Annotated in this window: 45 protein-coding genes and 1 riboswitch (1 of these 46 running past the window's edge); of the genes, 32 read left to right on the top strand and 13 right to left on the bottom strand. The window is 39.2% G+C overall.

Going from position 1 to position 57,671, the window contains the following annotated elements; genetic code table 11:
- Together HMPREF1151_RS06890 and HMPREF1151_RS06885 are read right to left on the bottom strand one after the other, a co-directional pair.
- Positions 1 to 123, bottom strand: partial view of a ribonucleotide-diphosphate reductase subunit beta gene (locus HMPREF1151_RS06890; RefSeq protein WP_009661519.1) — the start only. The gene continues 906 nt to the left of window position 1, outside the view; the window shows 123 of its 1,029 coding nt (coding positions 1–123); its start codon is at positions 121 to 123; the stop codon falls past the left edge of the window.
- Positions 124 to 197: 74 nt separating this feature from the next.
- Positions 198 to 2,480: a ribonucleoside-diphosphate reductase subunit alpha gene (locus tag HMPREF1151_RS06885; RefSeq protein ID WP_009661538.1), complete on the bottom strand. Its 2,283-nt coding sequence runs from the start codon at positions 2,478 to 2,480 to the stop codon at positions 198 to 200.
- A gap of 304 nt (positions 2,481 to 2,784) precedes the next feature.
- Between HMPREF1151_RS06885 and HMPREF1151_RS06880 the strand changes: the two genes are divergently transcribed.
- Complete coding sequence (locus HMPREF1151_RS06880) at positions 2,785 to 3,303, top strand: flavodoxin family protein (protein ID WP_009661546.1); 519 nt, start codon at positions 2,785 to 2,787, stop codon at positions 3,301 to 3,303.
- Between the two features lie 81 nt (positions 3,304 to 3,384).
- On the opposite strand, the gene HMPREF1151_RS06875 is transcribed toward HMPREF1151_RS06880, so the two are convergent.
- On the bottom strand, positions 3,385 to 4,944 hold the full coding sequence (locus HMPREF1151_RS06875; protein ID WP_038141465.1) for a hypothetical protein: 1,560 nt from the start codon (positions 4,942 to 4,944) through the stop codon (positions 3,385 to 3,387).
- Between the two features lie 147 nt (positions 4,945 to 5,091).
- Here HMPREF1151_RS06875 and HMPREF1151_RS06870 point away from each other — a divergent pair, with 147 nt between their 5' ends.
- The 7 genes from HMPREF1151_RS06870 to HMPREF1151_RS06840 all read left to right on the top strand — a co-directional run bounded on the left by HMPREF1151_RS06870 (position 5,092) and on the right by HMPREF1151_RS06840 (position 12,684).
- Positions 5,092 to 6,264, top strand: coding sequence for an iron-containing alcohol dehydrogenase (locus tag HMPREF1151_RS06870; RefSeq protein ID WP_009661543.1), 1,173 nt, complete (start codon positions 5,092 to 5,094; stop codon positions 6,262 to 6,264).
- Between the two features lie 33 nt (positions 6,265 to 6,297).
- The gene (locus HMPREF1151_RS06865; RefSeq protein WP_009661532.1) at positions 6,298 to 7,125 is read left to right on the top strand and encodes a hypothetical protein; all 828 of its coding nucleotides are present in this window, start codon (positions 6,298 to 6,300) and stop codon (positions 7,123 to 7,125) included.
- Positions 7,126 to 7,155: 30 nt separating this feature from the next.
- Entirely contained in the window at positions 7,156 to 8,022 is an 867-nt protein-coding gene (locus HMPREF1151_RS06860) for a hypothetical protein (protein WP_009661544.1), read from the top strand.
- Between the two features lie 201 nt (positions 8,023 to 8,223).
- Entirely contained in the window at positions 8,224 to 9,546 is a 1,323-nt protein-coding gene (locus tag HMPREF1151_RS06855; RefSeq protein WP_009661516.1) for a dicarboxylate/amino acid:cation symporter, read from the top strand.
- Positions 9,547 to 9,698: 152 nt separating this feature from the next.
- Positions 9,699 to 10,322: a CoA pyrophosphatase gene (locus tag HMPREF1151_RS06850; RefSeq protein ID WP_009661523.1), complete on the top strand. Its 624-nt coding sequence runs from the start codon at positions 9,699 to 9,701 to the stop codon at positions 10,320 to 10,322.
- A 1-nt stretch (position 10,323) separates the two neighbouring features.
- A complete protein-coding gene (locus tag HMPREF1151_RS06845) occupies positions 10,324 to 11,361 on the top strand; it encodes a nicotinate-nucleotide--dimethylbenzimidazole phosphoribosyltransferase (RefSeq protein WP_005379647.1) in 1,038 nt (345 codons plus the stop codon).
- Between the two features lie 9 nt (positions 11,362 to 11,370).
- A complete protein-coding gene (locus HMPREF1151_RS06840; protein WP_009661517.1) occupies positions 11,371 to 12,684 on the top strand; it encodes a DUF389 domain-containing protein in 1,314 nt (437 codons plus the stop codon).
- 135 nt (positions 12,685 to 12,819) lie between these two features.
- Here HMPREF1151_RS06840 and HMPREF1151_RS06835 read toward each other — a convergent pair whose 3' ends face one another.
- On the bottom strand, positions 12,820 to 14,574 hold the full coding sequence (locus HMPREF1151_RS06835; RefSeq protein ID WP_009661508.1) for a 1-deoxy-D-xylulose-5-phosphate synthase: 1,755 nt from the start codon (positions 14,572 to 14,574) through the stop codon (positions 12,820 to 12,822).
- Between the two features lie 446 nt (positions 14,575 to 15,020).
- Here HMPREF1151_RS06835 and HMPREF1151_RS06830 point away from each other — a divergent pair, with 446 nt between their 5' ends.
- Complete coding sequence (locus HMPREF1151_RS06830; RefSeq protein WP_009661545.1) at positions 15,021 to 19,277, top strand: 2-hydroxyacyl-CoA dehydratase; 4,257 nt, start codon at positions 15,021 to 15,023, stop codon at positions 19,275 to 19,277.
- Positions 19,278 to 19,387: 110 nt separating this feature from the next.
- On the opposite strand, the gene HMPREF1151_RS06825 is transcribed toward HMPREF1151_RS06830, so the two are convergent.
- The 3 genes from HMPREF1151_RS06825 to HMPREF1151_RS06815 all read right to left on the bottom strand — a co-directional run bounded on the left by HMPREF1151_RS06825 (position 19,388) and on the right by HMPREF1151_RS06815 (position 23,867).
- Positions 19,388 to 20,581 carry a multidrug effflux MFS transporter gene (locus HMPREF1151_RS06825; protein WP_009661531.1) on the bottom strand — a complete coding sequence of 398 codons (1,194 nt, stop codon included), beginning with the start codon at positions 20,579 to 20,581 and terminating at the stop codon, positions 19,388 to 19,390.
- Positions 20,582 to 20,793: 212 nt separating this feature from the next.
- Entirely contained in the window at positions 20,794 to 22,431 is a 1,638-nt protein-coding gene (locus HMPREF1151_RS06820; RefSeq protein ID WP_005375607.1) for an L-lactate permease, read from the bottom strand.
- A gap of 296 nt (positions 22,432 to 22,727) precedes the next feature.
- Entirely contained in the window at positions 22,728 to 23,867 is a 1,140-nt protein-coding gene (locus HMPREF1151_RS06815) for an Ldh family oxidoreductase (protein WP_005379755.1), read from the bottom strand.
- A 595-nt stretch (positions 23,868 to 24,462) separates the two neighbouring features.
- Here HMPREF1151_RS06815 and HMPREF1151_RS06810 point away from each other — a divergent pair.
- The 13 genes from HMPREF1151_RS06810 to cysK all read left to right on the top strand — a co-directional run bounded on the left by HMPREF1151_RS06810 (position 24,463) and on the right by cysK (position 36,963).
- Positions 24,463 to 26,499: a molybdopterin-dependent oxidoreductase gene (locus HMPREF1151_RS06810; protein ID WP_009661541.1), complete on the top strand. Its 2,037-nt coding sequence runs from the start codon at positions 24,463 to 24,465 to the stop codon at positions 26,497 to 26,499.
- Positions 26,500 to 26,598: 99 nt separating this feature from the next.
- Positions 26,599 to 27,933: a branched-chain amino acid transport system II carrier protein gene (gene brnQ, locus HMPREF1151_RS06805; RefSeq protein ID WP_005375597.1), complete on the top strand. Its 1,335-nt coding sequence runs from the start codon at positions 26,599 to 26,601 to the stop codon at positions 27,931 to 27,933.
- A 187-nt stretch (positions 27,934 to 28,120) separates the two neighbouring features.
- Positions 28,121 to 28,360: a DUF1653 domain-containing protein gene (locus HMPREF1151_RS06800; protein ID WP_005375614.1), complete on the top strand. Its 240-nt coding sequence runs from the start codon at positions 28,121 to 28,123 to the stop codon at positions 28,358 to 28,360.
- Between the two features lie 64 nt (positions 28,361 to 28,424).
- Positions 28,425 to 29,201, top strand: coding sequence for an HAD-IIB family hydrolase (locus tag HMPREF1151_RS06795; RefSeq protein ID WP_005375586.1), 777 nt, complete (start codon positions 28,425 to 28,427; stop codon positions 29,199 to 29,201).
- Positions 29,202 to 29,358: 157 nt separating this feature from the next.
- Positions 29,359 to 29,997, top strand: a complete 639-nt coding sequence (locus HMPREF1151_RS06790; protein ID WP_005379758.1) for a peptidylprolyl isomerase — start codon at positions 29,359 to 29,361, stop codon at positions 29,995 to 29,997.
- Entirely contained in the window at positions 29,981 to 30,295 is a 315-nt protein-coding gene (locus HMPREF1151_RS06785) for a GIY-YIG nuclease family protein (RefSeq protein ID WP_038141460.1), read from the top strand. The genes HMPREF1151_RS06790 and HMPREF1151_RS06785 overlap by 17 nt, the downstream gene beginning before the upstream one ends.
- Before the next feature lie 76 nt (positions 30,296 to 30,371).
- A complete protein-coding gene (locus tag HMPREF1151_RS06780; protein WP_005375605.1) occupies positions 30,372 to 30,830 on the top strand; it encodes a DUF1934 domain-containing protein in 459 nt (152 codons plus the stop codon).
- Entirely contained in the window at positions 30,796 to 32,529 is a 1,734-nt protein-coding gene (argS, locus tag HMPREF1151_RS06775) for an arginine--tRNA ligase (RefSeq protein WP_009661527.1), read from the top strand. The genes HMPREF1151_RS06780 and argS overlap by 35 nt, the downstream gene beginning before the upstream one ends.
- A 15-nt stretch (positions 32,530 to 32,544) precedes the next feature.
- On the top strand, positions 32,545 to 34,155 hold the full coding sequence (locus HMPREF1151_RS06770) for a CTP synthase (protein ID WP_009661514.1): 1,611 nt from the start codon (positions 32,545 to 32,547) through the stop codon (positions 34,153 to 34,155).
- A gap of 9 nt (positions 34,156 to 34,164) precedes the next feature.
- A complete protein-coding gene (locus HMPREF1151_RS06765) occupies positions 34,165 to 34,377 on the top strand; it encodes a hypothetical protein (RefSeq protein WP_005384033.1) in 213 nt (70 codons plus the stop codon).
- Between the two features lie 184 nt (positions 34,378 to 34,561).
- Positions 34,562 to 35,125, top strand: a complete 564-nt coding sequence (ahpC, locus tag HMPREF1151_RS06760; protein ID WP_005375602.1) for an alkyl hydroperoxide reductase subunit C — start codon at positions 34,562 to 34,564, stop codon at positions 35,123 to 35,125.
- A 383-nt stretch (positions 35,126 to 35,508) separates the two neighbouring features.
- Positions 35,509 to 35,958 carry an Rrf2 family transcriptional regulator gene (locus HMPREF1151_RS06755; protein WP_038141456.1) on the top strand — a complete coding sequence of 150 codons (450 nt, stop codon included), beginning with the start codon at positions 35,509 to 35,511 and terminating at the stop codon, positions 35,956 to 35,958.
- Positions 35,959 to 36,027: 69 nt separating this feature from the next.
- The gene (gene cysK / locus HMPREF1151_RS06750; protein WP_005375572.1) at positions 36,028 to 36,963 is read left to right on the top strand and encodes a cysteine synthase A; all 936 of its coding nucleotides are present in this window, start codon (positions 36,028 to 36,030) and stop codon (positions 36,961 to 36,963) included.
- Between the two features lie 161 nt (positions 36,964 to 37,124).
- Here cysK and HMPREF1151_RS09840 read toward each other — a convergent pair whose 3' ends face one another.
- Complete coding sequence (locus HMPREF1151_RS09840) at positions 37,125 to 40,319, bottom strand: subtype B tannase (protein WP_009661536.1); 3,195 nt, start codon at positions 40,317 to 40,319, stop codon at positions 37,125 to 37,127.
- 485 nt (positions 40,320 to 40,804) lie between these two features.
- On the opposite strand from HMPREF1151_RS09840, the gene HMPREF1151_RS06740 reads away from it, so the two are divergent.
- Together HMPREF1151_RS06740 and HMPREF1151_RS06735 are read left to right on the top strand one after the other, a co-directional pair.
- Positions 40,805 to 41,389 carry a hypothetical protein gene (locus tag HMPREF1151_RS06740; protein ID WP_009661513.1) on the top strand — a complete coding sequence of 195 codons (585 nt, stop codon included), beginning with the start codon at positions 40,805 to 40,807 and terminating at the stop codon, positions 41,387 to 41,389.
- An 8-nt stretch (positions 41,390 to 41,397) separates the two neighbouring features.
- The gene (locus HMPREF1151_RS06735; protein WP_009661535.1) at positions 41,398 to 41,976 is read left to right on the top strand and encodes a hypothetical protein; all 579 of its coding nucleotides are present in this window, start codon (positions 41,398 to 41,400) and stop codon (positions 41,974 to 41,976) included.
- Between the two features lie 126 nt (positions 41,977 to 42,102).
- Here the strand turns inward: HMPREF1151_RS06735 and HMPREF1151_RS06730 are convergent, their stop codons facing one another.
- From HMPREF1151_RS06730 to dapF, 4 genes are read right to left on the bottom strand one after another with little or no spacing between them, the layout of a single operon-like run.
- Positions 42,103 to 44,082 carry a fructose-specific PTS transporter subunit EIIC gene (locus tag HMPREF1151_RS06730; protein WP_009661512.1) on the bottom strand — a complete coding sequence of 660 codons (1,980 nt, stop codon included), beginning with the start codon at positions 44,080 to 44,082 and terminating at the stop codon, positions 42,103 to 42,105.
- A 40-nt stretch (positions 44,083 to 44,122) separates the two neighbouring features.
- On the bottom strand, positions 44,123 to 45,031 hold the full coding sequence (gene pfkB / locus HMPREF1151_RS06725) for a 1-phosphofructokinase (RefSeq protein WP_009661526.1): 909 nt from the start codon (positions 45,029 to 45,031) through the stop codon (positions 44,123 to 44,125).
- A 36-nt stretch (positions 45,032 to 45,067) separates the two neighbouring features.
- Positions 45,068 to 46,405 (bottom strand): Na+/H+ antiporter NhaC family protein, encoded by a 1,338-nt coding sequence (locus HMPREF1151_RS06720; protein WP_038141470.1) that lies wholly within the window; start codon positions 46,403 to 46,405, stop codon positions 45,068 to 45,070.
- A gap of 58 nt (positions 46,406 to 46,463) precedes the next feature.
- Positions 46,464 to 47,297, bottom strand: coding sequence for a diaminopimelate epimerase (dapF, locus tag HMPREF1151_RS06715; RefSeq protein ID WP_009661521.1), 834 nt, complete (start codon positions 47,295 to 47,297; stop codon positions 46,464 to 46,466).
- A gap of 203 nt (positions 47,298 to 47,500) precedes the next feature.
- On the opposite strand from dapF, the gene ptsP reads away from it, so the two are divergent.
- A complete protein-coding gene (gene ptsP, locus HMPREF1151_RS06710) occupies positions 47,501 to 49,228 on the top strand; it encodes a phosphoenolpyruvate--protein phosphotransferase (protein ID WP_009661540.1) in 1,728 nt (575 codons plus the stop codon).
- A 113-nt stretch (positions 49,229 to 49,341) separates the two neighbouring features.
- Positions 49,342 to 49,602 (top strand): HPr family phosphocarrier protein, encoded by a 261-nt coding sequence (locus tag HMPREF1151_RS06705; protein WP_005377050.1) that lies wholly within the window; start codon positions 49,342 to 49,344, stop codon positions 49,600 to 49,602.
- 45 nt (positions 49,603 to 49,647) lie between these two features.
- On the opposite strand, the gene HMPREF1151_RS06700 is transcribed toward HMPREF1151_RS06705, so the two are convergent.
- Positions 49,648 to 49,926, bottom strand: a complete 279-nt coding sequence (locus HMPREF1151_RS06700) for a metal-sensing transcriptional repressor (protein WP_005377006.1) — start codon at positions 49,924 to 49,926, stop codon at positions 49,648 to 49,650.
- A gap of 202 nt (positions 49,927 to 50,128) precedes the next feature.
- Here HMPREF1151_RS06700 and HMPREF1151_RS06695 point away from each other — a divergent pair, with 202 nt between their 5' ends.
- From HMPREF1151_RS06695 to HMPREF1151_RS06670, 6 genes are all read left to right on the top strand, one after another.
- Complete coding sequence (locus HMPREF1151_RS06695) at positions 50,129 to 50,929, top strand: transglycosylase domain-containing protein (protein ID WP_009661534.1); 801 nt, start codon at positions 50,129 to 50,131, stop codon at positions 50,927 to 50,929.
- 260 nt (positions 50,930 to 51,189) lie between these two features.
- Positions 51,190 to 52,401, top strand: coding sequence for an argininosuccinate synthase (locus tag HMPREF1151_RS06690; RefSeq protein WP_009661511.1), 1,212 nt, complete (start codon positions 51,190 to 51,192; stop codon positions 52,399 to 52,401).
- Positions 52,401 to 53,828 carry an argininosuccinate lyase gene (gene argH / locus HMPREF1151_RS06685; RefSeq protein ID WP_009661530.1) on the top strand — a complete coding sequence of 476 codons (1,428 nt, stop codon included), beginning with the start codon at positions 52,401 to 52,403 and terminating at the stop codon, positions 53,826 to 53,828. The genes HMPREF1151_RS06690 and argH overlap by 1 nt, the downstream gene beginning before the upstream one ends.
- A 520-nt stretch (positions 53,829 to 54,348) precedes the next feature.
- Positions 54,349 to 55,680 (top strand): putrescine-ornithine antiporter, encoded by a 1,332-nt coding sequence (potE, locus tag HMPREF1151_RS06680; RefSeq protein ID WP_009661524.1) that lies wholly within the window; start codon positions 54,349 to 54,351, stop codon positions 55,678 to 55,680.
- Between the two features lie 301 nt (positions 55,681 to 55,981).
- Positions 55,982 to 56,169, top strand: a riboswitch (cobalamin riboswitch).
- Between the two features lie 158 nt (positions 56,170 to 56,327).
- On the top strand, positions 56,328 to 57,266 hold the full coding sequence (nikB, locus tag HMPREF1151_RS06675; RefSeq protein ID WP_009661547.1) for a nickel ABC transporter permease: 939 nt from the start codon (positions 56,328 to 56,330) through the stop codon (positions 57,264 to 57,266).
- The coding region (locus HMPREF1151_RS06670) for an ABC transporter permease (protein ID WP_009661507.1) at positions 57,266 to 57,671 on the top strand (406 nt) is incomplete at its 3' end. The genes nikB and HMPREF1151_RS06670, both read left to right, overlap by 1 nt.

Genomic DNA, 57,671 nt, shown 5'->3' with positions numbered 1-57,671 from the left:
GTACATTTGGTTCGCCCAGTCGTACTTGATACGGTTCCATTCGCGAAGGTTTGTGGTGTTGCCGCCAATCATAGATTGCGTGCCACGTTCACCATGTTCGTTGAAAATCAGTTTTTTATCCATAGTAGGACTCCTTTATACAACGATGCGACCTATACTGCTATAGGTCGTCATCAGATTTATATACACATCTCGTATTAGGAGGAGCAGCTCGTGCACTCATCCATTTCAAGGGATTGGTTACGGATGTAGTAGATTGTTTTAATCCCTTGTTTGTATGCCTCAACGTAAAGGTCTAGAATTTCTTTTGCTTTCATTTGAGGTGTGATATACAAGTTGAAAGATTGTGCTTGGTCAATATGACGTTGACGTACGCCACAAGCTTTGATGGACCATTGTTGGTTGATTGTATGCGCCTCTTTGTAGAGCCAGAAAGTTTTATCGTTCAAATCTGGTGCAGTTTTTGGTGTGAAAGAACCTTTCTTCTCTTCGATGAAGAATTTTTTGAAGATAGGGTCGATACCAGCCGTTGTGTTCGCAATGTTGGAAGTAGAACCTGTAGGAGCTACGGCCATCAAATAACCATTGCGGATGCCGTATTTTGCAACGTCTGAAGCCAATTGTTTCCAACGATCGGATGTGTAGCCACGACGTGTGAAGTATTCACCAGTTTCCCATTCGGAACCTTTGAACGCTGGGTATGCACCTTTTTCTTTCGCTAATTCCATGGAAGCTTTGATGGAATAGTACGCGATGTTTTCGAACAATTTGTCCGCTACTTCGATATGTTCATCAGACTCCCATTGGATATCGTGATTTACAAGGTAGTGGTGGTAACCAGAAGTACCAAGACCAATAGCACGGTATTTATCAGAAGTCATGCGAGATTCTGGTACTGGTGCTTGGTTGATGGAAATAACATTGTCTAACATGCGGATTTGAAGAGCGATATTTTCTTCCAATTCTTCGTCAGAAATGCGACCAAGGCTGATGGAGTTTAAGTTACATGTAACCATGTCGCCTGTATTTGTTTTAGTAGTGATAGTGCCGTCTTCGTTGATGATTTCTTCAGCAAGGTTTGTGAAGCCAACGTTTTGTGCGATTTCGTGGCACAAGTTAGATGCGTAAATCATACCTGCATGTTTATTAGGGTTTGCAGCATTTACAGTGTCGCGGAAGAAGATGAATGGTGTACCAGTTTCAACAGCAGAGCGCATGATTTTTTTCATCATGTCTAGTGCTGGTACTTCGATGCCGTGTAAGTTCGGATCTTGTTCACATTCAAGGTAACGTTTTGTGAACTCTTTGTTATCGTCCGTGTCGTAGAAGTCCTCTAGAGCATAGCCTTTTACAGCCAAGATTTCATGAGGGTCGAAGAGGGTGAAGTTTTCACGGCCGATCATGCGTTCCATGAAGATGTTTGGAACAGAGATAGCAGGGAAGATATCGTGTGCTTTACGACGGTCGTCACCATTGTTTGTACGAAGCTCTACAAATTCGTAGAAGTCTTTGTGCCAAATATCGAGTGTTACTGTAGCACCGCCTTTGCGTTTACCCAATTGGTCTACTGCAACAGCTGTATCGTTGTATAAACGGATCCAAGGAATAACGCCACCAGAGGAGTTTTTGAAACCGCGGATATCGGAGTTCAATGCACGAACTTTACCAAGGTAGATACCAAGAGCGCCGCCGTGTTTAGATACGCGGGAGAACTTGCTGTTTACGTCGTAAATGGACCATAAGTTATCATCTACACCAGAGATAAAGCAAGAGGACAACTGATGGAATGGTGTACCTGCATTTGCCAATGTAGGTGTAGCTGTTGTCATTTTTAACTGGCTCATCAAATCGTAGAATTTCTTAGCGTATTCTACTTTGTTTTCTCCCTCTACCAATGCCAAGTGCATTGCTATAGCCATGAAGCGTTCTTGTGGCAATTCAAAGATTTCTTTGTTGAAGCCTTTTACCAAGTAACGGTCAGCCAACAATTTAAGACCTTCATAGTTGAAGAGATAGTCTCGTTTAGGTTTAATATAATCCCCTAATTCTTGCAATTCGTCAGCTGTATATTCAGTAACGAAGAAGTCTGCGTATTTTTTCTCTTCTACAAGCATATGTACAAGATTTGGGAAGTTACCATAACCGAACGCTTTATAGCGGCGAGTGATAGCAGCTTCTTTATAGAGATCGAACAAGAAAAGGCGAGCTGCAACAAACTGCCAATCTTGGTTCATTTTATTAACTTGGTTGCCGAAACCGTCGTCTTTTTTTGAAATAACCTTTTCGATAGCAGTTTGTACTAACGTTTTTTGAATTTCTTTTGTTGTCATGCCATCAACGAATTGTAACTTCGCATCCATTTCCAATTCTAGTGGATCACAAGAATCTAACCCCAAACATGCGAAGGCAATCATTCGTTTCGTTTTCTCTACGGATAGCGGTTCAAAATGGCCATCCCGTTTCTTGATCATAATCTCCATTATGGTTCCCCTTACATTGTAAATCTATGTAAAATCATCTATAGAGCTAGCGTAAATCAGATGTATTCTTTTAAACTAGTTCTAATCAGAAAAATAAGAAAACTACAATATATGGTAGTTTTCTTATTTATTAAATACATTATGTAATGATTATAGCGAAAAAAACCTATATATTCAATATTGACTTTTTTGAATTTATCAATGTGGTTAGATTAAATTTATCGATGTAGTTTGTGATTAATTTTATTATAGATAGATACTATATGATTTATAATAAATATAGTTTTACAGTAGGAGGTTAGCTATGAAATCTATCGTTATATATTCATCCCTTACGGGAAATACTAAACAAGTGGCAGAGGCTATTACTAGCGTATTGCCAGCAGATACACTTTGCGTATCTATGAAAGAGTTACCACCCGATGTATCGTCCTATGATCTTGTATTTGCAGGATTTTGGGTGGATAAAGGGACAGCTAATAAGGAGGCCCGTGATGTATTAGGCACATTACATAACCCTCACATTGCTCTGTTTGCCACGGCTGGTGTTCCACCGCAAATGGCACATGCTAAGGAGAGCTTAATTAATGCAGCAAATTGTTTACCCGATGGCGTAGAGCCTGTAGGAACCTTCATCTGCCAAGGTAAGGTAGATCCTAAGGTTATCGAAATGATGTACAAAATGTTCCCGAAAGGGCATAGCCACGGTCAATCTGCTGATCGCGATGCACGTCACAAACAAGCTGCAGTACACCCAAATGAAGACGATTTTAAAGCGGCCCAAGACTTTGCCCAACATATTCTAGCCAAGTTAGATCGATGAATAAAAGCAGTACCCCTGTGGGGTACTGCTTTTGTCATATTATATATGATGTTGTAATTATTACTATATTGTATTATATGCTTAATTATAAAGTACATTAAATTTAAGTTTACGCGTATCGAATTGGTTTATGAAGTACGACGTAATCAATAGCTTATATCCATTGCCTTCTATAATGACAGGATCGACAGCTGTTTTGTCGACTGTAAGGAACTTATCATAAATATGATGCACCTCTGTCACACCATTTGGTAGAGATACCTCTAAATCAAGGCCTTTGTTGAGAAACTTGAAGGAGATGGAGTCGAAGTTAGCAGATTCCACTTGGTATTCTTTAAGATCTTGTTCGTATACAATTAACTCGATGTTTTCAATGTATTTATCGTATCCTGCAATAGAAATAACCTTTGGTGCAGTTATAGCATCAAAATTAATATATTCAACTCGTCTGCCGTCTATTGGGTTGGTATCTGGCAGTTTTAAATCATCTACAGGGACATATGGTGTGCCATAGTCCGTGAAGTTAGGGTCAAAGGTAGCCGCTATTGGTAGGCTTGCATGCCATTCTCCATCAACTTTAGTATAGGTCACAAATTCACGATACGTTGTATAGCCTATGAATGGTGTCAAGAGAACAGCACCTAAGGCAAGAGCCATAACGGTTGTATGTACAGAAGGTTTTAAACCCTTCACAAGAGAATAAATATTGTGTACTAAGAAGATTAAATTGAATGCACTCACGTAAATCGTATTGAGCCAGAGAATTGGTTCATTGATCACACGTTTACCGATAAGAGCTAAGCACAATGTAGTTAACGTAATGAACAAGAAGCACAAGATTTGCTGTGTTCTGCTACTTTCACTAGATCTAAAGCTAGCCAAGTAGAATAGGTAGAAAATGGCTACATATGGATAATAGGTGTAGAAGAAACGCGTATCCTCTCGAAGCCCTAACAGAATCAAGACTAAATAGATGTTAGCTAGAATGCCTGTAATAATGGATGCCTTAGGCAAGATGATGCCGAATACAACAGTAAAAAATGAGTTTGGTGCTGGAGGACCTGCGGGATCCTCTTTGTAAGAACATACCATAGATAGACAAATGAACATATTAATGGATGCGAGTACCTTAAAAATGGTTTCTTCAAAGTTGAATGGTTGGTCCACGATGATGAAGAAGAACCATAAACTCATGATGATAACAATGTTATATAGCGTAGACGTAACAAGGGTAATGCCAATCCGTTTGATGCGGTTAATGATTTCACCGATGTAGTGTTCACCAGGCGATGTGAAATACAAGGCAATCATGGAGTACAGCCATAGGTACGATATATTTTCCGTAGCCAGTTCAATACCCCGCACATAGCCGTAGCTTTCGTGAATCATATAAAGGCCAACGCTGATTCCGATACTTACTAAGGTATATAAAATGGAAAACTTTCGGGTTCTTGTTATATAGCTTTGTAATATAACGATAAAGAAATACAGTGAGTATAGTTTAATGTCGATTTCGGCAAACCAATCTTGTTCAATATACAACGGTGTACATGAAAATATGGCAATTAATGCCAGTAATATAGGCGACTGCGTTGCTAGGTCTCGCAGCGAAGACCATACATGTTTAATGGCAAATTTCATAGATGTTCTCTCCCTCTATAAATATAAATTCCCCTCTTATTATTAGTATACCTGTTTTCTGGTGAAAGCCCTATGAGGTTTTACATGCTTTTAAATATCCTTTACAATAACACTAAGAACTAGTTTTCAAAGAAAAGAGGTTATCACATGGAATTCTCTTATTTTTTACCTGTAAATATCCAATTTGGTTGGAATAAAGTAGATAATGTTGCTGAGTTTGCTGCACCGTACGGCAAGAAAGCACTTATTGTAACTGGTCGTACTAGTGCTAAAAAATCTGGTTTATATGACCGGGTGGTAGCAAAGCTTGATGCGGCCCATATTGAACATGTTCTCTTTGACCAAGTAGATGCCAATCCATTGACCACGACTGCCTTAGACGGTGCTGTGTTAGCTAAATCTGAAAACTGTGATATGGTTATTGCTATCGGCGGTGGTTCCATCATGGATTGTGCCAAAGGGATTGCCTTTATGGCGGTGAATGAAGGCGATATTAACGACTATATTTTCAACCGTAAAACAAGTGATAATGCGCTGCCTCTTATTGTTATTCCAACGACTTGTGGTACTGGCTCTGAAGGCAACGGTTTTGGTGTTCTTACTAATCCTGAAACAGGTGATAAGAAATCTTTACGCTGTAATGCCATCGTGCCTAAGGTATCTATCGTGGACCCTGCTGTAATGGGGACTATGCCTCCTCATGTGTTGGCATCTGTTGGTTTCGATGCATTGTGCCATAACATCGAGGCGTACACATCTAAAACTGCGCAACCTTTCACCGATGCACTAGCTCATTATGCAGTAACATTACTAGCACAATATCTTGTACCTCTATATAAACATGTGAAAGCGATTGCGAATGGTCAAGAAGCTGTACTTAACAAAAAACAATTAACAAAAGCATGGGAGTCCGTTACATTGGCTAGCACTATTGGCGGTATGGTTATCAATACAGCAGGCGTCACACTTGGTCATGGTATGGAACACCCTGCTAGTGGCCTTAAAGATATTACCCATGGTGTTGGTCTTGCAGTTATTGAACCTGTTGTAGTGGAATACACATGGAGTGCTAACTCTGAAAAATTCAACTCATTGGCACGTATATTCAACCATGGTGATGGTTCTGAGCTGGGTGAAGCATTACGCCTTATGGTGCATGAATTAGACCTTACCACAAACCTTACAGAATTAGGATTTACTAAAAAGGATATTCCGTGGCTTGTCGATAATGTATACGTAGTGGCTACAGGAAATATTGCTAATACAGTGGCTAAAATAAGCCGTGAAGATATAGAAGTGCTATATAAGAAAATGTTGTAGTCGTTGTAGTCATAGAAATATAGGGAGAGAGTTTTGGTTCGCATATTTTATGGCCTATTAACTGCATATATAATTATGCTATTTATTGTGGCAATGCTATTTAATATAGCACCTATAACATATATTGTATTTGGCGTAGCAATAGTATTGCTTTTAGTACTACAATATGACTGGTATAAGAAACATGCTTTATCTGAAAAAACACATATTAAATTGATTTGCTGCGTATTTATTATATTTAATTTATGTTTAGCTGGACTTGTTGCGGATTGGCTCAAGTACGATACTCAAACGACTCTTGAACAAACCGATGGATTTGAGTTTAGTACTATGGACTGGCAACGAGGTTGGCCAAATGATGACGGGTTGCCGGAAGGTCTAAAGCGCCCTAAGAACCTTCCTGAAGGTATTTCAAAGGCCTCTGCATCTGGCGATAGCTTAGCGTGGGCAAATGCATATCCTACAAGATATACTGTATTAGAAGGAAATCCTACAGTTATTGCACAGTATGAGGAGATTGCTAAGGAACACACTGTGTATCAAGCACAAATTGATGCGGATGGTGTATTGCGTGATTTAGACACTGGGGAGAAAAAGCGTTTTATATCTCATCCCAATAGCTATAACATTATAGAGAGCATCGAGGAAGAACCTCTAAACTTACCACAACGGAGTTTTATAGAGTGGTTACGCTTTGCTCCTCGAAAAGAAACGAAAAAAGTGGTGAAGTACACATATAATTCTACTGAAAATCATAGACTATATGTCTTTGTAGAAGATGGGAATACTAAAAGACCTCATTTCGTGGAACTTTTGATCAGTAATGATGGGACACGGGCTGTGTTTTATCAATCTAAGTAATTTGAATAGGTATTGTTGTGGAGAACGTAAATGCGACAGTGTTTAATTTACTTGAAGGAATTGTTTTTTTCTGCTCCTTATAGAAAGAGTATATGGTTCTTTATAACTCTTTGGGTACTAACATTTTTACTCTCGGATGAGATATCATATTCTGGGTTATACCATCTGATTTTATTAGTAGCTACGATTGTATTGTTGTTTGAAAAATGTGGAGTAATCGATAGTGAGAAAGGTATACGAAAAAGATTTTTGCCATATTTTTATGTTATTTTTTTCCTGTGCATGATTCCTACATTAGCTGTTAATTTAGCATTTTCAGCTATAGGAATATCCCATTATGATACACAACGATGGCACTCTACATGGCCTTCATCTAAGGCGGGGTATATTCCGACTCCATTACAAACACCTAAGTCTTTACCGGAGAGTTTGAAAGTGATTTCTTCTGCTGAAGTAATTGGAATAGGTGGAAATCAAAGCTGTTTAGTATTAGATGGTGATAAAGCTACGATTTCAAGGTATGAGGAAACGGTTAAATCTAATGCTTGGTATTCGTTTATAAATGGCAGGGACAAAGATACTACAGTTGAAGTACTTAATTCGTTTACATATCCAAAAGATAAAAATGTATTGGTTAGTGATGTAAGCAATTATTATGAGATTATTACCATTCGACGACAAAATTGGAAATTATTTCCCTGGTTAATTGACGGTAGACAAAGTGTCGGTGATGATCCCAACGAAGATTTTTATTATAGTACTCGAGTATCAGCTGAGAAATATGTAGTATATGTTGTTTATCATAATTTTGATCAAGATCAGCCTAGAGTCATTTACTTTATGTTTAACCCAGAGCGAACTCGAATGATTACTGTAGATATAGATATGTATCATTAGAGTTGGGCAGAGTTTGTATATATAATTTGGAACAATATTTGAACATATTACAATATATTCAAGTATTGTAATTGACAATTCTAAAACATATTTTTATAATGGGTTTTATGAAGAGACTCGGATGTGATTAATTATCCCAGCCCCTAGGGCTGGGGTTTCTTTATTGGTCTCTAGTAGTTTTATTAGTTGAGAGGTGTTTTTATGGCAGATCAAAATAATAAAAATGTTGATGCCTTAGCGCAAGAGATTACCTTGAAAAGTCGTGGTCAAGGTAAATTACGTCAATTTATATTATGGATGGGTGCGCTCATCATCGGCGCTATCTTAGGATGGCAACATATTCCAGTTCTTAATGATTTATTTAATTTCATTGCTGCAGTATTTACGCATTTATTCCAATTTATTGCAATACCTACTGTATCACTAGCGGTTATTACCACATTGTCCATGTTGGGTGCTAAGAAGGATACAGGCCGTATCTTTGGTCATGCTGTCACCTATACATTGTTAACAACAATTTGTGCAGCCACTGTTGGTCTTGGTTTATTCCTTTGGATTGCGCCAGGTAATTTACCACTTGATGTAATCGGTGCCGGTGCAGCGCAAGTACCTGAAAAATTAGGTCACGTAACATATTATGATCATTTCTTATCCGTTATTCCTAACAATATTTTGAAACCGTATTTAGAAGGTAACGTATTGTCCGTTATGTTCATTTCTGCTTCTGTTGGTTTAGCTTTTGCTTTCATGCCTCGTACAGAAGGTCGTGAAGCAGTATTGAAGGTGTTATTTGGTTTACAAGAATTACTATTCACATTGATTAGAGGTTTACTTTACGTTTTACCAATCGGTATCCTTGCTTTTGCAGGTCAATTATCTGCACAAATCGAAGCAGGGGTCATCGTTGGTGCATTAGGTAAATATACAGCTGTTGTAATCGGCGGCAACTTGATTCAATTCTTTATTGTAATTCCATTGTTCTTGTTATTCCGTGGTTTAAATCCTATCGATGTATTCCGCAAAATGTCTCCAGCCGTAGCTGTTGCATTGTTTACGAAATCTTCTGCTGCTACATTGCCTGTTACATTGGCATCTGCAGAAGACAATTTGAAAGCCCATCCTTCTGTAGCGCGTTTCGTGTTACCAATTTGTACAACTATTAATATGAATGGTTGCGCAGCGTTTATCCTTGTTACATCCTTATTTGTAATGCAAAATGCAGGTATTGAATTAACTATGGGTACAATGATTGCTTGGTTATTCATTGCTGTTCTTGCAGCCATCGGTAATGCCGGTGTTCCAATGGGCTGTTACTTTTTAACATTGTCCTTGATGAGCTCCATTGGTGCACCAATCGGTTTGCTTGGTATTATTTTACCAATCTATACAATTATCGACATGATTGAAACGGCCGAAAACGTTTGGTCCGATGCATCTGTATGTGCTATGGTTGATAATGATTTGAAAGGTACATTAGACGATCCTGACTCTCATGATGACATGCCTCAATTCCAAGGTGCGTAGATTGTACTTAATAAAAGTATAATATATATATAGGTTACCTCTTGTATGTGAGGTAACCTATTTTCGTCTTCAAATCATAGATTATAAATTGTGCCATTTATACTATTTTCTGGAAAACGATTCTTGGTATAATTAAGAAAAGGGGGATGACTATGGATAGACAATTAAGTGCATATTTAAATGGACGAGAACCACAAGTGGCTACAGATATTGATGTTATAACTGCAGCGGTAGCAGTGCCATTGCTTGAAATTGATGGTGAGGATCACGTCCTATTTACGGTGCGTAGTCAGACCTTACGTAGACAGCCTGGTGAAATTAGCTTTCCTGGTGGACATTGTGAAAGCACCGATAAAACTGGAGCTGCTGCGGCTATTCGTGAATGCTCGGAAGAATTAGGAATAGATACAGAGCAAATTGAATTGTTAGGTGCATTAGATTGTTTAGTATCTGCCATTGGTGTTAAATTACATGCAGTGGCTGTACGTTTACATACGGATGAATTTCGCCCTAATATTGATGAGGTCGGTGAAATTTTTACGGTACCACTTTCGTATTTATTGAATATGGAACCAACGGTAGGGCACTTAGATATCGGAACTAAACCATTACGAGATTTTCCGTTCCATTTATTAGAAGGGTATCAAATAGATTGGAAAATTCGGCAGAACTATTCTGTTTATTTTTATCCCTATAAGCAATATACGATATGGGGATTAACAGGTCGAGTCCTCAAAAATTTCTTAGATTTATATCGACAAGGTAATACTATATAAAATGAAAGATAACGAAATAACTTCATTTGATAAAGAATTGAATAAATTCCTCCAACCTAAGTGCCTAATACCTGGTGGCCTTGGTTTATGGGAAACCTATTTTCGTAAAATTTGTACGGCTTGGGGCCGTATCGATAGTGAAATTAGACCTCAGCACATCATATTTTCCGCCGATAATGGGTGCAATATGGAAGGTTATGTAGGTTATAACTATGAGGTAACGCAAAAGCAGTCGCGTAATATGCTCTTAGGTCGTTCGTCGGCTACACAGTTTTGTAACTTTAACAATATTCCTTATGAAGTTGTGGATGTAGGAATTGCCTCAGATGATGGCATCGGAGTGGATCGCAAGGTCGCAAAGGGGACAAAGAATATATTAAACCATCCTGCTATGAGTGAGGATGAATTTAATAGTGCCTTTCAAGCTGGCTATGGACGAGTTGAACATTATGTAAAGCAAGGGATAAATCTTTTTTCCTTTGGTGAAATGGGACTCGGTAATACGACGACCTCTGCCTGTGTGTTGTCTGCCTTAACTGGAGCGGATCCCACTGAAACAGTAGGCCCTGGTTCTTGGCCGAATAAACCAGATTTGATGAAACGAAAAATTGATTTTGTGCGCGCTGTATTAGATAAGCATAAGACTAGTATCGTTTCTGACAGTGAAGTTGAAAGAGTTCGTAAAATCGTAGCCCATGTAGGGGGCTTTGATATTGCTGCTATTCTTGGGGCTATGCTCGCTTGTGTTGAGTTTAAAAAGCCCTTCGTCATTGATGGCTTTATTACAGCTGTATCAGCAGCTTGTGCGGTACATATGAATGATCGTGTTAAGGATTATGCATTGCCATCTCATAACTCTCGAGAAAAAGGCACAGAGCTAGCTTTAGCAGAGGTAGATATTACACAAGACATGGTTCCTATTCAAGCCCACATGTCGATGGGGGAAGGGACAGGAGCTATCTTAATGGTTCAAATGCTCAAAACTACACAGCATATGTTTGTAAACGTAGGGACCTTTGCAGATTTGATGAAATTATAAGGAGGACGAATGAAAATAAATAAATACTTTGATATACATTTTGAGCGAGCTGATGATGCAACTATCGCCAAAAGACTGATAGGTGGTGCTAAGATTAAGGGACCTGCTTTGGTTATCCTGATCCTCTCCATGTTTATTGCCTCTATTGGGTTGAATATGAATAGTACGGCAGTTGTTATTGGTGCTATGCTTATATCGCCGTTGATGGGACCTATTTTAGCAACTGGTTTTGGCTTCGCTACGCTTAATTTTACAGTTGTGAAAAGCGGTATTTTAAGATTGTCCTTACAGATTACGATTGCTGTTTTGGCATCTGCTTTATATTTTTATATTTCTCCCGTTCAGACGGCTACATCTGAACTATTAGCGCGTACAGAACCGAATATTTTTGATGTATTCATTGCTATATTTGGTGGGTTAGCTGGGATTATTGGGCAAACGCGTAAGACCTTAGATAATGTTATACCAGGTGTTGCGATTGCGACTGCACTTATGCCACCACTATGTACGGCAGGATATGGACTTGCTAATGGAAATTGGAATTATTTCTTTGGGGCTAGCTATTTATTCTTTATAAATGCATTCTTCATCTTCTTTGCATCTTTTATTGTTTTAAAGGGTGTATATAGTTTGCCATTCCATAAACAAGCAGAAGCGGTTAATCGTCGTAACCAGCTAATATTTCTCGTGATTGGTCTTATTATGGCTATACCAAGTATTTATGCGGGCTATGATATGACCATCAAGTATTCTGAGTCAAATCATATGGAGCAGTTTATTAAGAATGATATTAATCAAGAGGGACGTCGACAAGTGATTGATTATTCATTGGATCAAACGAATAAGCTAGTAGACATAGTAGTTATAGGAGCTCCTGTGACTTCAGAGGAGCAAGCCCAGTTGGATGACAAGTTACATAAGGATGAGTACTTGCAGCCTTATACATTACGATTTGTTAATAGCGTAGATGAGAAAAAATCTACTATGGATAAGACGAACTTGAATAAATCTTCAGAGAATCTTGAAACATATAAAAACTTGAGTAATCTATACCAGCCAACTTATCAATTAGTAAGTGAAACTATAAATACTATGAAAACGACAGAAGCTGAAGCAAAGGCGTTATTCCCGTTTGTAAGCAAAGTGGAAGGCATGCCTTTAATAGATAACCTAGAACAGCCTAAAGCGAGTCGCTATATGGTGATTATCCATACTACATCCACTATATCTGATGCAGATTTGGAACGAATAAAAGCTTGGTTAGAGGCTAAATTATCAGCGCCTGTAACTATTTCTATCGAGCAAACAACGTCAACTCTATAAGGGAGCTATCATCCCAGCGTTCTAATTGATCGTTAATAATATATGTATCTGATACAATACCTTCTCATGACAAATTCTATAGATACGAAAAGGGGCTGTTTTGTTACAGCCCCTTTTTGACATATATGTATTGAATTAATGTTGTATGTTTTGTATATCATCTAAAATGTGTTTAAAATCTAGGTGATTTTGTTGTAATACATCTTCTGGATTGTATCGGTCGTAGAATTGTTTGGAAATGCCATAGTTTAAGACGTTCATGGACGTTTTTCCATAATAGCTAGCAATTTTTTGACCATAGCCACCTTCGAGTTCGCCGTCCTCTAAGGTGATGACGATATTGTGGTCTTTTGTTAATTCATTCAATGTATCAGTGTCTAAACTAGAAATACAAAGTGGTTTGACAAGCGTCGGAGAGATATGAATGGCATCATGTATTGCGTGGCTAAGTTCGACCGCCTTATGGTAGAAATTACCGACACCTATGATGGCAATCGTATTACCTGATTGGGTTATGTTACACGACGTTACAGGACATCCTGTTGTATTGGATTGACTAGTTTCGTAAATCGGTGATCCTACAGGAATACGGATGGCGATAGGATGATTGTGATGTTCTACTCCATAACGAATGGAAGATTCTAATTCCTCTACTGTTGTAGGTGCTAGGTACATGAGATTGGGCATGTTGCTGAGCATAGTAATATCATTGAATCCAAGGTGTGTCATATCCTTATTACCATAAATGGACGCGCGATATACAAGGATCAGTGCATTGCTATTATTAATACATAGGTCATTAATAATTTGATCATAGGCACGTTGTAAAAATGTACTGTAAATCGGTAAAATCGGCGTGCCACCGTTGTGGGCAATGCCAGCAAGTAATGTTGTAGCATGTTCCTCTGCAATGCCTACGTCGATGTATTGAGCACCTAATTTTTCACGTATATCTTTGGTTAAACAGAAACCGCCAGGCGTAGCAGCTGTAACGATACATGCAGCTTTGTTTTGCTCCAGTGCATCAATGAGTTGTTTTGCAACGATAGATTCATAGCTGTTGGTATAGCGTTTTTTTGTTTCCCCTGTGTCAATATCAAATCCGGATGGATTATGAAAGCTTTCAGGATTGGTAATAGCCTTGTTGTAACCATAGCCTTTTGTCGTATGGATGTGGAGCACTATCGGTGTTGTCTCTGTTTTACATTCTTTTAGAGCCTTTATTACGGTTGGCAACGAATTGCCATCGTCGACGTAACGATACGAAAAGCCTAGAGCTTTAAAGATATTATTAGGGCTTTCACCATTAGTTTCGCGTAATTGTTGAAGATGGCTATACAAACCGCCGTGATTTTCTGCAATAGATTGGTCGTTGTCGTTGATGATAATCAAACATTGAGAGGACATTGTGGCTAAGTGATTTAATGCTTCATAAGCCTCGCCACCAGAGAGAGCTCCGTCGCCGATTAACGTAATAATTGGATGCGTTTTATGCTGTAAATCGCGTCCAATCATGAGCCCACAAGCTAAACTGAGGCTTGTGGAAGCATGGCCTAAGTGAAATGCGTCGTAGGTGCTTTCATCAGGATTGCTATAACCGGATACGGTGTGAAATTTGTCCTTATTTTTAAAGCCTTCGTAACGGCCTGTTAAAATTTTATGAGCATAACTTTGATGGGAAATATCAAATATGAATTGAGCATCATCAAGGCCGAACACATGATGCAAAGCAACAATAATGTCAGTGGCTCCTAAGGATGAACCGATGTGACCGCCAATGTGTGATGTTCTATGGATGATTAAGTTTCGTATATGTTGTGCGATGACCTCGAGCTCTGATATAGAGCAGTCGCGCAAATCGCTAGGAATTTGAATATCTGTCAGTTCCATAGGTCTCCTACATGATCCATACTAATGGATAAATCAATTACAGTTAATGAAATATATGACTCATTAATAGCTATTATAACATTATAGAGTAAAATTATTTATAAATAAAAAGGTAATTCGGTATATTTAGATATATAAATAAGTGATAGCTAACCATATTAATTTTAGAATGTATCTTTACACACAATATTTTTCACTTCAAAGTGGTATAATAAAAAATACATGACATATAGAGTTATATATATTTTATTAGGAATAGTCATGTTCTATATACCACATTGGAATATGGCAAAACCTAGAATTAATCTCTGTTTGTTGTATAATATATTTAATATTTAATTTTTTAGATGTGTAGTTAAAAGCTTTATTATTTAACTTTTACTTAAATGTATGAAGAAAAATGGTGCGAGCGTACTAATTCTTCATTTTTTTCAAGAGAGGTATATATGCAAAAATCCTTACGTATGGGGATCGATGTTGGCTCTACAACGGTCAAGGTCGTTTTGTTGGACGAACAAGATAATTATTTGTATAAAAAATATATCCGACATTACGCCAATATTTTGGATACTGTTCATACATTGCTACAAGAGGCTCAAGTGGGCTATGAAGACGCAAAAGTCCATGTAGCAATTACAGGTTCTGGCGGTATGGCGATGGCTGATAAGGTGCGTATACCTTTTGTACAAGAAGTAATTGCCGAAACAAAGGCGATAAAAGCGTTGTACCCACAAACTGATGTTATTATCGAACTTGGTGGTGAAGATGCTAAGGTTACGTATCTAGGTCGTACTGCAGAACATCGCATGAATGGTTCTTGTGCCGGTGGTACAGGTGCTTTCATAGATCAAATGGCAACATTATTGCAAACTGATGCATCCGGCCTTAATCAATTGGCGATGAATGCGGATACTATTTACCCAATTGCCGCTCGTTGTGGTGTATTTGCGAAAACAGACGTACAAGCATTGCTAAATCAAGGCGCGTCTCATGAAAATATTGCAAAGTCCGTATTTCAAGCCATCGTTAACCAAACGATTGCAGGCCTTGCATGTGGTCATAAAATTGAAGGAAATGTAGCCTTCCTCGGTGGTCCATTGACATTCTTATCCGAATTACGTCAATGCTTCTGCGACACCTTAGAACTCGATGAAGCACATCGTATCATCCCTGAAAATGGTGAGTTGTTTATTGCCCTAGGCGCAGCTCTCATGAATGATGAATGTCGTGATATTACAGTAGGTGAATTGACGAAGGAAATCGGTGCGCTTATTGGTGTACCAATGGAAGCAACCGATCGTGTGGATCCGCTATTTAGAAATGAAGCGGAATTAGAAGAATTCCGTGCACGTCATGCTAAGGCGGTAACACCGAAGGGTGATATTAAAGATGCTGAAGGTCCATGTTACCTTGGTATTGATGCGGGTTCTACCACGTTGAAAGTTGTCTTGATTAATAGCAAGAATGAAATCATCTTCTCTCACTATGGCCCAAATCATGGTAAACCATTAGAAAAATCTCAAGAGCTAATAGAGAAAATCTATAGTTTATTGCCAAAAGGGGCTTATATCGCTCATTCTGGTGTAACTGGATATGGCGAAGCTTTCTTGAAACGCGCTCTTGGTATCGATATTGGAGAAGTAGAAACAATTGCCCATTATCGGGCTGCTCAATTCTTCTGCCCTGATGTATCCTTCATCTTGGATATTGGCGGTCAAGATATGAAATGTACAAAGGTACGCGATGGATACATTGAAGACATCGTATTGAATGAAGCCTGCTCCTCTGGTTGTGGTTCCTTTATTGATACCTTTGCTACATCCTTGCGTTTGCCGATTGAGCAATTTGCCAAAGAAGGTTTATTGGCACCTATGCCAATCGACTTGGGATCTCGTTGTACCGTATTTATGAATTCCAAGGTAAAACAGGCGCAAAAAGAAGGGGCTACTGTACCGGATATCGCCGCTGGCCTTGCATATTCTGTTATCAAGAATGCATTGTATAAGGTGCTTAAGGTAAAAGATCCTAAGGAATTAGGTGACCACATCGTCGTACAAGGTGGTACATTCTATAATGAAGCGGTGCTTCGTGCCTTTGAAAAATTAATGGGCGTCGAAGTAATTCGCCCTGATGTATCCGGCTTGATGGGTGCTTATGGTATGGCATTGCTCGCTTCTGAAGCGGCAGAAGAGTTACAAAATCAACATAGCACATTGCTTGATAGTGACGGTTTGAAATCCTTGCAAGTGTCTACATCCATGCGTAATTGCGGATTGTGCTCTAATAATTGTATGCTTACCATCAATGCATTCTCTGATGGCCGTACCTATGTAACGGGTAATCGTTGCGACCGAGGTGCCGGTGATATGATTCAAGAGAAACATAAGCCTGTTCCCAATATGGTAGACGTAAAATTACGCCGTTATTTTGATTACTTCCTCAAGAAAAATATTCCTGAGTTTGAAGGTAAATTGCGTATTGGTATTCCTCGCGTCCTCAATATGTACGAAGATTTTCCATTTTGGTTTACATTCTTCAATCAATTAGGCTGCGAAGTGGTATTGTCAGATTATACGACGAAGGATCAATATAATAAAGCCATTGATACGATTCCTTCCGATACAGCATGTTATCCTGCTAAGGCCGTTCATGGTCATATTCGTGATCTTGCCCAAGCCCAAGTTGATTTAATCTGGTACCCATGTATTCAACATGGTCCAAAGGAATTTAGCCACGACAATAATTACCATTGCCCTATGGTTATTTCTTACCCAGAATTGATTCGAAACAATATGCAAGATGTGATGGGAAAAACGCCATTTTATGCGCCATTCTTGCCACTAGCAGATAAGAAATCATTGGTGCCTGCGTTGGTGAAAGCCTTAAAAGATTTGCCATTCTCTAAATCTGAAATTTCTAATGCCGTTGAGACTGCTTGGGCCGAACAAGAAAAATGTAAGGCTGACTATCGCGAGATGACAAAGAAAACTGTATCTCGTCTCGTAGCAGAACAAGTGCCTACCATCGTATTGGCTGGTCGTCCATATCACTTAGACTCCGGTATTAATCATGGTATCCCAGAGCTCATTACCTCTCTTGGTATGGCGGTTCTTACCGAAGATGGTGTAGCACCATTAGGTAAGGATATTAAACATCTTCGCGTTGTAGACCAATGGTCATACCATAGTCGTCTATATCATGCAGCAGAATTTGTAAGTCGTACGGAAGGCTTCCAAATTGTTGAGTTGAACTCTTTCGGTTGTGGTCTTGATTCCATTGTGGCAGACCAAGTAAAGGATATCTTATCTGCAAAGCATAAGATTCATACATTGCTTAAAATTGATGAAGGTACAAACTTAGGCGCTGTCACTATTCGCTTACGCTCCTTGCAATCCGTAATGGAACGGAGTATGCGTAAACATCATAATCCAGAAGCTCCTATAGAGACCGTTATTGATGATACACCAGCATATGATTATGAACGCGTTGTCTTTACCGAAGAAATGCGTAAAACCTATAAGATTTTGGTGCCTCAAATGTCACCTCTTCATTTCCAACTATTGGAGCCAGTGCTTAAGTCTGAAGGTTATGACTTTGATATGTTGCCTGCTCCAACTCGTGAAGATGTAGAGATAGGTCTAAAATATATCAATAATGATGCATGTTATCCTGCTATCATCGTTGTAGGCCAATTGATGAGCGCCTTATTGTCTGGTAAATACGATGTTAATAAAACAGCTGTTATTATCTCTCAAACCGGTGGCGGTTGTCGTGCTACCAACTATATTGGTTATTTGCGTAAAGCCCTCATCGATGCAGGTATGAAACAAGTTCCAATTTTGTCACTTAATGCGAGTGATATGGAACGTCAACCAGGCTTTAAATTGACTAAATCCTTCTTACATCGCATGATTCAAGCCGTAGTATACGGCGATGCGTTGATGCAATGTGTATTGGCTACGCGTCCTTATGAAATTAATCCAGGATCTGCAGATGCATTGTGCGATTATTGGGTTAAAAAATTACGGGAACGTATTACAAAAGCTAATATATTCCAATATAGTAAATATATTAAGAACATCATTGAAGACTTTGACAATTTACCAGTTGATAAATCTAAGCCGAAACCTCGTGTTGGCGTGGTAGGTGAAATCTACGTTAAATTCCATCCAAGTGCGAACAACCATATTAATGAACTTATAGAGAAGGAAGGTGGCGAGGTTGTAACCTCTGGTCTACTAGACTTTTTCTTATACTGTGCTATGGATGGTACATATCGTGCTAAACACTTAGATGGTACATGGCTTTCCGGATTCTTTGGATCCTTGGCTCGCGAAGCGTTAGAATTATACCGCTTGCCATATGCAAAAGCTGTTGCAGCATCCAAGCATTTTGATCCGTTGCAACGGATGACGAAGGTTGCAAAAGAAGCGGCTCATTATATTGACCTTGGTAATCAATGCGGTGAAGGTTGGTTCCTTACAGGTGATATGATTGATCTTATCGAAAAAGGTGCAAAACAAGTAGTTTGCTTGCAACCATTTGGCTGCTTACCTAACCACGTTAGTGGTAAAGGCATGGTAAAAACATTATCCGAAGCATATCCTGATGTGCGCATTGCAGCCATCGACTATGACCCAGGTTCAAGTGCGGTAAACCAAGCAAATCGATTGAAATTGTTGTTAGCAACAATGTTTGAATGATAATGTAATAATCAATTATATAATTACTGAATATAAAAAAAGCGTCCCTAGTGATATGTCCCCTCTTTACTGAACAACCAGTAAAGAGGGGACATATGAGGGACGCTTTTTTATGAAATTGATGAATCTTCTTTAATCATTGTATAGAAGCATACTAATGCTAATACAGCACATACAACCATAACAATCCCCATAGGGATACCAGTATGACTTCCACCAATACCAACTAATGGGGATACGAATCCGGCTGAAAACATGGCTGCAAATCCTAAAATAGCAGAGGCGCTACCTGCTTTGTGTCCATATTTCGCCATTGCCATAGAGAACCCTGTTGATCCAAATACAGATACGGTACAAACTGTAAAGAACAGAATGACACTAGTTATAATAAAGGACCAATTAAAATACATTGCACAAAGGAATAGGATAGAACCAATCGTTAATTGCAATAGACTAGTATGTAAAATGGTTTTTATTTTTACCACATTACTTACTTTGGCACTGATTACGCTAGCGAGGATAATACCGCAACTATTAATCCCGAACATATAACTAAACTCTTGGGCAGATAAATTGAATATATTTTGATATACAAAGGATGAACCCGAAATATAGGCAAAGAAACCACCAAAGGCGAATAGCTGAACTAGAGTCTGGCCTAAGAAAGAGTTATCTTTTAGTAGAGCACCGTAGTTTTTAAACGCTGTTGCTATACCACCGGAAATACGCTTTTCTAATGGTAGGCTTTCAGTAAAAATGAAAGAGCCCATAAGTAACACTGCAGAGAAAACGGCGAGGACAATAAAAATAAAGCGCCATGTAGAAAATAATAAAATCTGACCACCTATAAGCGGTGCAATAACAGGAGCTAATCCGTTGACGAGCATGAGTAGAGACATGAGTCGCATTAATTCCTTACCAGATGCAAAATCTCGGGAGATGGCCTTAGCAATAACAACTCCGATAGAACCTGTTAAACCTTGTAAAAATCGTGCAACTAGTAAAATCTCAATATTGGGCGCAATAGCACAGAGTATACTAGCGATTACACAGAGGATATTGCCAATGATGAGTGGTTTTTTCCGCCCCAATGAGTCACTAAGAGGACCGCCAATCAATTGACCAATAGCGATACCAAAAGTCATAATACCAATTGTCATCTGAATGAGGGACGCATTTGTATTAAGTTCATGAGGCATGATTGGTAATGCTGGTAGATATAAATCAGTACCAAGTGGCGTGATAGCCGTAAGAAGTCCTAGAAATACGACAATGAATAAAGATATTTTCTTTGTAGACTCCATAAAATCTCCTATATTAAAAAAAGGGAAAAATAAAAGTCTGCGAATCGCACTTCGCAGACTGCATTTGATTTTATCTATTTAACAAGGGTATTGTAACATGATTAATAAGAAAAAGCTATAGGTTTATGTATGAGTAACAAGGGTATTGCTTATTAGTATTTGAAATAAAAAGAACAGCTCACGAATGAGCTGTTCGTTTATATTACCAATTCTTAGAAGAAGATGTGGTGAATTTCATGGATGAAATGTTGACCGAAGAAGGAGATACAACCATGCATGATGATGAAGATGATGAAGTATTTGAACGCGCTGTTCATGATAACACTTGCTTCGATTTCATGTTCTAAGTTGTGAGCTTCTTCTGCATTGATTTCTTTGTGGTTTTCTAAGTATGCTTTCAAAGCAGGACCTACGGCACCAATAGAAATTGCAATGGATTGTGGGGACAACATTTTGCCGATACCAGCTGCACCGGAGTTAACAGCTGCTAACCAGAAGCCAAGATCTTCGAAGTTTGTAGGATTTAAACCTTGAGCTGCAGCGATTTGAAGTGGTCCAAACAATACGTTGGAGTTTGTACCGGAACCTGTTAAGAACGCACCCAATGCACCTACGATAGGAGCGAATAGAGGGTATAAGGAACCTGTACCAGCAACCATTGCTTTCGCAATATCTGCAGTCATACCGGAGTATGTCATCAATTTAGCAGTCATAACAACTGTGATGATTGTAAGGTATGTGAACTTCAAGTTTTTAACCGTGGAACCTAATGTACCGAAGATTTCACCAGCTTTTGCTTTTTGGATGAAACCACCAACGATACCAGCGATGAAAATCATGATACCAGGAGTTGCAATCCATACGAATGTGTAAGGTTTTGCACCAGCACCTTGGTAAATAGGTACAGATGTTTTAATGGATGCAAGAGGACCATTGATTGCTGGGAACAATTTAGAGGTTAATAATAATAATACGAAGATTAAGATGAATGGCATTGCAGCCACAAGGCCTTCGCCACCAGAAACTTTAGGAACTTCGCCAGTTTGTTTAACTGCGTATTGAGGATCATTAGGAGGCATAATTTTTGCACAACCGATGATCACTGCCATGATTACGATGGATGCAGAAATTACGGATAATTCAGGACCCATTACAGCATTGATTACAGTTTCAGGAATAGCTAATGCTAAACCAGAAAGTAATGTTACAAGGAATACGCCTTTTAATGCTTTGATACCGCCACCGATAATCATAACTACGAAGAAAGGAGCGATAAGGTTAAGCAAGAATAATTGTACGGAAATGAATGTACCTAAATGGCTTGGATCAAGGCTTGTTAAGGAAGCCAATGTAGTTGTTGGGATACCAATGGAGCCGAATGTTGTTGGTACGGAGTTTGCAACGAGACATGCGATGATAGATTTTAGTGGGTCAAAACCTACGGCAACCATCATAGCTGCAGGAATTGCAACGGCAGTACCGAAGCCAGCCATACCTTCCATGAAAGCACCGAAGCCCCATGCAAGTAATAATGCAAGTACACGAGTATCAGATGTTACAGAGGAAAGCATGGTTTTAATAGTTTCCATAGCTTTCGTATGTACTACCAAGTTGTAAACGAAGATAGCTGCTGTAATAACTAATAGGATAGGCCAAATTGCCAATGCGGCACCTTCAAGGGCACCAGTGACCATAATAAATGGGTCGGATTGGAATGCTGTAATAGCGATGATGAAAGAACCGATTGCAGCAACACTTGTTGCTTGCCATGCAGGTAATTTCAAGATGGATAACGCTACGATCAACCAAATGATTGGAGATAGCGCTAATAGAACGGTGAGAGCACTCATTTCTAAAATCATCCTTTCAAGAAAAATAAAAATATATGCTTAACAGGACGATGTAGCAATAATCAATTTAATTGATGAGTAATTCGCTATTGGATTAAGTTGTAAAAGTTCAGTAATAATAAAAGATTACAATAAAATAACAGATATACTTATCAGAAAAAGTGATATATCTCTTAAAATTTTTTAACCTCATAGCTTATGAGGTTAAAAAAATATAAGAGAGGGGACATAAACAGTGTTTATGTCCCCCTCTGTACTAACTACATGTCCGTGTTAGGGCCAACACTAATTAGATATTAGTAGTTACCTTTGAACATTGTAGCAGGAGCTTCTGGTACATAATCGCCGAAGTAGGATTTGAAGTCTAAACCTAATTCATTGCAAAGATCTTGAACTTCAAGCATTGTACCGTTAAGTACAGGGATGCCTTCAGCTTTAACTTTAGCAACAGATTCATGTTCTTTTTCGCCATGAGTGTAGATGCGGTCTTGACCTTGAGCTTTAGGAGCTTCACGTAATTCTTGTAAGAATTGAGAGAAGTGTTTTTTGATTTCAGCTGGGTCACCGAAGAATTCAGGGTTGATAGCCATGAAGCCGTGGCAGATATTGGATTTGCCGCCAACCATACATTTATTGGAAGTACCACCTTGGGAAAGGATGGAGGAGAACAATTCAGCAATCATGCCGTTACCATAACCTTTGTGGCCGCCAAGAACTTCTGTAGCACCACCTAAAGGAAGGATACCGCCGCCTTCATGACGGGAAATGTTGCCCAATACTTCAGCTGCGTCAGTGGAAGGAACGCCGTCTTTGTTAACAGCCCAACCATCTGGAGTAGCTTTGCCCATTTTGTTGTACATTTCAAGTTTACCACGAGTTACTACTGTAGTGGAGCAATCGAAGAAGAAGTCAACAGGATCAGCTGGTACAGTCCAAGCGATAGGATTGGAACCAAGCATAGCTTTACGAGCATATACAGGAACCATGATTGCTTCGGAGTTTGTACAAGAGAAACCGATTAAGCCTTGGTCGGATGCCATTTTAGCATAGTAACCAGCGATACCATAGTGGTTGGAGTTACGTACGGATACGATACCAACACCGGATTTTTTAGCTTTTTCGATAGCCATTTCCATAGCTTTGTGACCCAACAATTGGCCCATGCCATCATGACCGTCGATAACTGCGGAGATTGGAGTTTCTTTTACGATTTCTGGTTTTGCGTCGATTTTGATCAAGCCATTAGTGATACCTTTGTGGTAACGAACCATACGTTGCATACCATGGCTTTGAATACCGAACAAGTCGGAAGTCAAAAGTACGTCTTGAATGATGTCAGCTTCTTTTTCGGAGAAACCGAATTTTTGGAAAGCATCCATGCTCAATTTTTTCAATGTTTCATAAGGGAAAAGAACAGTGTTTTTTGCGTCTGCCATTGTTAAAACCTCTTTTCAGAAAATATGTACCTGATATAGTTGACTCCACTCCGTTATATCAATGAATGTGATATGATGTCCGGTGAGTTCTATATCCTCTCAAATGACAATGTCAGTATAGCACACAAAGTTGAGTTATTGAATAGTTTTACATAACTTAATGCATTACATAATTTGCATAACTTACGTGAAATTTATCACACAGGTTAACAAAAAGCACTGAAATAATCGATAATACCTTGAAATTATAAATTATGACTTTTGGTAATAGATACATTCCTGAACGTAAAAAATGGTACTTTTATGCGTTGCTTATCTGTTTGTATTGTAGGGGAGAAACTATAAATAAATACTGAAAAGTATCGATATTTATTGTGTATCTACATGGTACACATTAATAAAAGTTATAATGTCACACACTTATTTTGATAAGTGATTTTGTTATATGCATTGATATACAATGTATTCATTGATACGAAGTTTGAAAAATATCGATATTCGTTAATTTTGTTACAGATATAGTGATGTATGTATGATACTATAAATATACATATAAAATTACTGCTATAAATACGATGATAAGCGAGGTGCTTATATGAAAGAATATAAAAGTGTATGTCCCTATGATTGTCCTGATGCTTGTGGACTTATACTTACAGTAGATGACAATAAAGTGACAAAGGTTCGCGGTAATAAAGAGCACGCTTTCACACGGGGCACATTATGTCCTAAGATGGCTCATTATGAGCGTGTTATTCATTCGCCTAAACGTTTAATGACACCATTACGCCGAATTGGTAAAAAAGGTATTGGTCCAGATCAATTTACACCCATTTCATGGGATGAGGCCTTAGAGCGAATTGTAGAAAATTTTAACCATACTATTAATACCTATGGTAGTGAAAGTATTCTTCGTTATTCCTATGCGGGGACCATGGGGGCTGTAAATAGTCCTGCAGCGGACTATTTCTTCCGTTGTATTGGCGCTACTAGTCAAGACAGAGGGATTTGTTCTCCTGCGAAACAAGCAGCATTTAAGTCTGTTTATGGAGACACAGTAGCTATCAAACCACAAGAAGCACAACATAGTGATTTGATTATATTATGGAGCCTTAATGCGACGGCTACAGATGTACATATATTACACGATGTGAATGTGGCAAAACGAAACGGCGCTTTTGTATGGATTATAGATACCCATAAAACATATACTTATGATCAAGGCACACATCATGTGTATGTAAAACCCGGTTCTGATGGTGCATTAGCACTTGGTATGATTCATATCATACATCGGGATGGTCTTGAGGATACTACATTTATTCAAGCATATGTGCAAGGTTATGATGAGCTAGTACGAGATGTATTGCCTACATTTACTCCAGAATATGTTTCCTCTATATGTGGTGTACCGGTTGAAATCATAGAAGAACTAGCTCATGCCTATGCAAAAGCAAAGGCTCCATTTATCCGTCTCGGTAGTGGTGTATCCCGCTATGGTAATGGAGCAATGAGTTGCCGGTGTATCAATGCACTCCCTGCCGTGGTAGGTGCATGGCAACATTTAGGTGGCGGCTTATTATCTAGTTCTAGTAGTAGCCAATATTTTAATAAATCATTCATGCAACAACCTAATACACCAACGCCGTCTAAACGGATGATGCCGATGATATTATTAGGGGATTTGTTGACAAATCCAAAAGCGCTTCTAGAGCATGGATTAGAGGATACTAGTGGCGGGGTTCCCGTTCATAGTCTATATATCTTTTCATCAAATCCAGCTATAACGGCACCAAATCAAAATCTCGTTAGACAAGGTCTTATGAGAGATGATTTATTTACCGTTGTGCATGAACGCTTCTTTACAGATACATGTGCATATGCAGATATTATCTTACCAGCCACGAGCTCTGCTGAATCCGATGATATTTTTAACTCTTACGGACACTATACAATTGCGGCCAGTTACCAAGCTATTCCTCCGGTTGGTGAATCGAAATCTAATTGGCAAGTTATTTCTGAACTTGCTCAGCATATGGGTTTAGATGATCCTTTCTTTGCCATGACAGAACGAGAACTAATTGAGCATATGGTTCGCAATTCGTCTAAACTTTCACAAGACGAACAAGATGCCATTTTACGTGGCGACTTGGTTGAAGTAGCATTGCCAGACAATTATAAGATGGATTTTAAAACGCCGTCAGGCAAAATCGAAATCTTAAATCCTCGAGAATCCATTCCGTTGATTACCTATACAGAACCTTATGGTGATGATGAACCATTCTGGTTGATTATCGGTAATGATATACGTATATTAGATTCTAGTTTTTGTGAACTAGAATTTGATGATTCTGAATTGATGAAGCTACGAATGCATCCAGATGATGCTGCATTATATAACATTAATAATAGTGATGCTGTGGAAATTTATAATAATCGAGGGGCTGTTCGTATTAAAGTATATCTAGATGATACGGTACAACGAGGTACACTTGTGACCCTTGGTGTATGGTGGCAATCTCAGTCCAGTGACGCTAAGGTAGGAATCAATGCTGTAACTGCATCTAGACCGACTGATGAAGCATGGGGGAGTACATTCTATGACGTACAAGTTAATATTCGTAAGGTGTAATGAAAGTTCGATATAATTCGATTTTGCTGTTGAATCAGATTACCATATCATATATAATGTTATCTAATATGATAGTGTAGTACGAAGGGAGATAACCTTATGGATGGAAAAGAAAATCTATCACTGCGCGCCTATTTAGCTATAGGCATGATGTTATTCGCCCTATTCTTTGGTGCGGGAAATCTTATTTTCCCGGCCGCATTAGGTCAACACGCAGGGTCTAATGTAGGATGGGCATTAGCTGGTTTTGTATTAACTGGCGTAGGATTACCGTTACTTGGCGTTATGGCCATGGGCTATTCCGGATGTAAAGACGTTGAGGAACTAGCAGGTCGTGCGCATCCTATATATGGTCTTATTTATACAGTGGCCTTATATTTAAGTATTGGTCCTATGTTTGCGACACCAAGAACGGGTACCGTTGCGTATGAAATTGCGATCAAGCCATTTTTACAAGGCATGACTTTGGATATGCAACCACTGTTCCTTGCTATATTCTTTGGCGTTTCTTTGTGGCTATCGATTAGTCCTCAAAAGCTTGTTAATCGTATTGGCAATATTTTGACACCTGCATTATTGCTTGTTATTTTATTATTGATTATCAAATCTTTTGTTACACCGATTGGGGCATATGCGGTGCCTCAACCAGCTTACGCGACTAATGGTACAGCCGTATTGCAAGGCTTCCTCGATGGCTATAATACAATGGATGCATTGGCTTCTGTGGTGTTTGCTATTCTCGTCATCGATTTTGTACGTCTTACAGGTGCTACATCTCGCGATATTATTACGAAAACTGTGATGGAGGTTGGTGCTATTGCGGTAGCATTACTCGGCATTGTGTATATATTCATTGCGAATATCGGCGCTACAAGCGTAGAGCGATTTGGCTTGTTTGATACAGGCGCACCGGTGTTAACAGCTAGTGCGGACTTCCTCTTTGGGGGAACTGGTCAAATTATTTTGGCTATCATCGTTCTATTAGCTTGCTTGAGTACAAGTATTGGTCTTATTACTTCTTGTAGTACATATTTCCACAAACTATATAGCAAAATTAGCTATAAAATGTATGTTGTCATATTCTCTGTGGCTGCATTTGCACTTGGGCTGTTCGGATTGAAAACAATCATTAGTGCAGCTATTCCAGTGTTGATGTTATTGTATCCGTTGACGATTGTTATTATCTTGTTAGCCTTAAGTGATACTGTTTTTGGCGGTCGTCGTTGCGTATATGGTTGGACTATTGGATTGACCATGATTTCTGCCTTAATGAGCGGTCTTGAAACTGCTGGTTGGGCACCTGATGCCATCGAAGGTTTGTTTACCCAATATATTCCGTTCCAAGGTATTGGTATGGGCTGGGTAAGTTTTGCAATTCTTGGCTTTATCATAGGTCTTATTCATAAGGGATTGGTTTCAGATACAACTAAATAAATGTAGAATGTTACTCGCATTCTCCTTTTATACTCTATTGGCTCAGTCCTTCTTAGAAGGATTACAGTAAAAGAAAAGGGGGATGCGAGTGTTTTGTTTATAGTGATAAAAATCTTTTTTCAAATAGTATTTCCTAGTATAATGTTTAATAAGAAATGAAAGATCGTTTTAGTAAGCCGAGGTAGTTATGAACGAAATTGTAAAAGGTGGTTTGTATCGTCATTTTAAAGGTATGTATTATTACGTGTTAGATGTGGCTACACATTCTGAAACGGGTGAAAAATTGGTGGTATATCAAAAATTATATGATGACCGCGATTTGTATGTACGTCCCTTAGACATGTTTTGTAGCGATGTAGATCGAGATAAATATCCTGATGTGAAACAACAAAAACGCTTTCAATTAATGAGTGGACGAGATGAATAGTGCTTACCGGGTAGAGTTTATAGTTTGTATATGAACTCGTATATAGCGATAGATAGGAGGACTTGTGGAACAAAAATTTTTCTTTTTTGATATTGATAACACATTGGCTGTATGGCCTGAAGGAAAAATTCCCAATAGTGCTCAGTATTGTATAGATGAATTGCAACGGCGTGGCCATTTAGTATCGATTGCAACAGGTAGAATACAAGTTGATGCTATGCGTTTTGCCGAGCAAGCTAGAATTACAAATGTAGTTGCTGATGGAGGTCATAGTATAACCATTGATGGGAAATTGGTATCTATGATTGGCATGAATCGAGATATGTGTATTCAATATTTAGAGTATCTTGAGTCAAAGCATATTCCATGGGCTGTAACAGACCGCAATAAATTGGGGCGCATTACACCGTATAAAGAAATATTAGAATGGCATCCTGATTGGGACGTGTTTAAAACCGTAGTGGATCCAGAGTTCGACTTTCACAGTGTAGAAGATTTCTATAAAATCTATGTATTTTTCAAAGATGGAGAAGAAGAGGAAAAAGATATCGAGCATATGACGCATAAGCTTATTCGCTATGGCGATGGGTGCGTTTTATATGAACCTATGGAAAAAGCATTGGGGATTCGCAATATGATTGGACATTTCAATATGAAGCCAAATCAAGTTGTCGTTTTTGGTGATGGCTATAATGATTTGTCTATGTTTAGACCGGAGTGGTTAAACATTGCCATGGGAAATGCTCGTCCGGAGCTTAAATTAGAGGCCGATTATGTTACAACTGACTGTGATAAGGATGGTATTTACAATGCATGTAAGCATTTTGGATGGATTGATTAATCGTTGGCATAAGACCATTTAGATTATAAATTTTTATAGAATTTTAAAGAAATTCATAGTGAAAACATGATATACTAATAAAGAGCCGCTCATGGGTTGAGCGGTTTTTCTATGTATATATAATTTGGGGAAATTCTATATTTTGTGAGGGATTATCATGAATGTTAAAAGAATATTAGGTTGTGCTCTATTGGGGGGCATGATGGTAGTAACCGCAGCGTGTGGCAATAATAGTGCAGATAAAACGATTACACCTGTTGCACAAGCTGAAACGGTTAATAAGATGCCTAATTTTACAAATGCTCCAATTGCAGATGAATATGCTGTTTTTGATACAAATTATGGACAAATTAAAATTCGTTTGTATGGCTCTAAAGCGCCTATTACCGTTAAAAACTTTGACTACCTTGTAAAAAAAGGCTTTTATAATGGCGTTACGTTCCATCGCGTTATCGATGGATTTATGATTCAAGGTGGCGACCCAACAGGGACAGGTGCAGGTGGCCCTGGTTATGAGATTCCAGATGAATTTTCTAATGATCTTCATTTTAATAAAATGGGGATTCTTGCCATGGCAAATCGTGGGCCGAATACAGGTGGTTCTCAGTTCTTTATTACCTTGGGACCTACGCCTCATCTCGATAATAAACACACCATTTTTGGTATAGTTGTACAAGGTATGGATGTGGTCGAAAAAATTGGTAAGGTAAAAACAGATAAAAATGATAAGCCTGTTGATCCTGTGATCATTAATTCGATTACCATTGAGCCGATTAAGGATGACGCTAGTAAATAAGATGAATCATGAACAATTTTTCACGTATATTGTGAGATGTGCTGATGAAAGCTTGTATTGCGGGTGGACAACGGATTTAAAAAAACGGTTGGATGCTCATAATGGCGTTATAAAAGGTGGGGCTAAGTATACGAAATGTCGTAGACCAGTGTATTTGGTTTATTATGAAAGCTTTCAAAGTAAACAAGAGGCACAGTCGCGAGAATATGCTATTAAAAGACTCAATAGGATACAAAAATTACAGCTTATTGCGTCAGGTGAGAATAGAGAAATTGAACGTATAAATCTATTGAAATAGAGTGTACAAAACATTCAAAACGACCCTTGTTTGTGCTATAATATATTGATATGTTATGACCATGGAGGAGAAAAACATGAAGCGGGTTCTAGTATCCGTAAAAAGTGTACAACGAGACATAGATGGGCAGGATACCGTGGTGGAATTAATTTCTCCAGGTACTTCACATGAAAAGAACGGAGTCCAATATATTCGCTATGAAGAATCGAGCGTAACAGGTCTTGAAGGGGTTAAGACGACCATCAAGATTTACGAAGATTCCATTGTTCTTTTGCGTACTGGTGCTGTGAATATGCGACATCAATATATTCGCGGTGAGGAACGCCAGTCCACATATGAAACGCCATTAGGCGATCTTCACATGGCCGTAAAAACACATGAATTAACAGTAGACTTTCACAATGGAACGGGTCGTGTTCATCTCGGATATGATATTTCCATAGAAGGTGAATGGCAATTTTATAATCAGTTAGATATAGACGTGCGGGAGGATACAGAGCATGGACATGAAGGAAATCCTGAAATCGGGGATTGAACAGGCATTACAAGAAACGATTAATAGTGGTGGTTTGCCAGCTGGGGAATATCCAGAAATCGTTCTAGAAGTGCCACCTCAAAAGGAATTCGGCGATTTTTCTACGAACATTGCTATGCAATCCGCTCGTGTGGCTCGTCAAAACCCTCGTGCTATTGCAGAGGCTTTGATTAGTCATATGGATTTTGATTGGCTTGAACGTGCTGAAGTAGCTGGTGCAGGTTTTATCAACTTCTTCTTAAAATCCGATATGGTGTATGATACCTTGAAAGCTATCTTGAATGCTGGTGATCAATACGGTGTGCAACCATTGCGTGCACGCGATACGATTCAAGTAGAGTACGTAAGTGCGAACCCAACAGGTCCGTTACATGTCGGTCATGGTCGTGGTGCTGCGTATGGTAGTGCACTTGTAAACTTGTTACGTGCAGCAGGTTACAATGTACAATCCGAGTACTACATCAATGATGCAGGTAACCAAATCGATAATATGGCTATCTCCATTGAGTACCGTTTCCAAGAGTTGCAAGGTGCTACATTAGTGTTCCCACCTAAGCGCAACGAAGATGGTTCTATGCCTGAATTCGATATTCCAGAAGGGGCTCTCGTATTTCCTGAAAATGGCTACCGTGGTCCTGATATTATTGAAACTGCGAAAGCGATTGCAGAACGCGAAGGCTTTGATACATTAAATGCTATGAACGAAGCAGATCGTATTGCTTTATTCAAAGAAGAGGGCTTGAAAGAAAAATTAGCTCGTTTAGAAGAAACATTACGCAATTTCCGCGTTACATTTGATAATTGGTTCTCTGAACGTACTGTTCATGAAACAGAAGAAATTCATCATTCCGTAGAGGCTTTGAAAGCCCTTGGCAAAGTGTATGAAAAGAATGGCGCTTTATGGTTGAAATCCACTGATTACGGCGATGATAAAGATCGCGTTGTCATCCGTGACAATGGTGTGCCTACGTATTTAGCGGCAGATATTGCATACCATCGTAATAAATATGACCGTGGTTTTAAAGAAATGATTGATATCTGGGGCGCTGATCATCATGGTTATGTATGCCGTGTAAAAGCGGCTATGGCAGCCTTTGGTTATGATCCAGATAAATTGACTGTATTGTTGCTTCAAATGGTAGCGTTATTCCGTGATGGCAAGCTCGTTAAATTGTCTAAACGTAGTGGCGATAGCGTTACATTAGATGAATTGATTGAAGAGGTTGGTGTAGATGCATCTCGTTACTTCTTCTTGATGCGTTCTCTAGATAGTCAACTTGATTTTGATATCAACTTGGCAAAATCTCGTAGCAATGATAACCCTGTGTATTATATCCAATATGCTCATGCGCGTATTCATAGCATTTATAACCAAGTGCGTGAAGCGGGTATTGCATTTGGTGATTATAGTGAAACTGATTTCACAACACTTACAAGTGAAATGGAATTAGAATTAATTAAGAAATTAGCTGAATACCCAGAAGAGGTTGTTCAATCTGCTGAACATCGTGCACCTCATCGTATTGCTCGTTACTTATACGATTTGGCAAGTATGTTCCACTCCTTCTATCGTCAAGGTCGTATCATTGGCGTAGATCCAGCATTGCAACAAGCTCGTCTTGGGTTAATCACAGCGATTGCTCTTGTACTTCGTCAAGGCTTAGGTATTTTAGGTATTTCCGCTCCGGAAAAAATGTAGTAGGTGGGAGGCATCATGGCAACTAAGTATATTTTCGTAACAGGCGGCGTAGTTTCTTCCTTGGGAAAAGGGATTACAGCTGCATCTTTGGGCCGATTATTGAAAAACCGTGGTTTTAATGTAACTATTCAAAAATTTGACCCATATATCAATATCGATCCTGGTACAATGAGTCCTTACCAACATGGCGAAGTATTTGTAACCGATGATGGTGCTGAAACAGACTTGGACTTGGGTCACTATGAACGCTTTATCGATATTAATCTTAGCAAGCGCTCCAATATTACTGCTGGTAAAGTATATTGGTCCGTTATCAATAAAGAACGTAAGGGTGACTATTTAGGTAGCACTGTACAAGTTATTCCTCACGTTACAAATGAAATTAAACAAAATGTATACCGCGTAGGTAAAGAAGATAATGCCGATGTAGTTATCACTGAAATCGGTGGTACTGTCGGCGATATTGAAAGCTTGCCATTTATGGAAGCAATTCGCCAAGTCAAAAAAGATGTAGGTCGTAACGATGTATTGTATATTCACGTTACATTAGTACCATATATCAACGCAGCAGGTGAATTAAAAACAAAACCTACCCAACATAGCGTAAAAGAATTGCGCGGTATTGGTATTCAACCAGATATTTTGGTATGCCGCAGTGAAAAACATATTTCCGACGAAATGAAGGAAAAGTTGGCATTGTTCTGCGATGTAGAACCAGCGGCCGTAATTGAAAACCAAACGTGTGATTCCATCTATGAAGTACCATTGATGATGCAAGATCAAGGGCTTGATGATATTGTCATTAAGAAATTGGGTCTTGAAGAACGTCCTTGCGATATGACTGCATGGAAAGAAATGGTTCATAAAATTTTGAATCCTAGCAAAGATATTACAGTAGCTATCGTAGGTAAATATGTAGCTTTGCACGATGCGTATCTTTCTGTAGCAGAAGCATTGAGCCATGCTGGTATCGAGACTGATACTAAGGTGAACATTCGTTGGATTGATTCCGAAGAACTTGATGATATTTCTGTAGATCCTAAAGAAGTATTTGAGGGCATTGATGGTATCGTTGTTCCTGGTGGCTTTGGTTCCCGTGGCGTAGAAGGAAAAATCCGTACTATCAATTATGCTCGTGAAAACAAAGTTCCATTCCTCGGTTTATGCCTTGGCATGCAATCTGCTGTAATGGAATTTGCTCGTAATGTATGTGCCATGGAAGGTGCTACATCTAGCGAATTTGATGAAGATGCAAAATACAAAGTTATCGACTTGATGAGTGATCAAGTGGATGTAGATAAAAAAGGTGGCACAATGCGCCTTGGCATCTATCCATGTAAATTAGAAGCGGGTACAAAAGCGCGTGAAGTATATGGTGAAGACCTTGTATACGAACGTCATCGTCATCGTTATGAATTCAACAATGAATATCGTCAACAATTGAGTGATGCAGGCCTTGTTATTTCTGGTACATCTCCAGATGGTCGTCTTGTTGAAAGCATCGAAGTTAAGGGTCATCCATTCTTCGTAGGTACACAAGCACATCCAGAATTAAAATCTCGTCCAAACAATGCTCATCCATTATTCCGTGGATTTGTAGATGCGATTTTGGAACTTAAAAAGTAGAGAATAGAAATGGGATCCATTTTATCTATTATAGGTATCTTTATATTAGCTGCACTTAAATTAGAGCAGTTCGTATATGGTAAATCGGGGAAACAACAGTCTACAACTGGACATGTGACGCGGCGTGGTATTGCTAATATAGCAGGACTTATTGCTTTTGATCACGCTATAAGTAGTAAGTCCGTTGTGGTACGTAAAAAGAAGGAAGATACTCAGAAATGAGTATCTTCCTTCTTTTTTTGCTGTATCGAAAAAACTTGCAAAAATATATCGATAAATTTAAAAATAATGCTTGCTATTTTAAATGATTAGTGTTATTATATAGACAAAGATAGATATAGATTTGATGTAGGTACATCAATAGAACATATAGTAATCGTTATTTAGAAATATAAAGGAGGACACAATGTCTATTATTGGTAAGAAACTCCCTGAATTTACACTTGATGCTTTCAAAAAACCTGAATTGGTAAAGGTAAGCACTGCAGACGTATTAGGTAAATGGTCTGTATTCGTATTCTATCCAGCAGATTTCACATTTGTATGCCCTACTGAATTAGAAGACGTACAAGAATCTTATGCAGAGTTAAAAGAATTGGGTTGCGAAGTTTACTCCGTATCCACTGATTCTGAATATGTTCACAAAGCATGGTCTGATGCTTCTCCAAGTATTAATAAAATCGAATACTACATGTTAGCTGATAAGAAACACGAATTAGCTGATTTCTTCGATGTATTCGATCCTGAATCTGCTATGGCATACCGCGGTACATTCGTAATTGACCCAGAAGGCATTATTCGCACAGCAGAAATTCACGATATGGGTATTGGCCGTTCTGCAGAAGAACTTGTTCGTAAAGTACAAGCTGCTCAATTTGTAGCTAAACATGGTGATCAAGTGTGCCCTGCACGTTGGAAACCAGGTAAAGATACATTAACACCAGGTCTTGACCTAGTAGGTAAAATCTAAGACTACTAGATAGACCAACAACCTCTTCAAATGACAACATTTGGGCACGGATCGTATCTCCAACGATACCGGTAAGCCCCATTACATGGTGAAACACTCTCCAATTCACTAATGTAAACCTCATATAACAAACTACAAACTATACGCAAAAAGACCAGCCTTTGGGCTGGTCTTTTTGTCGCAGTGTATCCAATTAGTATAGGTAAATACTGTTATTCGTAAAACCTTTTGACAAAGTAGGAAATAAACTCTTGCATTTTTACAGTTAGTATTCTATAATGAAATTAATTCCTAGCGATGCACAAGGTTTTATACATTCGCATAGGAGGTATATAAAATGTTTGTTCAAGGGACGCTAGCTTTTAAAAAGGAAGGCAATATACATGAGAATTTCTACAAAAGGAAGATATGCTTTGATGGTTCTCATCGATCTAGCTGAGCAAGGTCAGGGAAAACCAGTGTCATTACGTTCTGTTGCAGAACGACAAGGCATATCTGAGAAATATTTAGAAGGTATTGTGGCTCGATTAGGAGCGGCCAGTTTAGTTGATAGCATTCGTGGTAAATACGGCGGCTATCGTTTATCTAAAAAACCTAGTGAATATACAATCATTGAAATTTTGATGGCTACAGAGGAATCAATGGCTATTATTTCATCTCTAGATGAAGGTGTATCTACGGATGATGTCATTAATGAACGCACCGTTGGATTCTGGGCGGGGTTACAAAATTACATTCACGATTATCTAGAAAGTGTGTCCTTACAAGACGTTATTGATGGTACATACGCAAAACTAGATACAAAATATGATAATTGGGATGGCTCTATTTAAGAGGCACATAATTATATATTACATACCATTTATAGTATCCATAATATCCGAATATAAGGAGTGTTGATTATGTCTAAAATTGCAAAATCTTTTGTTGAATTAATTGGTAAAACACCATTGTTGGCAGCTACTCGTTTTGGTGAAAGCGTAGGTGCTGATGCTAATATTTTAGCTAAACTTGAATACTTTAACCCAGGTGGTTCCGTAAAGGATCGTATCGCTGCTGCTATCATTCAAGCTGCTGTTGCATCTGGTGAATTACAACCAGGCGGTACTATCGTAGAAGCTACATCTGGTAATACAGGTATTGGTTTATCCGCTGTAGGCGCTGCGCTTGGTTATAAGGTTGTTATCGTAATGCCTGAAACAATGTCTATCGAACGCCGTAAATTAATGCTTGGCTATGGTGCACAACTCGTGTTAACTGATGGTGCACTTGGTATGAAAGGCGCGATTGCAAAGGCAAAAGAAATCGTAACAGCTACTGCTGGTGCTGTAGAAGCAGGCCAATTCGTAAACCAAGCTAATCCTACAATTCACTATAAAACTACAGGCCCTGAAATCTGGGGTGACACAGATGGTGCTGTAGATATCTTCGTAGCTGGTGTTGGTACAGGTGGTACATTAACTGGTACAGGTCGTTTCTTGAAAGAACAAAATCCTAATGTTAAGGTTGTAGCTGTAGAACCTAAAGACTCTGCTGTATTATCTAACGGTAAACCAGGTCCTCATAAAATCCAAGGTTTAGGTGCAGGTTTTATTCCTGAAACATTGGATACTAAAATTTATGATGAAGTTATTCAAGTTGCTAACGAAGATGCTTTTAAAACAGCACAAGACTTTGGTCATACACAAGGTATCTTGGTAGGTATTTCCTCCGGTGCTGCATTGTGGGCCGCTGCAGAATTGGCAAAACGCCCTGAAAACAAAGGTAAGAATATCGTAGTTATTCTTCCAGATACAGGTGAACGTTACTTGTCTACTGCTTTATTCCCTGAAGATTAATAGCATTTCAATATAATACTAGTAATAAAGGCGTCCTGCTTGTTTAGGACGCCTTTGTTGTCGATATAAGATAAAAATAACAAACAAGTCTGTAATAGCATCATGTATGGAGGCTATTACAGACTTGTTACGTTATGGGATAAGTTTATAATCGAGATAGATTATCTACCGTTTTTTACAATAGAATCCATCCAGTTGAATAAATCTTGTAAATCGTAATCGCCAGCGTGATCCACACCAAATGGTGTAGCCATGTCTACACTATATCCGAGATTTTGTGCACGAGTGCCTACGATTAATGGGATGGCAACAGATGTATTGCTATCTGCTGTACCATAGCGAATTCGATAATATTTAGCATTTGTTGCACTAGGAGAACCAAGATAGTTCATAGGGTTCATCATAGTAACAATTTTAGCATTTTCTACATATACATCATTATTAGGCGTTGTATCATGTAGTGCCGCTGTAATCGTGAAGTGATTAGTATCGCTAGTGCTTGTACCGAATAGGCTGTTTTCACCAGAATCATTAGATCTAGAGTCAAATGCACCTGGTGCCTTAGAACGACTAGTAAAGCTATTATAAGCGTCCCAATCAATGTCTTTCACCAGATCTGTATTCTTATCTAATATTAAGAAAGAATAGCGAGACAAATCAGTGCCATTAGATTTAGCTTTATTAGCGGCATCGATGATGAAAGATTTTACATATTGCTTGAATGTGCCATTACCTTTCTTATCGAGTTTTAAAATAACGCCAGTTCTATCACGTAATTGTAAGTTGTTTACATAGTCAGGGAAGTGGCTCTTAAGCAAATCTGAGTATGCCACATCATCATTCGTTAAGTTCACACGTTGTACACTACGTTGCATTGGCGTTGGTGCACCGCCTACATTCGCTTGAGGCAATTCACCTTGTCCCATAGTCACTTTATTAAATGATGTAATGCCGTTATAGCTCCATTCGTAAGCCATATCTGCAGCATCTAGGTTTGTAATCGGTGCGTAAGCAGAGGATGCATATACATCGGTAGATGCAGTAGCAGCGCCGAGAGCCTGTAGATATGGTTGGTAATCAGATGTATTACCTGTTGCACCTTGTAATAAGGAAACGGCACCGCCTGCACTAGTGCCATTCGTAATAATACGTTTTGCGTTACCTGGCATAGTCGCATCATTAGCGTGTAAATAAGCTGTAGCCGCTTGTAAGTCTACAATGACTGCAGGTGCTTTGCCGATGAAGTTACCATCAGAAGCTTTATTTGTACGGCCACGTGTAGCAGGGGATGCAACAACATAACCTCTAGACAATGCATAGAGAGCACTATTTGGTTTATTATTTTCTACCTTTGGTGCCATAGGTTGGCTTGGCATATAACCGCCAACATTATTTGGCATAAAGATTGGTGCTGTTTGTGTATTATAACCATTTACAGTGCCATTATTGAAATACTCTTCAGGTATGTAAATGTTTATGTACTGCTGATCAATATCGATAGGATTTGATACATATGGGATATATTCAAATGCGCGATATTTAATCTCTTTATTATCCACCGTTCCCGTCATTGACTCGTAATTATTGATGTCAAAGGTGAGGGTGATCTTTGCAGATGTGTCAGCTTGTAATGGTGGATCAATTGGCTGTGAAAGTATATTTTTTTCACCTATTGTAGTAGAACCTTTGGTAGAAGCTTGATTACGTTCATTAACATACGATTCAGGCAATTTAGACTCTTGAGCTTGTTTTGCTTCTGCTTCCGCTCGAGCTTTTGCTTCGGCCTGAGCCTTAGCCTCCGCCTCGGCTTTAGTCTTAGCTTCTTGTTCTGCTTTAATCTTTGCCTCTTGTGCTGCTTTTGCTTGCTCTGCGGCAATACGTTCTTGTTCAGCCTTAATAGCTGCTTGACGTTGAGCCTCAACTTCCGCTTGAGCCTTAGCTTTTGCTTCTTGCTCTGCTTTAGCTTGCTCTGCTGCAATACGCTCTTGTTCCGCTTTAATTGCTGCTTGGCGTTGAGCTTCAGCTTGTGCTTTTGCAGCCGCTTCTGCTGCTGCTTTCGCCTCAGCTGCTTCTAAACGAGCTTTTTCTGCATCCGCCTCAGCTTGTTCTGCAGCGATACGTTCTTGTTCCGCTTTGATAGCTGCTTGACGTTGTGCTTCAGCCTGCTCTGCAGCGATGCGCTCTTGTTCCGCTTTGATAGCGGCTTGGCGTTGAGCCTCAGCTTGCTGAGCAGCGATACGTTCTTGTTCCGCTTTGATAGCCGCTTGGCGTTGTGCTTCAGCCTGCTCTGCAGCGATGCGCTCTTGTTCCGCTTTGATAGCCGCTTGGCGTTGAGCCTCAGCTTGTTGAGCAGCGATGCGCTCTTGTTCCGCTTTGATAGCCGCTTGGCGTTGAGCCTCAGCTTGTTGAGAGGCGATGCGCTCTTGTTCCGCTTTGATGGCCGCTTGACGTTGAGCCTCAGCTTGTTGAGCTGCAATACGCTCTTGTTCCGCTTTGATAGCAGCTTGACGTTGAGCTTCTTGTTGCTGAGCTAATAACTCAGCTTGGCGCTGTGCTTCTTGTTGTTGCGCTAATAATGCGGCTTGGCGCTGTGCTTCGGCAGCTCGTTCAGCTGCCATTTGGCGCACTGCTTGCGCTTGTTCACTGCTTTGTTGTTGCATTGCTTCTTGTTGTGCAGCTTGTTCTTCCGCTAATTTAGCTAAACGCTCACGTTCAGCACGTTGAATATCACGAATTGTTAATGTCCGTTTTGCAATAACTGATTTAGTCGTGGTTGTATTGGCAACTACTAATGGTGTAGTAGATTGTTCTTGCACAATGATCGGTGTACGTTGTACTTGCGTTGTTTGCATTTGCTGCTTGCCATCTACTTGTTTTTGAATGGTAACCGGTTCAGTTTTACGTTGTACATTGATTAAACTATGCATTGCCAATGTTGGTTCCATCATAGTATTCGTTTGTTTATTAACAACATATTGTGGTTGCGACACAGCTCTATATTGTTCTTCTAAAGCTTTAGCTGTATCTGGAACTGGTACTGGGCGCACACGAGGGACCATAGGCGTTACTTTTGGAGCTGATTGTACTGTACCACTTTGTTGTATTTGTACATTTTGTGCAACTGCTGGTTGAGGAGTAATCACTGTTGGCTGTGTAGTTGGTGCCGTAGGTTGAGTATCCATTGGTCGCACGACTGGAGTCGCTACATTATTAATAGTTTCTGTCGTTGATTCAGAAGTAGTTTTAGATCCTACTAAATCATTCATGTTAAGGACCTGAGCTGCGTGAGCAACGCCACCCAATGCTGCTGCTGCAAAAAACGCAGCAGTCACTTGACGTTTCTTAGATGATTTCATGAATTATTCTCCGAACTAGATTTCAAATAATAATTTATAATTTTAAAAATTATTTATATTTATATAGTTTATCATAAATATGGCTTATTGTACAATTTCCAAAAATATAGGCTATATCAAGTGAAAATGGCATTACAGGAAATTAGAAATTTAGAATTAAATTTAAAATCATATGTTATAGAGGCATAATAGCTGATTAGAGAACAGAAGAGAAACTAAATCATCTAGATGTTGAGAAGATAAAGTATATCAAGTAATTTGGAATAAGGTTAAGACTGGTTATGTAGTTATTTCTAAATTTGTAAAAATAGCGGTAAGAAAAAAACTGTAGCAGAAGGTAATACTACTATAATAATTGATGGTAATACAGGTATTAATGCTGACAATTTGAAGTCGAGAGAATATTAGACTTATGTATACATTTCTCAATAAAATATGGTATGCTTTGGGTAATTTAATCGAGTTTTGTTTTTAAAGGAGAGAACATGTTTAGAAAATTCTTATTAGCATGTATGGTGATGGCTGCTTTTACCATGCAAATTCAAGCTATTTCAATTAATGAATTAAATAGTTCATCGCAGTTTAAAAATGTGTATCAAAAATCGTATCCTTATGAAGGCGGTTCTATACAAAATAAGCTAATAAGTTATTTAAATACATATTCTGTAGAGTCTCTAGAATACGCAGCACCGCACTATAAATTAAAAGGTACTTTTTATGCTGTTTATGAAACTCCTCGAAGTACATCTATTACAGAATATGAATTAACTGCTACGTACGATACGAATTACTCATTAGGGTCCTTAATACAAGCTATGAATCTTGTAAAACCATCACCATCTATGTACGCCGTGATTAAGGCTGCACAGGATGAATCAGGGATACAAGTCGAGTTACAAGAGGTAAAACGATATAATGTAGACGGTACAGAGGTTATTAGTAAAATTCCTTTAGAACATCAATTACGTCCATTAGATCGTGGACGGTTTGATGAAGACTTATTTGCTGTAGCAGACGCTATGTTTGCTGTAGCGTATCAGCAGCATTTTGATGACATTGTAGTGAAATGAGGTGCCTTATGAAACATTTTGTATTTCTTGTGGCGCTGGTATGTGTTTTGTGTGCTTCTTTAAATCCTGTGAAGGCTGTGTCTAATACTGAGTTGCAAGATACTAGTCGTTTTGCACGAATTATATCTAAAGGTGATACAGGTGGTGGAGATGGTAAATATATTGAATTAAGTACTATCCGAGATAATTCTACAGATGCGCATACAAAAAATATAGAGGCTAAGATATATGTTGTATTGCCTTCATCTGATTTAATTAGGGAATATAAGGTTCGTTATGACTATGACTTAAACCTTTCCTTTGCTAATATGGTAGCTAAGGCACCAGAGCTAAAAACAAGGCTACCAGATTTTTCTTTACATGAAATATGGAATATAAAAATGATGGAATCTGGTATTGTAGGGATGGTATTAAATCAACAGGATTACACTCTCAATGGTGAAAGTAAACCAACACAACCAGCTCTTAAAGGCTATGAGAATGTTACATTCTTAACACCTACGGACTTTGATTTTGAAAGCTATCATGTTGCTAATCGCATATTTAAAATGGTATATGGTACATTTTATGATGATGTAATCCGATAAGTAGAGCGAAGATATAAGTTAGAAATACAAACACCCTATGTCGGTATTGTGACATAGGGTGTTTTGCATATATTAGTTATTGGTCAGTCATTTATAATGATTAAACTAAATAGACCAATTGTGATATTATTTTTTGAGTTTTGGTTTTACGATAGCTAAGATAATGCAAGCCACAACGGAACCGATTGCAATGGATGCAAGGTAAAGAAGTGGGTTGCCGATTGTTGGTACTACGAAGATACCACCGTGAGGTGCACGTAATGTACATTCAAAGAACATGGATAATGCACCAGCTGTACCAGCGCCGATGATGCAAGAAGGCAATACGCGGATAGGATCAGCTGCGGCAAATGGGATAGCACCTTCTGTGATGAAGGAAAGCCCCATGATGTAATTTGTAATACCAGATTTACGTTCTGCTTCTGTAAAGCGGCTAGGGAAGAATGTTGTACAAAGGGCAATCGCCAATGGAGGAACCATACCACCAGCCATAACAGCTGCCATAATACCATATTCACCAGTTGCAAGAGCACCAGTACCGATAACATAGGCTGCTTTGTTTACAGGACCACCCATATCAACAGACATCATAGCACCGAAGACAAGGCCTAATAATACGCGGCTTGTAGTACCCATTGTTTGCAAGGAATTCATAAGCCATTCGTTCAAAGCAGATACTGGCGGATTGATGATAAAGGTAATCGAGATACCGATAAATAATACGCCTAGTACAGGATAGAAGAGCACTGGTTTTGTACCCTCTAACGCTTGAGGTAATCCGGATACGAGTTTCTTAACTAACAGTACTAAGTAACCTGCTGCAAAGCCTGCAATCAAGGCACCGAGGAAACCGGAACCACCTTGGTTTGCTAACAAGCCACCAACGAAACCGGCTACAAGACCTGGACGGTCTGCAATACTCATAGCGATGTAACCAGCTAGAACAGGTAACATAAATCCGAAGGAAGCACCGCCGATTTTCATTAGAAATGCGGATAATGGTGTACCAGAACCAAAGTTTTTAGCATTAGCTGGATCGAATGTATCAAATAGGAATGCTAGAGCGATTAGAATGCCACCGCCGATAACGAATGGCAACATGTGAGATACGCCATTCATCAAATGCTTGTAGATTTGTCGGCCAAAGCTATCTTTTGCATCGATAGCAGATTCAGCACTATCTTTGTCAGATTGAGAGGCATGGTATACCGGTGCTGTACCAGACATAGCTTCACGCAATAATTCTTCTGCTTTATTAATGCCGTTTGCAACCTTAGTTTGAATCATAGGTTTGCCATCAAAACGGGCCATTTCAACTTGACGGTCAGAAGCAACGATAATGCATTTAGCATGCTCGATTTCTTCAGCAGTAAGTGCATCTTTAATGCCAGAAGCACCATTTTTTTCTACTTTTAAAGAAATGCCCATTTCCTTAGCTTTACGTTCTAAAGATTCTGCAGCCATGTATGTATGAGCAATGCCAGTAGGACAGCCTGTAACAGCTAATACTTCGTAATGTGGATTATCTACAGATACCTTAGGAACTACCTTTTCGATAGCTTCTGTCGCTTTTGCTTCGATAGCATCGGTAATGCTTGGTGCTTTTTCATCTTCCGTCTTAATATAGCCTTCTACAGATGGATCAAAGTTGCCTTCTTCTTTGGCAGTGATAAGTTCTAAGAAACGTTCAACTGTAGCAGCTTGGATGAGAGCGTTTTTGAAGTCCAGATCAATTACCATAGTTGCTAATTTGCTCAATACCTCTACATGAGTGTCTGCAGCGCCTTCTGGTGCTGCAATCATGAAGAATAGGCGAGATGGTTGTCCATCGAGGGCCTCGAAATCAACACCGTTAGGAACGACCATAGCAGCAAGGCCAGCTTCCTTTACACCTGCTGATTTAGCATGTGGTGTGGCGATACCGTCGCCAAGGCCAGTAGAACCGGATTCTTCACGAGCGAATACAGCTTCTAAGTATTCTGCCTTGTCAGATAGGTTGCCACCTTTATCCATTAAATCACCTAGAGTGTAAATGGCATCCGCTTTGTTAGTTGGTGATGCATTCAGCAGGATTGATTGGGGCTTTAATAAATCAGTAATTTTCATGTGTGTACTCCTTACTGTACATATATAATGAATAATAAAATTAACGAATGGTGTTAAGCAAGGCGATGACCTCGTCCTTGGTAGCTAGATTCTCCGAAAAGGCTGAAGCAGAGCCTGTAGCAATACCCCAATAGAGGGCTTGTTGTAAATCTTGGGTGTTGAGGTATCCAGTCATGAAACCAGCTACCATAGAATCGCCGGCACCAACGGAGTTAATAAGTGTTCCTTTAGGTGCAGGACTTGTATAGACTGTACCATCAGCGGATACCAAGATAGCACCGTCTCCAGCCATGGAGATGAGCACATGTTGTGCACCTTGGGACTGTAATTTTTTAGCTGCAGTGACTAGATCATCTTTTGTAGACAATGTACGTCCGAAGATTTCGCTTAATTCGTGATTGTTTGGTTTGATTAAAAATGGTTTGTATGGCAATACACGAGTTAATAGATCCTTAGTTGCGTCTACGACGATACGAATATGTTTATTAGCTAAGCGCTTCATAATGATTTCGTACATATCACTTGGGAGGCTAGACGGAATGCTGCCTGCTAAGATCAATGTATCTTGCTCTGTTAATGCATCAAGTTGGGCGTATAAGGCTTGTAGTTCATCATCGGCTATGATAGGACCACGACCATTGATTTCCGTTTCTTCATCGGATGCTTTTACTTTAACATTGATGCGGGTTAAACCCTCTCTAAGACGGATAAAGCTTTCACGAACGCCAAATTCATTGAGCTGACGTACAATTTCGTCACCTGTAAAACCAGCGATAAAACCGAGTGCCGTTGTATCCATGCCTAGGTTATTGAGTACGATTGACACATTGATGCCCTTGCCACCGCCCAGCACATATTCTTGTTCCGTACGATTGATAATACCAGGTGTTAAGTGGTCTAAGCGAACGATATAATCCAATGCAGGATTGAAAGTAATCGTATAAATCATAAGTTTTCCTCTATATTTCGTATAAAATAGAATGTATTAATGGATATGTTGTTCCTTGCGTCGCAAGCGATACCAGTAGATGAGTGGTACTAAGTATAAGAAGAACGCAAAGGGTACGTAACCAGCAGGCGAAACATCCATCATAATGACAGGTACGAGTGCCGCAATATTCCATGGCTGTAAGGCCGCAATTAGGATGCCGCTATTTTCAAAGTCTAGCATAACATCTTCATCATGAATGCGTTCCTTTGCATAGGTGGTACGCATAATCGAATGCGTCATGATTACCGCAATTGCTTGACTACAACCTAGAGCACCTGTAATAAATGCAATTAGTACATTCGACGCAAAGAGTTTGGCGCGACCTGATACGTGTTGTAAAAGGTTGCGAATATCATTCCAAAATCCAACGCCTTCGAGCATACCAGAAATGGAACAAGCCATGAATATAGATAGGGTTGGTACCCACATCGTTTGCAAGCCTCCACCGTGGATAATATCCGCTAGTGGATTATAATCAGGTAGATGAAAACCAACTAAGGTAAATTGCAATATATCCATTACGGTATAATTTTGATGGATAATTGCGAGGATGGCTGCTGCCAGTGCACTAATACCAATTGGCCAACGTATAGAAAGCTTTGTTGGTAACAAACCAATAACGATAAGAACTGGTATCCATAATGTCCAATGGATATTGAAGACGAAATAGATCGTATCCGGTAGATAACTGTTAGTGTAGTCTAGTGGAAACAATAGGGATAAGAGTAGATACAATATACAGCTGATGATGAGCGCTGGTATGCTATCTTTCAACATAATCGGTATATTGCTATTTACTTTTGTATGCGTTAGCGCTGCTACGAGAGAGGCGCTAGAGGATAAAGGGGAGTTTCTATCACCTACATAGGCGCCTGCCATAATGGCACCTGCTACAATATCAATGGGTAGATTACCAGCTTTGGCAATTGTAATTAGTACAATACCGATGGTGCCCACTGTTCCTAGCGATGTACCCAGTAACATACTCACGCAGGATGTAATTAAAAATGCGCAGATTATGAAAAGATTTGGATTGATTAATTCGATACCAGACGCAATAATCATGGGAATAATCCCTGATGCTTGCCACATGGCTATCAACCAACCGATGAGCAAAAAGATTTGCATGACCACAATCGAGGTTTTGGCACTCGTCCAGGACATGTGGAGTAAATCTTTGGGACTATAGCCTTGGCGATATAGAGCATAAGCGAAGCACAACCATACGAGGATTAATGCGTAGCCGATGGTGACACTCAACATGACAGAGGCCAGAATAATGATGATAGACACGACTAATGAGATCAATAGTCCTATATTATTTGGCATCATGGTGCGCCCTTGTTTGTATTTTAGGTATGCCTGTAATAGTAATTGTAACCACTTCATATTATTCGATAGGAAGTTCTGTTTCGAATACTTCCTCAGCAGGGCCCGTCATAAGAACCGTGCCATCCTCCAAATAACTGATGTGTAATGTGCCAAGATATAATTCTACATCGACTTCGCGACCTGTAAGGCCTTTTTCGTGGGACATGATCGCAGATGCGCAAGAACCTGTGCCACATGCAAGCGTGGCGCCAGCACCGCGTTCCCAAGTGCGGACCTTAATATGATGGTCATTTACAACCTCGATATAGTTTACATTTGTATTAGATGGGAATGCATCGTGCTTTTCAAGAATTGGTCCTTGTGTTGTAACAGGTGCTTTCGTGATGTCGTCCACAAAAACTTCTGTGTGAGGTACACCGAGAAGAACGGAACTTACCGTTACTGTTTCCCCATTTACATCGAGGTCTACATCGATGACCTTATCCATGGTTACATTCATAGGAATGTCTTTACTATTAAAGAACGGTTTACCCATGTCTACTGTCACTTGTGTAACAATGCCGTTTTCGATGGTCAATGTTGGTTTCATGACGCCTGCTAATGTTTCGATGGTGAAAGTATCTTTTGTAATTTCACCATGTTCATAGGCATATTTGGCAAAGCAACGAATGCCATTACCACACATTTCTGCTTCGCTGCCGTCTGAGTTGATGATACGCATGCGAACATCGCATGTATTAGATGGTACAACGATTACAAGACCATCGGCGCCGATGCCTGTGCGACGGTCGCAGAGGCGGATGGCGAGGTCTGTATAATCCTTATTGGCCCCTTGTGGGTCAGAAAAGAGGATAAAATCATTGCCGAGGCCATGCATTTTTGTTAATTTCATACATACTCCTATTCGAGGTCGCACTATACATGCGACTATTCCTTACAATAGAGTAGACTTTCACTATGATACTCGTGAAAGTCTACGGTTAACTATATATAATATAACATTATAACACAGAATAGGGTCTCTCTTTATTGTTCAATGTAAAAATGTTAAAATATAATGTAATGTAGTTTATCAGTATAGAAAGAGGAGCACATATGCGAATTCAAGGGATTTCTGGATCTCGAGGCGTTGCTGTTGGCAATGTGTACAAATATATACAAGAAGAAATCGTTATACCTGATTATGAGGTAGCCGATGACCAAGTAGAGGCTGAAATTGGTAAGTTTGCTAGCGCTATGGCCGCTACCCTTAAACAATTAGATACGATTCGTCAAAAAGCATTGGTTGATATGGGGGCTGATGAGGCTGCTATTTTTGAAGCTCATATGCAAATTGCACAAGATCCATCCTTGTCTGATGGTATTAAGTCCCTTGTAGAAAATTCAAAGATGAACGTCGTAGCTGCTACGGCGCAAACGATAGAAACCTTTGCGGCTATTTTTATCGGTATGGACGACCCATATATGCGTGAACGTGGTGCGGATATTAAAGATATTGGCGATCGTTTGATGCGGAACATGCTCGGTATGAACCCACGCGGTTTATCTCATATTTCCGGTGAGGTTATCATCGTGGCTCACGATTTAGCTCCATCTGATACGGCTTCACTAGATAAAAATGTTGTAAAAGGTATCGTCACAGCTGCCGGTGGTCCTACATCTCATGCGGCTATCATGGCACGTACCTTAGAAATTCCTGCCGTTATGGGCGTTGGTGATATTGAAAGCTTTACGGACGATGTGCGTGCTGTTGTACTGGGCACTGATGGTGAAGTCATTACAGAACCATCCGATGAAGAATGGGAACGTTATACAAAAGAAGCAGCAGATTTCCAAGACGAATTGAAACGATTGAAGGACTCTGCCAATTTAGAAGCCGTTACAAAGGACGGCCATCATGTTGATTTATTCGGTAATATTGGTAAATCCAAAGATGCAGACCATGCGTTGACCATGGGCGCTCAAGGTATTGGCCTATATCGCACCGAATTCCTTTACATGGAAAACGATGAACTGCCTACAGAAGATGTACAGTTTGAACAATATAAACAAGTAGCAGAGAGCATGAAGGGCCAACCTGTCATCATTCGCACCATGGATATCGGTGGTGACAAGGAATTAAAATGTCTAGATTTACCAGAAGAAATGAATCCATTCCTCGGGTATCGTGCCATTCGTATCTCCTTGAATCGACCTGATATTTTTAAGGTTCAATTACGTGCACTCCTTCGGGCTAGTGCATTTGGTGATATTCACATCATGTATCCTATGATTGCATCTGTAGAAGAGGTTAAAGCGGCAAACGCTATGCTCGACGAATGCAAGGAAGAATTAATGGCTGAAGGTGTGGCTTTCAATAAAGATATTAAAGTAGGTATCATGATTGAGGTTCCTGCGGCTGCCGTAATTTCTCCAATTTTGGCTAAATATGTAGATTTCTTTAGCATTGGTACTAATGACCTTTGCCAATATACGTTGGCGGTAGACCGTATGAATGAGGCTATCGGCAATTTATATCAACCATTGCATCCTGGCGTATTGCGTCTCATTAAACATGTGATTGATGCGAGTCACGAACAAGGTAAATTCACTGGTATGTGCGGTGAGTTAGCTGGTGATCCAGTAGCAACTATGATTTTATTGGGCTTAGGACTTGATGAATTCTCTATGACGGCATCATCCATTCCATTGATTAAAAATATTTTGCGCTCTGTTACAAAGGCAGAATGTGAAGAATTTGCTCAAAAAGCATTAACGATGGATACAGCGGAAGAAATTACAGCTTATGCAAAATCATTGCTTGCTGAAAAAGGTTTGGCATAGGCCATAGCTTTCATAAAAACAAACTTGAATTTAATAGGGGTAAACTGATACAATACCTATATTAATAGCAAAGATATTAGGCGTTTTGTGCGCTCCGTAGAAAGAGGTAACTCATGAAAGAAGTAACAGTAGAAATTACAAACGAATCTGGTTTACATGCTCGTCCAGCGACTGCATTTACACAATTGGCTGCAAAATTCGCGTCCAAATTGACAATCGCAGCCAATGGTAAAACAGCAGATGCTAAATCCATTTTGACTGTGTTGACATTAGGTGCAACAAAAGGTACATCCGTAGTATTAACTGCTGATGGTGCAGACGAAGATGATGCATTAGCAGCACTTAGCGAGTTCTTAACAACTAACCACGATTAATACACAAAAGAGGCAATACCCTAATCATTAGGATATTGCCTCTTTTCATTTTCCCATATTGGCGAAACGCTCTACAGCAACTGTAAAGTCATTAATTGTTTTATCTACATCACCATGTTGTATACCATCGCGTACACAATGGTTGATATGTCCTTCGAGGACCACTTGGCCAACCTTATGCAACGCGGATTTGGCTGCATTGATTTGGGCTAGTACATCTTCACAAGGAATGTCTTCTTCAATCATTCGATCAATAGCTTGCACTTGACCTAAAATTTTACGCAATCGACGATGTAGATTGTCTGAATCCATACACTGTTTCATAATACTCCTCCAATTTGGGCATGCTTCATCATCTTATCTATTATACGACAATATGGTTAACAAATACAATACATAGAGGTATGCTAAAAATAGATAACTTATGATACAATACAATCAATATATATGAGTTGTATTATAGGGATGTCGTTTGTGAAAGTTTGTATACTTAAAAGTCTGCTGTAAGGCAGATATAGGTGAATCTATGTTTATATTTCGAATAGTGCGCCGATTAGTTCTTATCATTTGTATCGTGCTAGGGGCTATATATGCGTATGATACGTATCAAAGCTATCAGGGTAGCAATCGTGTCAGTAAGGCTCATACAACTGTAGAACAGACCATAGAAGAAAATGAAGACACCCTAAGTCGTTGGGACCGTGTGTATCGTGTATTTACCTTCCGTGAAAAGGTTGAAAGTGCACTACAACAACGCGTGCCAAAAGATAAATGGGTAAAATCTGAAAGCATCCCTGATAATGCGAAACGGGCTCTAGTGGCCATTGAAGATAAGCGCTATTATAAACATGGTGCTATCGATGTACTCGGTGTGACGCGTGCTTTTTATGTTAATAGCGTTGCTGGTGAAACCGTTGAGGGTGGTAGTACCATTACACAACAATTGGTAAAAAATCTATTTCTGTCGTCGAAACGGACGATGTCGCGCAAAGCGGAGGAAGCTATTCTAGCGGTAGAGATGGAACATTACTATAGTAAAGATGAAATTTTAACCATGTATTTGAATACGGTCTATTATGGACATAATTATTATGGTATAAAAGAGGCTGCCGAAGGGTACTTTGGTACCAGTCCTAGTCGGTTGACCTTAGGCCAATGTGCCATGCTGGCCGCTTTACCAAATGCACCATCCTATTTGGATCCTTATGAAAACTACAAAGGAGCAAAAGCTCGGCAAAAATTAGTTCTTGCGCAAATGGTAGATCAAGGCATGATATCTCAAGCTGAGGCAGATTATGCATATAAGCAAGATCTTGGTATAGAATAATATATCCTTTAATATGACACTACATAGAAAACAATCATGGTGCTATACGTACTCGCATCATGATTGTTTTTATTTACATATATCGTTCGTAAACGAAGTATATTATATAATTGAATAAAATTTCTGCTTGCATTTATAAATATGCAGTGATATACTAACACCTGTAGTCGATAAGACATGAAGAATTCATAATGAATTCGTAGTATAATAATAAATGGTATGAATCATACCTAGTATAATTTAGTTTATGAGGTGTTATCATGGGTAAAGCAAATAAAGTAGTACTCGCATATTCTGGTGGTTTAGACACATCCGTTATCATTCCTTGGTTAAAAGAAAACTATGGCGCTGAAGTTATCGCTGTATGCGTAGACTTAGGCCAACCTGAGGATTATGATGCAGTTGAGAAAAAAGCAATCAAATCCGGTGCATCTAAAGCGTACATCGTTGATGCTAAAGAAGATTTCGTAAAAGATTATGTATGGCCAACTGTAAAAGCAGGTGCTGTTTACGAAGGTAAATATCTATTAGGTACATCCTTTGCTAGACCTTTGATTGGCAAAATTCTTGTAGATATCGCTAAAAAAGAAGGCGCTGATGCCATCGCTCACGGTGCGACTGGTAAAGGTAATGACCAAGTTCGTTTTGAATTGGCTATTAAAGCATTAGCACCTAACATGAAAATCATCGCTCCTTGGAGAGAATGGGATTTGAAATCTAGAACAGATTGCATGGAATATGCTGCTAAACACGACATTCCAGTTGTAGCAACTAAATCACATCCATACTCCATGGACCAAAACGTATGGCATTTGTCCCATGAAGGCGGCGATCTTGAAAATCCAGCAAATGCTCCTAAAGATGATGTATATTTAGTAACACATACACCTGAACAAGCTCCTGATGAAGCTGGTTATGTAACTGTTACTTTCAAAGAAGGCGTACCTGTAGCCGTTGATGGTCAAGAAGGCACTCCTCTACAATTATTGGAAAAACTCAACGAAATCGGCGCACACTATGGCGTAGGCGTTGTAGATATCGTTGAAAATAGATTGGTTGGTATGAAATCTCGTGGCGTTTATGAAAACCCAGGTGGATCTATCATCATGTATGCTCACAGAGAACTTGAATACCTTTGCCTCGACAGAGCAACATACCACTACAAAGAACTCATTGCTAACAAATATGCTGAACTCGTATATGATGGCATGTGGTTCGCACCATTGATGAACGCATTACAAGCATTCGTTGATGAAACTCAAAAAACTGTAACCGGTGATGTAAAACTTAAATTGTACAAAGGCAATATTATCTCCGCTGGTGCAACTTCACCATATTCCTTGTACAGTGAAGATTTCGTAACATTCGAAGAAGACGATGTATACAACCAAGCTGATGCAGCAGGTTTCATCAACTTGTTCGGATTACCTCTCAAAATTAATGCTTTAATGAAAGAAAAGGCAGGTAAATAATGGCTAAATTGTGGGGCGGGCGTTTCACAAAAGGCACAGATAAAGCGGTAGAGGATTTTACATCCTCTATCGCTTTTGACGCTAGAATGTACGCCGAAGATATTGCGGGCAGTAAAGCCCATGCAACTATGCTTGCAAAACAAAATATTATCTCTCAAGAGGACTGTGATGCTATCGTAGCGGGCTTGACTAAAATCAAGGGCCAAATCGATAAAGGAGAATTTCCGTTTTCCGTTGCTCTTGAAGATATTCATATGAATATTGAAAAGCGTTTAACTGATGATATCGGTGAAGCAGGTGGTCGTCTACATACGGGCCGTAGCCGTAATGACCAATGTGCTGTTGATTTGCACATGTATGTGCGTAAAGCAGTTATCGAAATGGGCGAGCTCATCGTCGATATGCAAAAAGCGCTCATCGAAACAGCTGAAAAATACAGTGATGTTATCATGCCTGGTTATACCCATTTACAACGGGCGCAACCTGTACTCTTCGGTCATCATATGATGGCGTATTTCTCCATGTTAGAACGTGACTTTGATCGTCTATTAATGGTATTTAAACATGCAGATATCATGCCACTAGGTGCAGGTGCTTTAGCGGGATCTACCTATGGTATTGATCAAACTTATACGCAAGAATTATTGGGATTCTCTCGTATTTACGAAAACAGTATGGATGCCGTATCTGACCGCGACTATGTTGTGGAATTCTTATCCTTTGCATCCCTCGTGATGATGCATTTGAGTCGCCTCAGTGAAGAACTCATTTTGTGGTCCTCCAATGAATTTAATTTCATTGAACTTGATGATGCGCATTGCACAGGCTCTAGCATCATGCCACAAAAGAAAAATCCTGACGTATGCGAACTCGTACGTGGTAAAACAGGTCGTACCTATGGTCATTTGTTAGGCCTTTTGACAACGTTGAAAGGTTTGCCACTTACATATAATAAGGATATGCAAGAGGATAAAGAGGGTATTTTTGATGCCATTGATACAGTACACTTTGCATTGTCCATTAATGCGGCGATGATTCGCGGTATGAAGGTCAATGGGGCGCATATGAAAGCTGTCCTCGATGATGACTTCTCAAATGCCACAGATATGGCAGATTATCTTGCGAAAAAAGGCGTTCCATTCCGTGAAGCGCACGAAATCGTAGGTAATGCTGTACATCATTGCATTGAAAAAGGTTGTGTGTTACTCGACTTATCCGTTGAGGATTTCAAAGCGATTTCTCCATATTTTGATGCGGATATTCTAGATGCTATTTCTATTGAGGCTTGCGTAGCAGGTCGTAACAACTATTCTGGTACAGCTCCAGAATGTGTAGAAAGACAACGCAATAATGGTAAACAAATCATTGCTAACGAAGAAGCACAAATCGATAGCTGGAAATCCATCGTAAACTTTATACAAGAGTAAGGATTCTACCCTTAGCATCGTAGATGGTTTCATAGTTTATACTATTGGCTCCACCATTTGGTGGGGCCAATTTTTGTCTATGTTTTTAAAGGCCATACATCTACATTTTTATAGAGCTGAAATCTACAAATTTTACGTATTTTTTTGTCTATATTGAGTGGACGTGCAGTGGATAATGGTCTTGTACTACGACACTATAACTTGAATAGATAGTGATTTTTCATATATTTAATTGATTAAACTGAAAGAAAATAATACTCTCACATTCATCATACCGTTTCTAATCAAAAATAATATATAATTACTATATTTTTATTCAATTCGTGTAATATGCGGTGTCCACTAATAAAGTACTTTTCATTTACCACCTATGGTGTTATTATTAATTCGAAAAACAAATAAAAACGGTACTTTCACATTCCCGCCCATTACAGCAGGAACTGAACGTACTTAGCGGTTTAAATAGATTTAAGTGAATTATGGACGAGAAAAAATTCACCTTACGAAAGGGGATTGATACATGAAAACCACCGCTAAAAAAATGTCTGTATTCCAGCTAACCACAATGGTAGCAGCCAATATGCTAGGAGCTGGGATCATTATGTTACCAACCAATTTGGCTCAAGTTGGTACTATTTCAGTGTTATCTTGGCTCGTGACAGCTGTGGGTGCGCTTTTACTAGCGTATATTTTTGCTCAAGCGGGTATGTTCTCCCAAATTAAAGGAGGCATGGGCGGTTATGCAGAACACCGCTTCGGTAAGACTGGACATTTTATGGCGAGCTATGCTTACAGCATATCTCTCATCATTGCTAATATAGCGATTGCAGTTTCCGCAGTTGGCTATGGCTCAGAATTCTTTGGTGTTGATCTAAATGCAACGCAAACAAGTCAAGTAACAATCGTCTTGTTATGGTTTGCAGCGATTTTGAACTTTAGAGGAAATCGTTTTACAGGTCGGCTCAGCAATATTACTATTTGGGGCTGTATTGTGCCAGTATTACTGATTGGTACAATTGGCTGGTTCTGGTTTAGCCCAGATACGTATTTGGCGGCATGGAATCCAAACGACTTGCCGTTCTTTGAAGCAATTAAACAATCTATTGCTTTAACATTGTGGGGCTTCCTAGGGTTTGAATCGGCAGCAGCAAATGCAGATGCTGTAGAAAATCCAAAGAAAAACGTGCCAATTGCAACATTTGCAGGTACATTAGCAGTGGCGGTGATTTACATCTTGTCCACAAACGTTATGGCCGGTATCGTGCCTAACACAGAATTACTAAATTCTAATGCACCATTTGGTCTCACATTTGCTTACATGTTCAATGACACGATTGCAAATGTTATTATGGCGCTCATGATTATCTCTTGCTGTGGTGCTTTACTTTGCTGGCAATTTACATTGTCTCGCGTATTTAAAAATGCAGCAGAAGCAGGTTATTTCCCTAAGGTATTTGCTCGTGTAAACAGTAAGGATGCACCTGTGCGTGGCGTATTCATCTTATTAGCTATCGAAACCATTATTACAATGTTTACAGCTAATGATTCTCTACGCGATCAATTTGAAACATTGGTAAACCTTGCGGTTGTAACGAATGTATTGCCTTATATTCTCTGCATTATTGCAGTACCGACTATGATGCATATGTCTGGATTAGAAAAACGTCGTATTGAACGATTCTATATTGTTGCTGGCGCTGGTGTACTATACTGTGTATACGCAGTATATGCATGTGGCGTTGATGCCATGCTAGGTAGTGCTATTGCAGTAACTATTGGTATTTGCATTTACATGATACGCAAAGGTTGGATGGCGTATCGTGCACAACGATTCCAACAAAGTATCGATTAATTGAATATTCTCTCGTCTTATAGAGGCTGTTACTTCGGTAATAGCCTCTTTTGGTTATATGTATAGCAAAATGTTTTATATGTAAATTAAATCAGACTATAAATAGTAAAAATATACAGTTATATACAGAAAAGCAAAGAAAATGTAGCATTTGTTTCAAGAAATAGAATATAATGTATAAATTAATACAAACAAATAATAATGAAAGTTATTTTTGTGAATAATTATAATTAATTGCAGGATATACATTAGGGGGTATATGTATTGTTAGAGAATTATAAATATAGTATATTTATAATTGATAAAAGTGAATAAACTGAGTGTCGGTTCTACCGAGCGTAAAAGAGGAAAATGGGTGTAAATCCTATACTATGAAAATAGCTGTAATGAGGAGCGATATTTCGTATTAGGGTCACTGGGAAACTGGGAAGGCTGAAATATTGTGATGAGTCAAAAGTCAGAAAGCCTGCTCAATCTTGCGGGGCATCGTGCCACAGCATGGTGTTTTTCTTTAGGTTAGTCAGGTGGGCTAATCTTTTTTTATAGTTATTTCGTAGATTTTATTACACGGCATCATATTACATGTTTACTTTCTATGTTTATTCACTATTATGTGTTTTTATTTGAAAAGGGTATAGGAGGTGCCTATGGGCAAACGCTTTGCCAAGCAATTAGGACAGTTTATTGTTACCTTGTTTGGCATCACATTTTTGACATTTTGTCTCACCTATTTAGCGCCAGGGGACCCAGTTACCATGCTATTGGAAACGGCGGATACTATCGTGTCTCAAGAGACGATTGATGAAACTCGAGCACAATTGGGGTTGGATAAGCCGTTTATCGTACAGTATGCAAACTGGGTAGTCAATGCAGCACAAGGTGACTTAGGAATGAGTTACTCTGCTAAAAAACCGGTAGTAGATCGCATGCTAGAAGCATTACCTGGTACGATCGCATTAGCTGGAACTGCATTGGTATTTACGATTCTCTATGCATTACCGGCAGGTATACTGAGTGCGTATAATCGGAATAAATGGATAGACTATGTACTGAGAAGCCTTTCCTTCATAGGCGTATCTATGCCGACATTCTGGTTAGGCCTTGTATTAATCTATATTTTTGGCTTAAAGCTTGGTTTAGTTCCAATTGCTTCGTCTCGTATAACGGCGACAGGTGTTATTTTACCAGCTGTTACATTAGCGGTTGTCGTTGGCTCTAAATACATGCGTCAGGTTCGACTCGTTATTCTTGAAGAGATGCAAAAGGATTACGTCATCGGTGCCCGTGCGCGTGGCGTGAGCGAAATGAAGATTTTATTCGGTCACATTCTACCTAATGCCATATTGCCGTTGATCACAATTTTAGGTGTTCTAATCGGTTGGTTATTAGGTGGTGTAGCGGTAGTTGAAATGGTATTCTCCTGGCCTGGTCTTGGGAATATGGCCATTTACGCCATCACTATGCGTGACTATCCATTGATTGAAGGTTTTGTGTTATGGGTTGCTATTGCATATATGTGTATCAATGCTTTAGTTGATGCATCCTATGTTCTATTAGACCCTAGATTGAAAAGGGAGAGAGCATAATGAAAGAATTTATTCAGAAACATAAATTGTTCTCTTTCTACACTGCATTGATGCTTATTATCGTATTCATTGCTATTTTTGCACCATGGCTTGCGCCGGGCGATGCTTTTTCCTCAGATATGACAAAAGCATTACAAGCCCCTAGCGCACAACATTGGTTTGGTACCGATAAATTGGGCCGTGACGTATTGTCTCGTATCATTTATGGTACTCAATTATCCTTGTTCATGGGTGTATCCATTGTAGTGATTATGGTAAGCATTGGTACAGTTATCGGTGCCGTAGCAGGTTACTTTGGCGGCAAGGTTGAAATGGTTCTTATGCGCTTGGCGGATATTATGTTATCCTTCCCAGGTGTAGTACTCGCCATTGCAATCGCCGGTATCTTAGGGGGCAGTATTGTAA

The sequence above is a fragment of the Veillonella sp. ACP1 genome, assembly GCF_000286635.1.
In the GTDB taxonomy this organism is placed as follows: domain Bacteria; phylum Bacillota; class Negativicutes; order Veillonellales; family Veillonellaceae; genus Veillonella; species Veillonella atypica.
The sequence above is the reverse complement of the archived record's forward strand: the minus strand, read 5'-3'. Positions and strand labels throughout refer to the sequence as shown.

Bases quoted from the DNA above. Each gene is read 5' to 3' on its own strand.
- HMPREF1151_RS06885 (WP_009661538.1), bottom strand. From the start codon at position 2,480: ATGGAGATTATGATCAAGAAACGGGATGGCCATTTTGAACCGCTATCC.
- HMPREF1151_RS06880 (WP_009661546.1), top strand. From the start codon at position 2,785: ATGAAATCTATCGTTATATATTCATCCCTTACGGGAAATACTAAACAA.
- HMPREF1151_RS06875 (WP_038141465.1), bottom strand. From the start codon at position 4,944: ATGAAATTTGCCATTAAACATGTATGGTCTTCGCTGCGAGACCTAGCA.
- HMPREF1151_RS06870 (WP_009661543.1), top strand. From the start codon at position 5,092: ATGGAATTCTCTTATTTTTTACCTGTAAATATCCAATTTGGTTGGAAT.
- HMPREF1151_RS06860 (WP_009661544.1), top strand. From the start codon at position 7,156: ATGCGACAGTGTTTAATTTACTTGAAGGAATTGTTTTTTTCTGCTCCT.
- HMPREF1151_RS06855 (WP_009661516.1), top strand. From the start codon at position 8,224: ATGGCAGATCAAAATAATAAAAATGTTGATGCCTTAGCGCAAGAGATT.
- HMPREF1151_RS06850 (WP_009661523.1), top strand. From the start codon at position 9,699: ATGGATAGACAATTAAGTGCATATTTAAATGGACGAGAACCACAAGTG.
- HMPREF1151_RS06845 (WP_005379647.1), top strand. From the start codon at position 10,324: ATGAAAGATAACGAAATAACTTCATTTGATAAAGAATTGAATAAATTC.
- HMPREF1151_RS06840 (WP_009661517.1), top strand. From the start codon at position 11,371: ATGAAAATAAATAAATACTTTGATATACATTTTGAGCGAGCTGATGAT.
- HMPREF1151_RS06835 (WP_009661508.1), bottom strand. From the start codon at position 14,574: ATGGAACTGACAGATATTCAAATTCCTAGCGATTTGCGCGACTGCTCT.
- HMPREF1151_RS06830 (WP_009661545.1), top strand. From the start codon at position 15,021: ATGCAAAAATCCTTACGTATGGGGATCGATGTTGGCTCTACAACGGTC.
- HMPREF1151_RS06825 (WP_009661531.1), bottom strand. From the start codon at position 20,581: ATGGAGTCTACAAAGAAAATATCTTTATTCATTGTCGTATTTCTAGGA.
- HMPREF1151_RS06820 (WP_005375607.1), bottom strand. From the start codon at position 22,431: ATGAGTGCTCTCACCGTTCTATTAGCGCTATCTCCAATCATTTGGTTG.
- HMPREF1151_RS06815 (WP_005379755.1), bottom strand. From the start codon at position 23,867: ATGGCAGACGCAAAAAACACTGTTCTTTTCCCTTATGAAACATTGAAA.
- HMPREF1151_RS06810 (WP_009661541.1), top strand. From the start codon at position 24,463: ATGAAAGAATATAAAAGTGTATGTCCCTATGATTGTCCTGATGCTTGT.
- brnQ (WP_005375597.1), top strand. From the start codon at position 26,599: ATGGATGGAAAAGAAAATCTATCACTGCGCGCCTATTTAGCTATAGGC.
- HMPREF1151_RS06800 (WP_005375614.1), top strand. From the start codon at position 28,121: ATGAACGAAATTGTAAAAGGTGGTTTGTATCGTCATTTTAAAGGTATG.
- HMPREF1151_RS06790 (WP_005379758.1), top strand. From the start codon at position 29,359: ATGAATGTTAAAAGAATATTAGGTTGTGCTCTATTGGGGGGCATGATG.
- HMPREF1151_RS06785 (WP_038141460.1), top strand. From the start codon at position 29,981: ATGACGCTAGTAAATAAGATGAATCATGAACAATTTTTCACGTATATT.
- HMPREF1151_RS06780 (WP_005375605.1), top strand. From the start codon at position 30,372: ATGAAGCGGGTTCTAGTATCCGTAAAAAGTGTACAACGAGACATAGAT.
- argS (WP_009661527.1), top strand. From the start codon at position 30,796: ATGGACATGAAGGAAATCCTGAAATCGGGGATTGAACAGGCATTACAA.
- HMPREF1151_RS06770 (WP_009661514.1), top strand. From the start codon at position 32,545: ATGGCAACTAAGTATATTTTCGTAACAGGCGGCGTAGTTTCTTCCTTG.
- HMPREF1151_RS06765 (WP_005384033.1), top strand. From the start codon at position 34,165: ATGGGATCCATTTTATCTATTATAGGTATCTTTATATTAGCTGCACTT.
- ahpC (WP_005375602.1), top strand. From the start codon at position 34,562: ATGTCTATTATTGGTAAGAAACTCCCTGAATTTACACTTGATGCTTTC.
- HMPREF1151_RS06755 (WP_038141456.1), top strand. From the start codon at position 35,509: ATGAGAATTTCTACAAAAGGAAGATATGCTTTGATGGTTCTCATCGAT.
- cysK (WP_005375572.1), top strand. From the start codon at position 36,028: ATGTCTAAAATTGCAAAATCTTTTGTTGAATTAATTGGTAAAACACCA.
- HMPREF1151_RS09840 (WP_009661536.1), bottom strand. From the start codon at position 40,319: ATGAAATCATCTAAGAAACGTCAAGTGACTGCTGCGTTTTTTGCAGCA.
- HMPREF1151_RS06740 (WP_009661513.1), top strand. From the start codon at position 40,805: ATGTTTAGAAAATTCTTATTAGCATGTATGGTGATGGCTGCTTTTACC.
- HMPREF1151_RS06735 (WP_009661535.1), top strand. From the start codon at position 41,398: ATGAAACATTTTGTATTTCTTGTGGCGCTGGTATGTGTTTTGTGTGCT.
- HMPREF1151_RS06730 (WP_009661512.1), bottom strand. From the start codon at position 44,082: ATGAAAATTACTGATTTATTAAAGCCCCAATCAATCCTGCTGAATGCA.
- pfkB (WP_009661526.1), bottom strand. From the start codon at position 45,031: ATGATTTATACGATTACTTTCAATCCTGCATTGGATTATATCGTTCGC.
- HMPREF1151_RS06720 (WP_038141470.1), bottom strand. From the start codon at position 46,405: ATGATGCCAAATAATATAGGACTATTGATCTCATTAGTCGTGTCTATC.
- dapF (WP_009661521.1), bottom strand. From the start codon at position 47,297: ATGAAATTAACAAAAATGCATGGCCTCGGCAATGATTTTATCCTCTTT.
- ptsP (WP_009661540.1), top strand. From the start codon at position 47,501: ATGCGAATTCAAGGGATTTCTGGATCTCGAGGCGTTGCTGTTGGCAAT.
- HMPREF1151_RS06705 (WP_005377050.1), top strand. From the start codon at position 49,342: ATGAAAGAAGTAACAGTAGAAATTACAAACGAATCTGGTTTACATGCT.
- HMPREF1151_RS06700 (WP_005377006.1), bottom strand. From the start codon at position 49,926: ATGAAACAGTGTATGGATTCAGACAATCTACATCGTCGATTGCGTAAA.
- HMPREF1151_RS06695 (WP_009661534.1), top strand. From the start codon at position 50,129: ATGTTTATATTTCGAATAGTGCGCCGATTAGTTCTTATCATTTGTATC.
- HMPREF1151_RS06690 (WP_009661511.1), top strand. From the start codon at position 51,190: ATGGGTAAAGCAAATAAAGTAGTACTCGCATATTCTGGTGGTTTAGAC.
- argH (WP_009661530.1), top strand. From the start codon at position 52,401: ATGGCTAAATTGTGGGGCGGGCGTTTCACAAAAGGCACAGATAAAGCG.
- potE (WP_009661524.1), top strand. From the start codon at position 54,349: ATGAAAACCACCGCTAAAAAAATGTCTGTATTCCAGCTAACCACAATG.
- nikB (WP_009661547.1), top strand. From the start codon at position 56,328: ATGGGCAAACGCTTTGCCAAGCAATTAGGACAGTTTATTGTTACCTTG.